General features: G+C 63.6%; 49 protein-coding genes and 3 pseudogenes. 24 read left to right on the top strand and 28 right to left on the bottom strand.

The genetic code is table 11. The features are described 5' to 3' along the window. Positions 1–34 precede the first annotated feature (34 nt). Positions 35–1180, top strand: a complete 1146-nt coding sequence (locus tag AB3X86_RS28405; RefSeq protein WP_368598581.1) for a nucleoside hydrolase — start codon at positions 35–37, stop codon at positions 1178–1180. Positions 1181–1213: 33 nt separating this feature from the next. Here AB3X86_RS28405 and AB3X86_RS28400 read toward each other — a convergent pair whose 3' ends face one another. Next, the gene (locus tag AB3X86_RS28400; RefSeq protein ID WP_368598580.1) at positions 1214–2170 is read right to left on the bottom strand and encodes a LysR family transcriptional regulator; all 957 of its coding nucleotides are present in this window, start codon (positions 2168–2170) and stop codon (positions 1214–1216) included. Positions 2171–2914: 744 nt separating this feature from the next. Further along, positions 2915–3967: an NAD(P)-dependent alcohol dehydrogenase gene (locus AB3X86_RS28395; protein WP_368598579.1), complete on the bottom strand. Its 1053-nt coding sequence runs from the start codon at positions 3965–3967 to the stop codon at positions 2915–2917. 336 nt (positions 3968–4303) lie between these two features. Here AB3X86_RS28395 and AB3X86_RS28390 point away from each other — a divergent pair, with 336 nt between their 5' ends. Next, the gene (locus AB3X86_RS28390; RefSeq protein WP_368598578.1) at positions 4304–5272 is read left to right on the top strand and encodes an AraC family transcriptional regulator N-terminal domain-containing protein; all 969 of its coding nucleotides are present in this window, start codon (positions 4304–4306) and stop codon (positions 5270–5272) included. On the opposite strand, the pseudogene AB3X86_RS28385 reads toward AB3X86_RS28390, so the two are convergent. After that, a pseudogene (locus AB3X86_RS28385) lies at positions 5269–5649 on the bottom strand (molybdopterin-dependent oxidoreductase); the annotation flags it as partial. The gene AB3X86_RS28390 and the pseudogene AB3X86_RS28385 overlap by 4 nt on opposite strands. On the opposite strand from AB3X86_RS28385, the pseudogene AB3X86_RS28380 reads away from it, so the two are divergent. Together AB3X86_RS28380 and AB3X86_RS28375 are read left to right on the top strand one after the other, a co-directional pair. After that, a pseudogene (locus AB3X86_RS28380) lies at positions 5643–6236 on the top strand (ATP-binding protein); the annotation flags it as partial. The pseudogenes AB3X86_RS28385 and AB3X86_RS28380 overlap by 7 nt on opposite strands. Before the next feature lie 104 nt (positions 6237–6340). After that, positions 6341–6643, top strand: coding sequence for a putative quinol monooxygenase (locus tag AB3X86_RS28375; protein ID WP_176384599.1), 303 nt, complete (start codon positions 6341–6343; stop codon positions 6641–6643). A 57-nt stretch (positions 6644–6700) separates the two neighbouring features. Here AB3X86_RS28375 and AB3X86_RS28370 read toward each other — a convergent pair whose 3' ends face one another. Together AB3X86_RS28370 and AB3X86_RS28365 are read right to left on the bottom strand one after the other, a co-directional pair. Then, positions 6701–8179 carry a diguanylate cyclase gene (locus AB3X86_RS28370; RefSeq protein ID WP_368598577.1) on the bottom strand — a complete coding sequence of 493 codons (1479 nt, stop codon included), beginning with the start codon at positions 8177–8179 and terminating at the stop codon, positions 6701–6703. Between the two features lie 115 nt (positions 8180–8294). Then, positions 8295–8988 (bottom strand): annotated as a pseudogene (locus tag AB3X86_RS28365) (GntR family transcriptional regulator). A 161-nt stretch (positions 8989–9149) separates the two neighbouring features. Between AB3X86_RS28365 and AB3X86_RS28360 the strand changes: the two are divergent. Next, positions 9150–9659: a hypothetical protein gene (locus tag AB3X86_RS28360; RefSeq protein ID WP_368598576.1), complete on the top strand. Its 510-nt coding sequence runs from the start codon at positions 9150–9152 to the stop codon at positions 9657–9659. 275 nt (positions 9660–9934) lie between these two features. Here the strand turns inward: AB3X86_RS28360 and AB3X86_RS28355 are convergent, their stop codons facing one another. Next, positions 9935–12520: an adenosylcobalamin-dependent ribonucleoside-diphosphate reductase gene (locus tag AB3X86_RS28355; protein WP_368598575.1), complete on the bottom strand. Its 2586-nt coding sequence runs from the start codon at positions 12518–12520 to the stop codon at positions 9935–9937. A 272-nt stretch (positions 12521–12792) separates the two neighbouring features. Further along, positions 12793–13080 carry a DUF3331 domain-containing protein gene (locus tag AB3X86_RS28350; protein WP_013091570.1) on the bottom strand — a complete coding sequence of 96 codons (288 nt, stop codon included), beginning with the start codon at positions 13078–13080 and terminating at the stop codon, positions 12793–12795. Between the two features lie 345 nt (positions 13081–13425). Here AB3X86_RS28350 and AB3X86_RS28345 point away from each other — a divergent pair, with 345 nt between their 5' ends. Next, entirely contained in the window at positions 13426–14520 is a 1095-nt protein-coding gene (locus AB3X86_RS28345; protein ID WP_368598574.1) for an AI-2E family transporter, read from the top strand. A 7-nt stretch (positions 14521–14527) separates the two neighbouring features. On the opposite strand, the gene AB3X86_RS28340 is transcribed toward AB3X86_RS28345, so the two are convergent. Together AB3X86_RS28340 and AB3X86_RS28335 are read right to left on the bottom strand one after the other, a co-directional pair. After that, a complete protein-coding gene (locus tag AB3X86_RS28340; RefSeq protein ID WP_368598573.1) occupies positions 14528–15400 on the bottom strand; it encodes an alpha/beta hydrolase in 873 nt (290 codons plus the stop codon). 122 nt (positions 15401–15522) lie between these two features. Beyond that, positions 15523–16635 (bottom strand): OpgC domain-containing protein, encoded by a 1113-nt coding sequence (locus tag AB3X86_RS28335; protein WP_368598572.1) that lies wholly within the window; start codon positions 16633–16635, stop codon positions 15523–15525. Positions 16636–17162: 527 nt separating this feature from the next. Between AB3X86_RS28335 and AB3X86_RS28330 the strand changes: the two genes are divergently transcribed. Continuing rightward, positions 17163–18341: a porin gene (locus tag AB3X86_RS28330; protein ID WP_176368831.1), complete on the top strand. Its 1179-nt coding sequence runs from the start codon at positions 17163–17165 to the stop codon at positions 18339–18341. A gap of 426 nt (positions 18342–18767) precedes the next feature. Continuing rightward, positions 18768–19715, top strand: coding sequence for a peptidoglycan DD-metalloendopeptidase family protein (locus AB3X86_RS28325; protein WP_368598571.1), 948 nt, complete (start codon positions 18768–18770; stop codon positions 19713–19715). Positions 19716–19966: 251 nt separating this feature from the next. On the opposite strand, the gene AB3X86_RS28320 is transcribed toward AB3X86_RS28325, so the two are convergent. Next, on the bottom strand, positions 19967–20365 hold the full coding sequence (locus tag AB3X86_RS28320) for a hypothetical protein (protein ID WP_176123102.1): 399 nt from the start codon (positions 20363–20365) through the stop codon (positions 19967–19969). Between the two features lie 349 nt (positions 20366–20714). Here AB3X86_RS28320 and AB3X86_RS28315 point away from each other — a divergent pair, with 349 nt between their 5' ends. The 3 genes from AB3X86_RS28315 to AB3X86_RS28305 are packed head-to-tail and all read left to right on the top strand — an operon-like array spanning position 20715 to position 24746. After that, complete coding sequence (locus AB3X86_RS28315) at positions 20715–21170, top strand: (2Fe-2S)-binding protein (RefSeq protein WP_368598570.1); 456 nt, start codon at positions 20715–20717, stop codon at positions 21168–21170. A gap of 1 nt (position 21171) precedes the next feature. Continuing rightward, the gene (locus tag AB3X86_RS28310; protein ID WP_368598569.1) at positions 21172–23424 is read left to right on the top strand and encodes a molybdopterin cofactor-binding domain-containing protein; all 2253 of its coding nucleotides are present in this window, start codon (positions 21172–21174) and stop codon (positions 23422–23424) included. A 17-nt stretch (positions 23425–23441) separates the two neighbouring features. Next, positions 23442–24746 carry a cytochrome c gene (locus tag AB3X86_RS28305; RefSeq protein ID WP_368598568.1) on the top strand — a complete coding sequence of 435 codons (1305 nt, stop codon included), beginning with the start codon at positions 23442–23444 and terminating at the stop codon, positions 24744–24746. An 83-nt stretch (positions 24747–24829) separates the two neighbouring features. Here the strand turns inward: AB3X86_RS28305 and AB3X86_RS28300 are convergent, their stop codons facing one another. The 4 genes from AB3X86_RS28300 to AB3X86_RS28285 all read right to left on the bottom strand — a co-directional run bounded on the left by AB3X86_RS28300 (position 24830) and on the right by AB3X86_RS28285 (position 32332). Further along, complete coding sequence (locus AB3X86_RS28300) at positions 24830–25831, bottom strand: DnaJ C-terminal domain-containing protein (protein ID WP_368598567.1); 1002 nt, start codon at positions 25829–25831, stop codon at positions 24830–24832. Positions 25832–26690: 859 nt separating this feature from the next. Continuing rightward, positions 26691–26948, bottom strand: coding sequence for a DUF4242 domain-containing protein (locus tag AB3X86_RS28295; protein ID WP_368598566.1), 258 nt, complete (start codon positions 26946–26948; stop codon positions 26691–26693). Positions 26949–27005: 57 nt separating this feature from the next. Beyond that, on the bottom strand, positions 27006–30629 hold the full coding sequence (locus AB3X86_RS28290) for an adenylate/guanylate cyclase domain-containing protein (RefSeq protein WP_368598565.1): 3624 nt from the start codon (positions 30627–30629) through the stop codon (positions 27006–27008). 332 nt (positions 30630–30961) lie between these two features. Continuing rightward, on the bottom strand, positions 30962–32332 hold the full coding sequence (locus AB3X86_RS28285; RefSeq protein WP_368598564.1) for an FAD-binding oxidoreductase: 1371 nt from the start codon (positions 32330–32332) through the stop codon (positions 30962–30964). Between the two features lie 263 nt (positions 32333–32595). Between AB3X86_RS28285 and AB3X86_RS28280 the strand changes: the two genes are divergently transcribed. Next, positions 32596–32769, top strand: coding sequence for a hypothetical protein (locus AB3X86_RS28280; protein ID WP_368598563.1), 174 nt, complete (start codon positions 32596–32598; stop codon positions 32767–32769). A 269-nt stretch (positions 32770–33038) separates the two neighbouring features. On the opposite strand, the gene AB3X86_RS28275 is transcribed toward AB3X86_RS28280, so the two are convergent. The 7 genes from AB3X86_RS28275 to AB3X86_RS28245 form a co-directional block, all read right to left on the bottom strand. After that, the gene (locus AB3X86_RS28275) at positions 33039–33695 is read right to left on the bottom strand and encodes an amino acid ABC transporter permease (protein WP_152854273.1); all 657 of its coding nucleotides are present in this window, start codon (positions 33693–33695) and stop codon (positions 33039–33041) included. 2 nt (positions 33696–33697) lie between these two features. Next, the gene (locus AB3X86_RS28270) at positions 33698–34465 is read right to left on the bottom strand and encodes an amino acid ABC transporter permease (protein WP_176105767.1); all 768 of its coding nucleotides are present in this window, start codon (positions 34463–34465) and stop codon (positions 33698–33700) included. Positions 34466–34527: 62 nt separating this feature from the next. Then, a complete protein-coding gene (locus AB3X86_RS28265; RefSeq protein WP_176123209.1) occupies positions 34528–35340 on the bottom strand; it encodes a transporter substrate-binding domain-containing protein in 813 nt (270 codons plus the stop codon). A 62-nt stretch (positions 35341–35402) separates the two neighbouring features. Further along, positions 35403–36497, bottom strand: coding sequence for an ABC transporter ATP-binding protein (locus AB3X86_RS28260; RefSeq protein WP_368598562.1), 1095 nt, complete (start codon positions 36495–36497; stop codon positions 35403–35405). Positions 36498–36522: 25 nt separating this feature from the next. Then, on the bottom strand, positions 36523–37416 hold the full coding sequence (locus tag AB3X86_RS28255) for an ABC transporter permease (RefSeq protein WP_368598561.1): 894 nt from the start codon (positions 37414–37416) through the stop codon (positions 36523–36525). Further along, on the bottom strand, positions 37413–38396 hold the full coding sequence (locus AB3X86_RS28250) for an ABC transporter permease (protein ID WP_368598655.1): 984 nt from the start codon (positions 38394–38396) through the stop codon (positions 37413–37415). Before AB3X86_RS28250 ends, AB3X86_RS28255 begins: the two co-directional genes overlap by 4 nt. Before the next feature lie 5 nt (positions 38397–38401). Then, positions 38402–39496: a PotD/PotF family extracellular solute-binding protein gene (locus AB3X86_RS28245; protein WP_368598560.1), complete on the bottom strand. Its 1095-nt coding sequence runs from the start codon at positions 39494–39496 to the stop codon at positions 38402–38404. Positions 39497–39987: 491 nt separating this feature from the next. Here AB3X86_RS28245 and AB3X86_RS28240 point away from each other — a divergent pair, with 491 nt between their 5' ends. Beyond that, the gene (locus AB3X86_RS28240) at positions 39988–40881 is read left to right on the top strand and encodes a LysR substrate-binding domain-containing protein (RefSeq protein WP_368598559.1); all 894 of its coding nucleotides are present in this window, start codon (positions 39988–39990) and stop codon (positions 40879–40881) included. A gap of 36 nt (positions 40882–40917) precedes the next feature. On the opposite strand, the gene AB3X86_RS28235 is transcribed toward AB3X86_RS28240, so the two are convergent. Continuing rightward, a complete protein-coding gene (locus tag AB3X86_RS28235; protein WP_368598558.1) occupies positions 40918–42000 on the bottom strand; it encodes a calcium:proton antiporter in 1083 nt (360 codons plus the stop codon). A gap of 297 nt (positions 42001–42297) precedes the next feature. Then, positions 42298–42657, bottom strand: coding sequence for a BON domain-containing protein (locus AB3X86_RS28230; RefSeq protein ID WP_176123081.1), 360 nt, complete (start codon positions 42655–42657; stop codon positions 42298–42300). Between the two features lie 325 nt (positions 42658–42982). Between AB3X86_RS28230 and AB3X86_RS28225 the strand changes: the two genes are divergently transcribed. Continuing rightward, entirely contained in the window at positions 42983–43612 is a 630-nt protein-coding gene (locus AB3X86_RS28225; protein ID WP_368598557.1) for a DNA-3-methyladenine glycosylase, read from the top strand. Positions 43613–43831: 219 nt separating this feature from the next. Then, on the top strand, positions 43832–44179 hold the full coding sequence (locus AB3X86_RS28220) for a DUF4148 domain-containing protein (RefSeq protein WP_368598556.1): 348 nt from the start codon (positions 43832–43834) through the stop codon (positions 44177–44179). Between the two features lie 84 nt (positions 44180–44263). Here AB3X86_RS28220 and AB3X86_RS28215 read toward each other — a convergent pair whose 3' ends face one another. Further along, a complete protein-coding gene (locus tag AB3X86_RS28215; protein WP_368598555.1) occupies positions 44264–44458 on the bottom strand; it encodes a hypothetical protein in 195 nt (64 codons plus the stop codon). Then, positions 44455–44907, bottom strand: a complete 453-nt coding sequence (locus tag AB3X86_RS28210) for a CBS domain-containing protein (protein WP_176123078.1) — start codon at positions 44905–44907, stop codon at positions 44455–44457. Before AB3X86_RS28210 ends, AB3X86_RS28215 begins: the two co-directional genes overlap by 4 nt. Positions 44908–45221: 314 nt before the next feature. Between AB3X86_RS28210 and ribA the strand changes: the two genes are divergently transcribed. From ribA to AB3X86_RS28195, 3 genes are all read left to right on the top strand, one after another. After that, a complete protein-coding gene (gene ribA, locus AB3X86_RS28205) occupies positions 45222–45872 on the top strand; it encodes a GTP cyclohydrolase II (protein WP_176123077.1) in 651 nt (216 codons plus the stop codon). Positions 45873–46092: 220 nt separating this feature from the next. Continuing rightward, positions 46093–47367 carry a tyrosine-type recombinase/integrase gene (locus tag AB3X86_RS28200; protein WP_368598554.1) on the top strand — a complete coding sequence of 425 codons (1275 nt, stop codon included), beginning with the start codon at positions 46093–46095 and terminating at the stop codon, positions 47365–47367. Between the two features lie 352 nt (positions 47368–47719). Further along, positions 47720–48100, top strand: a complete 381-nt coding sequence (locus tag AB3X86_RS28195; protein WP_368598553.1) for a helix-turn-helix transcriptional regulator — start codon at positions 47720–47722, stop codon at positions 48098–48100. 244 nt (positions 48101–48344) lie between these two features. On the opposite strand, the gene AB3X86_RS28190 is transcribed toward AB3X86_RS28195, so the two are convergent. Continuing rightward, positions 48345–48602, bottom strand: a complete 258-nt coding sequence (locus tag AB3X86_RS28190) for a cytochrome b/b6 domain-containing protein (RefSeq protein WP_368598552.1) — start codon at positions 48600–48602, stop codon at positions 48345–48347. Positions 48603–49364: 762 nt separating this feature from the next. Here AB3X86_RS28190 and AB3X86_RS28185 point away from each other — a divergent pair. The 5 genes from AB3X86_RS28185 to AB3X86_RS28165 all read left to right on the top strand — a co-directional run bounded on the left by AB3X86_RS28185 (position 49365) and on the right by AB3X86_RS28165 (position 55192). Then, entirely contained in the window at positions 49365–50297 is a 933-nt protein-coding gene (locus AB3X86_RS28185) for a LysR family transcriptional regulator (RefSeq protein ID WP_176105777.1), read from the top strand. 119 nt (positions 50298–50416) lie between these two features. After that, positions 50417–51625 carry a YbfB/YjiJ family MFS transporter gene (locus tag AB3X86_RS28180; protein ID WP_368598551.1) on the top strand — a complete coding sequence of 403 codons (1209 nt, stop codon included), beginning with the start codon at positions 50417–50419 and terminating at the stop codon, positions 51623–51625. Continuing rightward, entirely contained in the window at positions 51622–52905 is a 1284-nt protein-coding gene (locus tag AB3X86_RS28175) for an MFS transporter (protein WP_368598550.1), read from the top strand. The genes AB3X86_RS28180 and AB3X86_RS28175 overlap by 4 nt, the downstream gene beginning before the upstream one ends. 57 nt (positions 52906–52962) lie before the next feature. Next, the gene (locus AB3X86_RS28170; RefSeq protein ID WP_368598549.1) at positions 52963–54063 is read left to right on the top strand and encodes an NAD(P)H-dependent flavin oxidoreductase; all 1101 of its coding nucleotides are present in this window, start codon (positions 52963–52965) and stop codon (positions 54061–54063) included. A 181-nt stretch (positions 54064–54244) separates the two neighbouring features. Continuing rightward, positions 54245–55192 carry a LysR substrate-binding domain-containing protein gene (locus AB3X86_RS28165; RefSeq protein WP_368598548.1) on the top strand — a complete coding sequence of 316 codons (948 nt, stop codon included), beginning with the start codon at positions 54245–54247 and terminating at the stop codon, positions 55190–55192. 32 nt (positions 55193–55224) lie between these two features. Here AB3X86_RS28165 and AB3X86_RS28160 read toward each other — a convergent pair whose 3' ends face one another. Both AB3X86_RS28160 and AB3X86_RS28155 read right to left on the bottom strand, forming a co-directional pair. After that, positions 55225–55935 carry an SDR family NAD(P)-dependent oxidoreductase gene (locus AB3X86_RS28160; protein WP_368598547.1) on the bottom strand — a complete coding sequence of 237 codons (711 nt, stop codon included), beginning with the start codon at positions 55933–55935 and terminating at the stop codon, positions 55225–55227. A gap of 195 nt (positions 55936–56130) precedes the next feature. Next, positions 56131–56553 carry a VOC family protein gene (locus tag AB3X86_RS28155; RefSeq protein WP_368598546.1) on the bottom strand — a complete coding sequence of 141 codons (423 nt, stop codon included), beginning with the start codon at positions 56551–56553 and terminating at the stop codon, positions 56131–56133. Between the two features lie 200 nt (positions 56554–56753). On the opposite strand from AB3X86_RS28155, the gene AB3X86_RS28150 reads away from it, so the two are divergent. Next, positions 56754–57191: a MarR family winged helix-turn-helix transcriptional regulator gene (locus AB3X86_RS28150; protein WP_368598545.1), complete on the top strand. Its 438-nt coding sequence runs from the start codon at positions 56754–56756 to the stop codon at positions 57189–57191. Positions 57192–57381: the final 190 nt, after the last annotated feature.

Here is a 57381-nt window from a genome sequence, read left to right as displayed (position 1 = left end):
CGCGTCATTCAGCGGCATTTCAAAGGAGGCATCGATGAGGCGAATTCTCGTGGCATTAATCTGGGCGGCAAGCGTGGCAATCACACTCGATCTCACGGCTTACGCCAGCACCGGTGTCAATGCCCGAAGCGATCCGCCGAAGGTGATCATCGACAGCGACTACAACACGCTCGGCGACGACGGGCAACTCGGCGTGATGGCCGCGCAATTGCAGGCGCAGGGTTCGCTGAAAGTGCTCGGCATTACCGTGGTGTCCGGCAATCAGTGGCTCAAGCAGGGTGTTGCCGATGCGTTGAAATCGGTCGAGCGGCTCGGTGTCGAACAACAGATCGGCGTGTATGCGGGCGCGAATTACGCGCTGTCGCACGACTTCACGACGATCCAGCGGGAACTGAAAGAATTCCCCGGCGGGGACGGTTACATTGGCGCATGGAGCAAGCCCGAGCCGAAATCGGCAAGCGAGCTCGTCGCGCCCCCGGATGGCTTCGCGACGCACACCAAGGTGCGAAGCCAGAGCGCGATCGACTTCATCGCCGAATCGGTGAAGCGCTATCCGGGCGAGGTGACGATCCTCGCAATCGGCCCGCTGACCAACATCGCGTTGGCCACCCGCGAGCACCCCGAAATCGTGCCGCTGATCAAACGGATCATCTACATGGGCGGCGCGATCGACGTGCGGGGCAATACCACGCCCACTGCCGAATTCAACTGGTGGTTCGATCCCGAAGCGGCGAAAACAGTGCTGCATCTGCCGATCAAACAGACGGTGATTCCGCTCGACGTAACGAATACCGTGCAAATGGACAAGGCGCTTTACGACCGCATTGCACACGATCCGGCGAAGCAGACCATCATCACGCAACTGTTCAGGACGCTGAACGGTTACGGCTACGACGGCAAGAACGGCTTCGAGACCAATCCGAACTACACGACGAACATCTGGGACACGCTGACGCTCGCGTATCTGATGCATCCGTCGTTCGCGACGCAGACCGTCGAGGAATGGGTGGATGTGGATACGGGCATCGGCGCCAACGATGGCAAGGCAACGGGCTACACGAGTTCGCCGCCGCCGGGTTTGCAGAAGATGACGATCGTCAAATGTTTTGATAATCCGGCGTTCTTCAATTTCTATGTCGATCTGTTGACGAGGCCCGTGCCGGTGCGGCCGATCGACTAAGCAACGCGCGAGCGCCGCGCGCCCGCACCCGCTTTATGCGGGATGCAGGCCGCGCAGCAACTGACGCACGCGCGACAGATCCTGCTCGACGTGGCCGGCCTTCTCGAACAGCTCTGCGAGCCAATCGACGAACGCGCGCACGCGCGGCGACACGCGGCGGTTTTTCACGTACGCGACCGAGACCGGCATCGGCACGGGTTTCCATTGCGGCAGCACTTCATGCAGCAAGCCCGAGTCGAGGTAAGGCTGTGCGGCGATGCGCGCGGGCTGGATCATGCCGAGGCCTTGCAATCCGCAGGTGAGGTACGCCTGTTCGTCGCTGACCTGCACGAAGCCGTTGAGCTTGATCTTGCGCGCTTCGCCGTCCACTTCGAAATCGAAGTCGCATTCGCGGCCGCTATGCGGCGACACGCAGTTGACCGCGACGTGCGCGCGCAGCTCGTCGAGATCGGCTGGCGTGCCGTGGCGGGCCAGATAGGCTGGACTCGCGCAGGTGACCTGATCGAGCGTGCCGAGTTGGCGCGCGACGAGATTGGAATCGGGCAATTCACCGAGCTGGATGCTGCAGTCGATTGCTTCGGAAACCATATCGACGGTGCGGTTGCTGACGCCGATCGCGAGATCGAGGTTCGGGTAGAGGGCGTGGAACTCGTCTAGCGATGGAAGCACGATTGCGCTTGCTACTGCGCTCGGCATTTCTATGCGCAGGCGGCCGGTCAGGTTGTCGGTCGAGTTGCGGATGCTGGCTTCCATTTCGTCGATGTCGGCCAGTATTTGCGCGCAGCGTTCGTAATAGGCGGCGCCTTCTGGTGTGATGCTCAGGCGGCGCGTCGTGCGGACTAATAGCGCTGTTCCTAGCAAGGCTTCCAGGTTCTGTACGATCGTCGTCGCGGTTGCGCGCGGAATGTTCAATGACTCCGCTGCGCGGGTGAAGCTGTTGGTGTCCACGATTCGGATGAATGTGCGCATTGCAGTTATTCTGTCGATCACTGGGATGCTCCAAATGAGGTTTCTCTTTTTTTGCCTGCGGCGGGTGGTTCGTCTTTGTTCTTTGCGGTGTTGGCCTTTCCTTGATTTGTTGTCGGTCTATTAGCGTTGCCCCTGTGCGGGGCGGCACCTACTTTCTTTGCTGCTGCAAAGAAAGTAGGCAAAGAAGACAGCTCAAACCGCTAATTCTTAAGCGGGCACCGTGCCCCACACGCGGCAGTGGTGCATCTGGAATCCGTACCCCCGCACATTCGACGGCAGTGACAAAGCCGTCATCCATCCCACTCCGCACTACGTGCGTCGCGGACCGGTATGCAGGGGAAACCAGTGTGTTTTTTGTGTTAGTGGGGCCATCGGCTGCGCCTCGGCGACACGCCGAACCGACCAATGGTTTGAGTACAGTGTTTCGGCGCGCGCAGCGCCGCCGGAAGAATGACAGCCTTGTCACTAACGCGGAATGTGCGAGGGCACGGATTCCAGATGCACCACTACCTCACGCGGACCGAGGGACCCGCTTATGAGCTTGCGGTTTGAGCTGTCTTCTTTGCCTACTTTCTTTGCAGCAGCAAAGAAAGTAGGTGCCGCCCCGCACAGGGGCAACGCTAATAGACCGACAAGAAATCAAGGAAAGGCCAACACCCTAAGAACAAAGAAAAAGCGCGAAGGCAAAGAAAACACAACAACAAAACAGAACCCCGCGCCGCAGGCGCAAAAACAGCCACCCGCTGCGCGGCAAACAAGCAGCTATTACTTCCGCATTGAATCCATATCAATCACAAACCTGTACTTCACATCGCTCTTGAGCATCCGCTCATAAGCCTCATTGATCTTCTGCATCGGAATCATTTCAATATCCGAAGTAATGCCATGCTCCCCGCAGAAATCGAGCATTTCCTGCGTCTCGGCAATACCGCCAATCAGCGAACCAGCAAGGCGCCGCCGCTTAAAAATCAGATTGAACACCTGCGGCGACGGATGATCGTGCTCCGGCGCACCGACCAAGGTCATCGTCGCATCCCGCTTCAGCAGATTCAAAAACGGATTCAGATCATGCTGCGCCGCCACCGTATTGAGAATGAAATCGAAGCTATTCACATGCGCTTCCATCTCCTGCGGATTCTTCGAAACAACAACTTCATGCGCGCCAAGCCGCTTCGCATCCTCGATCTTCGACGGCGACGTCGTAAACAGCACGACATGCGCGCCCATCGCCCGAGCCAGCTTCACACCCATATGGCCGAGTCCGCCGAGGCCGACAATCCCGACCTTCTTGCCCGGGCCCACGCCCCACGTGCGCAGTGGCGAATACGTGGTGATGCCCGCGCACAGCAGCGGCGCGACACCCGCGGGGTCGAGATTCTGCGGCACGCGCAGCGTGAAAGCCTCGTCGACGACGAGTTGCGTCGAATAGCCACCGTACGTGATCTGTCCGTCGACGCGATCGACACCGTTGTACGTGCCCACCCAGCCGTTCTCGCAATACTGCTCGAGACCTTCCGCGCAGCTCGAACAGGTGCGGCACGAATCGACCAGACAGCCGACCGCGACCAGTTCTCCGACCTTGTACTTCGTTACGTTCGGACCGACCGCGGTCACGCGGCCCACGATTTCGTGGCCCGGCACGACCGGGTAGATGGTGTTCTTCCATTCGTTGCGCGCCTGATGCAGGTCGGAATGGCACACGCCGCAGTACAGCACTTCCATCTGCACGTCATGGGCGCGCGGTGCGCGGCGCTGGAATTCAAATGGGGCGAGCGGCGTGGTGGCGTCGGTCGCTGCATAGGCATACGTCGTGCTCATGGGTAGCTCCAGCAAAGAGGGTGATGGCGCAACATGCGACGCGCCGGCGATGCGCAACACTGGGTTGCGGATGCGGCGGGCCGCAGCATGAACCGGAGTCGGGCGCGTGCATTGGTGGCCAACATCAGCGTCCAGCAGACTGATGGTGGCCAATTACCGGGCACGCTGCGCGCGGCGAAATGGGCGATCCGGCAGGGTTCCCATCTTAGGAGTCCGACACCCGCCGGGGAATACCTGATTGTCTTGAAGGTTTGCCTAAAACTCTGGAGGAGCAGCGCGATACACTGTTTGGTGCTAAATTTCAGGCATTATTCTCCTGGCTGTCACCATATCGTCATGTCCACTCAAGCTGTCGATTCCGTTACGAACGATGCGGCGCAGCGCCGCGTGCTCGAACTGTTCAACCTGCTCGCGCCGAATGCCGGCATTACGCGTTCGAGCCTCGAAGGCGTCGACCTGCTGCGCGCGAATCAGCCGATGGCGCGCAGGCCGGTGATGTACGAGCCGAGCATCGTGATCGTCTGCCAGGGACGCAAGCGCGGCTTTATCGGCGATCAGGTGTTCCAGTACGACGCGCAGCAGTACCTGGTGTTGTCGGTGCCGTTGCCGTTCGAATGCGAGACCGAAGCAAGCGAACAGGAGCCTTTTCTCGGCATTTCCGTGCGCGTCGATCTGACGATGGTCGCCGAGTTGCTGATGGCGCTCAATGAGACTCAGGGTATCGCGCAGCACGAACCGGCCGGCATCTACTCGACGCCGCTCGATCCCGCGCTGAGCGGCGCAGTGAAGCGTCTGATGGAAGCACTCGCAGCGCCGCTCGATGCGCGCATCCTCGCCCCTGGCATCGTGCGGGAAATCTGTTATCGCGTGTTGACCGGCGAGCAGGGCGGCGCGATTCGCGCGGCGCTCACGCACCAGAATCATTTTGGCCGCATCGCCAAGGCGCTGCGGCGCATTCATGCGGACTACCACGGCTCGCTCGATGTCGATACGCTCGCAGCCGAGGCCGGCATGAGCCTCGCTGTGTTTCATGCGCAGTTCAAGGCGGTCACCGCGACGTCGCCGATGCAGTACGTGAAGACTACGCGTCTGCATCACGCGCGTCTGTTGATGGTGCAGGATGGTTTGAATGCCGGCGCGGCCGCCGCGCGGGTCGGCTACGAAAGCGCGTCGCAGTTCAGCCGCGAGTTCAAACGGCTATTCGGCCTGAGTCCCGGCGACGAGGTCAAGCGCATGCGCGCCGCTCACGATGCGCCGCTGCCGCGCGCGCCCAAGCCGGTGCCGCGTTACGTGACCGCGGTCTAGAGTCCGCTGAACCAGTTGTAGCCCTGATCTTCCCAGTAGCCGCCGGGGTTCGTGTTGGTGACGAAGATCGCGGCGATATGCTTCGGCTTCTTGAAGCCGAGCTTGGTCGGCACGCGCAGCTTGAGCGGATAACCGTATTTGGCCGGCAGCGGCGCGTTGCGGAAAGCGAGCGTCAATTGTGTTTGCGGATGCAGCGCGGTCGCCATGTCGAGGCTCGAGTAATAGCGGTCCGCGCATTTGAAGCCCACGTAGCGCGCGCTCAGATCGGCTCCGATCATTTGGAGAAACGTGCGAAACGGCACACCGCTCCATTGCCCGATCGCGCTCCATCCCTCGATGCACACGTGGCGCGCGATCTGCGAAACCTGCGCAGGTGGCGCTCGCGCAGCCGCGCGAACCCGACGAGTATCAGCAACTCCTCGAATCGAATCTGGAGGAGCTGAATCGCTTGAGCCATATCGCGGAGAACATTCTGTTTCTCGCGCATGCGGATCATGCTGCGTCGTTGATCGAGCGGCAGCCGGTCGATCTGCATGGCGAGCTCGTCAGAATCGCCGACTATTTCGAAGGCCTGGCCGACGAACGCGGCATGCGTTTCGAAGTCGACGCCGCAGGCATCGCGTCGGCCAATCCAATGCTGTGCCGCCGCGCGATCAACAATCTGGTCGTCAACGCGGTGCGTTACGGCGCGGGCGACACGATCGTGCGCCTTCGCGGCGAGCAGGACCAGGCGGGCGCGCTGGTGACGGTCGAGAACGAGGGCGAGCCGATTCCGGCCGCGCAACTCGACCGGCTGTTCGATCGCTTCTATCGCGGCGACGCGGCGCGCAGCGCGTTCACGGAATCGAACGGACTCGGGCTCGCGATCTTGAAGGCGATCATGCATCTGCATGGCGGCAGCGCGCGCGTGGTGTGTCCGCTGCCGGGCGTGGTGCGTTTCGAGCTGCGCTTTCCGGGCGGGTGACTTGCGCGCGGGGTAGGTTCGGCGCCGCGTCAGACGCCGCCGCCTATACTTTTCAAAGCGCTTTGAAAGGATCGTTCGCTGCCGACCTCACCAGGAGTCGCATCATGGTCAAGCTCGCTTTGTATGTCCGTCTGGAAGCCAAGCCCGGCAAGGAAAAGGAAGTCGAGGCGTTTCTGCTCGGCGGCCTGCCGCTCGTCGAGCAGGAACCGGCCACCGCCGCGTGGTTCGGTCTGAAGCTCGGTCCGTCGATCTACGCCATTTTCGATGCGTTCGACGACGAAGCCGGCCGCGACGCGCATCTGAACGGCAAGGTCGCGGCCGCGTTGATGGAGAAGGCGGCCGAGCTGTTCGCGTCGCCGCCGAGCATCGTCAGGCTGGATGTGCTGGCAGCCAAGCTGCCGGGCTGAGTGAACTCGAACGTCGAGCGTTGCGCCGGCGTTGCGAACGCCTGACGCCCTCGGCCGTTACTTCGCCGCCGCCTCCACGCCCGGCTGCGCGTCGTAGTGCGCGCGCTTTTCCTCATACATCAGCAGATCGGCGCGCTGCACGCCCGCTTCCAGCCGATCGCCGCGCTGGCAGGTCGCCGCGCCCATCGAGAAGCTCAGCGGCGAGCCCGGATAGAACTGATTGTTCATCTCGACCAGCTGGCGAATCGCGTCGATCATCGCCGCGCCACCGCGCTCGTCGGTATCGGGCATCAGGATCGCGAACTCGTCGCCGCCGATCCGCGCCGCGTGGAACGGCGACTCCATCGCCTTCGCGAGCACTTCGCCGGCCCGCCGCAGCAGCGCGTCGCCGGCCGCGTGGCCGAGCTGATCGTTCACCCGCTTCAGGCCGTTCAGGTCGGCCATGATGATCGTGACGGGCCACGGTCCCTTGCGTTCCAGCCGGTTCAGTTCGTCGACGTAGAACGAGCGGTTGCGCAGCTTGGTCAGCACGTCGTGCTTGCCGAGGAATTCCAGGTAGGCCTCGGCCTTCTTGCGCGCGGTGATATCGGTCAGCGCGACGAGCACGAGATCCCAGTCCCGCTCGTGGCCGGGCAGCACCGAGAATTGCAGGTGTACGTGAACCTCGTTGCCGTCGAGTGAATAGTTGAGCACCTCGCGCTGCTGGAACAGCTTGTTGTCCCACAGGTCGATCAACTGCTCGCGGAAATGCGGGCGCATCTCGTCGCGGAACACGTCGGCGAGGCGCGCCAGCAGCGTGTTCTTGTCCTTCGCGCCGAACATACCGAGCGTGTGGTGGTTGACGTCGAGCACATGGATTTCCGCCATGCAGCGTTCGACGAACTCGGGATGGACGTCGGTAAACACCCGGAAATCGTTGATGCCGGCCGCGCGCGCGCCGTCGAGCAGGCGTTTGACCGCGCTGAAATCTTCGACCCACAGCGATACCGGCGAATGTTCGAAGAGCCCGCGCGCGTATTCTTCCGCCTCCGCGACACGGCGCCGCGCGCCTTCGAGCTCGGTGATGTCTTCGGTCGACACCAGCACGCGGTCCCAGCGTTGCTCGTGACCGGGCAGCACCGCACCCTTGAGCAGCACGTCGAGGCGCCGTCCGCCGAGCGTGTAGTTGACCGTGTGGCTCGTGAAGTTCGACTGGCCGGCCCAGAGCTGGCACAGCTCCTCCAGGTGCGTTTTCAGCATGTCGTCGCGGAACACCGACGCGAGGTTGCTCGTCAGCGTGTCGAAATCGGCGGCCTCGAATTGCGTGAGCGTCTGCCGATTGACCTTGATCACGCGGATGCGGTGAGCGCATTCGGCAACGTGGCGCGGGTCTGCGGCGAAATGGGCGCGCAGATCGGTCATGCCCGCGGCTCCCCATTCATCGAACAACGCGCGCACGCCGCTGAAATCTTCGAGCCACAGCGACACCGGCGCGAGTTCGAACATTCCGGAGTCGTCGTTGATGGGCGCGGCGCCGCCCGTGAGGGTATCCAGCATGAGGTTCTCGGAATCGGAAGTGCGGCTATTTTAGACAGGTTGGCGCCGGCCGAAAATGAAAGACGATTGGCCTGTCGTTTTTGCGCAGATGTGCCTGGCGAGTGACGGTGGTCCGCTATTTCTGATCGTCGCGCGCCGCGCGCGTGCCGATGTACTCGTACTCCTCGGTATTGAGCTGGGAAATGCGCAGTTCCACCGCGCTGCGGTGATACGAGTGCGCGATGCGCCGAATCTCGAGCAGCGGCGCGCCGACATCGACGCCAAGCTGCGCGCTTTCGAGCTCATTGGCGAGCGCAACGCTCACATGCTCATCGGTCTCGACCACGTTGATGCCGAAAACCGTCCTGATAGAAGTTGTACAGCGTGTTCGGCCGGTCGCGCAGCTTGCTTTCGGTCAAGCCGGGAAACAGCGCTTCGGGCACGGTGATATGTTCGATCAGTACGGTCTTGCCGTGCAGCGCGAGCCCGTTGACGAACTGCAGCACGCGCGCGCCGGTCTCGATACCGAGCGCGGCGGCCGCCTCGCGCGACGCTCGCGCCTTCTTGAACCCGATCAGTGTGACGACCGGGTAGGCCTTGTCGCCGTCGCGCCGCACGATGCGAAAGAAGCGGAAGAAGTGCCGGTCGCGCTGATGCATCGCCACGAAGGTGCCGAGCCCCTGATGACGGATCAGAATGTTCTCGGCGCACAGTTCGTCGATGGCTTTGCGCAGCGTGCCGATCGACACGCCGAAGCGTTCGGCGAGGCGCTTTTCCGAAGGAATGCATTCGCCGCCTTTCCATTCGCCGGCCGCGAGCGCCGCGAGAATCGCGTTCTTGACGGATCATCACCGCGCTTCTCGAAGAGGTTCGCCGGGGTAACCTGCTTGCCATCAAAGGTCCGCGTAATAGCCTGTTTCCGTCACCCTACAGCAGCACGCCGTTAAGGAATCCCGTAGCGAGGACCGGCAGTAACCCGGACGGCGAGTCTGTGCTGTCTGTCCAGTACGATCCAGCCACTTGGCAAACCCGGCTGAACGCTGCGCGCGCAGCCAGAGCTCGCGATAGAGCCGCATCAGCGCTGCTCGGCGATGCCCAGCCGTTGCACTTTCAGCCGCATTCCGCCGGTGGCGACAAATTTGAAGTTGCTGGCATTCCTAACATGACCGGTAATCCGAACTCTTGGATTGAAAGCGGCCCCGGTATGAAGAAGCAATGGCGCAAGAGTTCGATTTGTTCATCATCCGGGAACATGCATAGTGGAGAAGAATATGCCGCCCCTCACAAGTCGGCTTTTTTGTGCCCCTCTCTTCGACCGCTTCTACAATCAACCCGCCATGCCGGAGACATGCGCCGCCCACTCTTCCTTCATCGGGCAGCGCTGTTCGAGCAGGTCAGTCTTGTGATAGGCCACATCAACCTTGTTCGCAACCATATGCGCGGGCGCGCACTCGACAAAATTCCAGTTAAATCTTCAGTCCCCGTCATAACCATAAAATGAGCGAACCAGATACCGAAACGACAAGCCCAAGAGAGCTTGCTGCCGAATCCATCGTACAACGCGGCCCGATGCGGCAGGGCAACTATCCTGCACGTCGTCGAGCCAAAATCCTGCATTCATCTCGGCGAGGGGAACAGCAGTCGCATCGTTTTAGCCCGGGTCGACGCGGCGGCTGAATGCGACCTTTTCGGACCTCGCGGCCTAGATTAGTTGCCACGGTCGCTTTGCGACCTTATGGGGTACTCACATCCACGCCGCTCGCTCCCAACCTCACACTACCCGCACGCCCCCACCTCCCCGCACGCGGTACAAAAATCGCAGCCATCCTTGCGAATCACCGCATTCGCGCCACACGAAGCGCATTTGCGTCCGAGCATCGTGTGCAGCCCTTGCGTGCCGTTCGGCTGCAGCAACGCGTCGGCGCTATCCGCTGGATTCGGACGCAGGCCGAAATCGGCGGACAGCGCCAGATCGGTTTTCATTTGCCCGCGCGGCAAACGCGCAAGCATTCGCGATGCGACCTGATTGCCCTCGGCGTCGAGAAAGCCGCGCCGATAGAGGATCTGCTGGATCGCGAACGCGAGCGCCGCCACTTCGGAATCGTGCCAGCGCGGTGCGCGATGACCGTCGAGCCGCTGCACGTCGCCAAGCCGCACCTGGCCGCGATCCCACGACACCTTGCGCATGTCCTGCAGATTGCGCGCGACGAAGCCGCCGCGCGCGGCCAGCGACAGCGAACGCATCGTCGCGGTGATCCATTGCTGCGACTCGTCGCGCTGACCGACCGGAATGAAGAACTCGATCGGCCGCTCGATCGTCACGTCCTCGCCGCCGAGCCGCCCCGTCACCTCGATGAACGACACCGCGACATACAGCGACTTCTTGCCCGCCTGCGTCAGATACTCGACCTTCTCGATGATCGCCGGCAATTCGCCCCTGGGCCGATGATCGATCGCGATACGCAGCGGGTCCTGATCCATTTCGGCGAGCGTGTCGTCGGCCTGCGCGGACGACACGCTCAGCACCGCGCCGAGCGTGTCGTTCGGGCGATAGGTGGCAAGGCCCTTCAGCCCGTTTTTCCATGCATCGAAGTAGAGGCTTTCGAACGCGTCGAACGGATAGTCGGCGGGCACGTTGACGGTCTTCGAGATCGATGTGTCGACGTACGGCTGCACGGCCGCCATCATGTCGAGATGGTCGCGCGCGGACATCTGCAGCGCGCTGACGAAATAGTCGGGCAGGCTGGTCACATCGCCGCCGAGCTCGCGATAAAGCCGGTATGCGTAGTCCTCGACGTCGAACGATTCGCGGCCGCCGTCGGCCATCACCTTCATGCGCGTATAGGTCCACGAGAACGCCGGCTCGATGCCGTTCGACGCGTTGTCCGCGAACGCGAGGCTCACGGTGCCGGTCGGCGCGATCGACAGCAGATGGCTGTTGCGGATGCCGTCGCGGCGGATCGCCTGTTTGATGTCGTCGGGCAGACGCGATGCGAAGGTGCCGGCTTCCAGATAGCGCGCGGCGTCGAACAGCTCGAACGCGCCGCGCTCCTTCGCGAGTTCGACCGACGCGCGATACGCTTCGTCGCGCATCAACCGCGCGATGCGTACCGCGAAATCGCGGCCTTCCTGCGAGTTGTAGCGCAGGCCCATCATCACCAGCGTATCGCCGAGGCCGGTGAAGCCGACGCCGATGCGCCGCTTCGCGCGCGATTCGGCGTATTGCTCGGGCAGCGGCCACAGCGTGACGTCGAGCACGTCGTCGAGAAAGCGCACCTGCGTGCGGGTGCGGCGCGCGAGGCCGTCCCAGTCGAACGATGGCTGGCGCCCCTGCATCTGCGCGAACGGATCGACGACGAAGCGCGTCAGATTGAGCGGTCCGAGGTTGCAGCAGCCGTAGGCGGGCAGCGGCTGCTCGCCGCACGGATTGGTCGCGCGGATCGTTTCGACCGCGCGCAGATTGTTGTCCTCGTTCATCCGCGAGATGAACACGATGCCGGGCTCGGCGACGTCGTACGTCGAGCGCATGATGCGGTCCCAGATCGCGCGCGCTGGACGTTCGCTATAGACCCACAGGCCGTCATCGCGCTGCCGCACGTCGCCGGCCGCGCGCAGCGCCGGCGACGGCTCGGCGCGATGGACCAGTTGCCACGGCTCGTCGTTCTCGACCGCGCGCATGAATTCGTCGGTGACGCCGACCGACACGTTGAAGTTGTTCCAGCGCCCCTTCGAATGCTTGGCCTCGATGAATTCGAGCAGGTCCGGATGGTTGCAGTCGAGCACCGCCATCTGCGCGCCGCGCCGCGAGCCCGCGCTTTCGACGGTGCGGCACGATGCGTCGAACACGTCCATGTAGCTGCACGGACCCGAGGCGGCCGAGCTGGTCGTGTGAACCCGCGCGCCCTTCGGCCGGATCGCGGAGAAGTTGTAGCCGACGCCGCCGCCGCGGCGCATCGTTTCGGCCGCCTGCAGCAGCGCGACGTAGATGCCCGGCAAACCCTGTTCATCGACGCCCTGAATCGAATCGCCGACCGGCTGCACGAAGCAGTTGATCAGCGTCGCGGCGATGCCGCTGCCCGCCGCGCTCATGATGCGGCCCGCGCCGAGCGCGCCGTGGCGCATATTGTCGACGAACTGTTCCTCGACCGACGCGCGCAACTCGGGCGGCTCGGCCTCGGCGACGCCGCGCGCGACGCGGCGATACACGTCGTCGGCGGATTGCTCGTCGCCCTTCGCATACTTTTCGAGCAGCACGTCGAGCGAGAACTGCTGTGGCGGGATCAGCGAAGCGGGTGGAGCGGAGGAAGCGGGAGGCGTGGAAGCGGCGGTGGCCGCGCGGGTTTGCGGCGTGTCTTCTGCCATGATCGGCCCTCAAACGGCGTCGCGGCGGGCGCGGCGCGGTGGTGGAAGGCGCGCAGCCGGCGCCGGATAGCGAGCCGGCGGCCGGGCGGGCGCAACGAATCCACCTTAACGCACGAGGCGCGGGGCGGCAACCGTGAGCGGGGCAGCGCGGCGGCGGATCATGCGATGCCGCGGCGGCCGGGCGCACGGTCGTTAGGGGCGCATGGGCGGTAGGGAGACAGACGGGGTTGAAACTCGCGCTCCGGCCGCGCTACCCGGGAACGCTCCGTGCGTCAGGCTGCTTCGAGCAGCGGTTCAAGAATTTCCGCGCAGATCATCGCGGACGCATTCGATGGCGCCGGGCGCTCGGCCGGCTTGAACACCGGGTCACCGCGGCGGATCTTGCGGCGCGACACCGCGCAGGTGCCGGACGAATGCGCCGAGCGGCGGCGCCAGCGCTGTTCACCGTAGTGGCAGCGGCCCGGCTCGACCCAGCGGATCACCAACGTCGTGTCGGAACTCTCGAGAATTTCGATGCGTACGCCATTGCTACCGTCGAGGGGGATGGACTCCAGGGTCATCATCGACTCCGTATTGTGGAGTGCCGAATTTAGTCCCGCGGGCGCCGGATAGCCATTGTGTCATCGTTGAAACACCGTTCCGAAATTAGCAATAATCACACTTGACATTTGCGACTTGCTGAAATGACGGGCGTTGCAAGCATTTTTTATGTGATTTTTTAATCATGCACATTTTTGCAACGCTGTGTTGCCTATGGCGCGACGAGGAAGGGCGGCCGGGAAAAGGGCGGCAACGCTTCCTTTAAGATGTTGAGTGTCGGGCGGCGAACTGAGCCGTCAGTGTAGCGGGTTTGAATTTTTCAGGTCGGCTCGCGCGCACACTGTTCAAAAAACACCAGAGTTCACATGATTCCACGCCCTCCCGCCGTCCCGCCCAACTCTCCCGAAACGCCGTCCGTCGCCGTCGAGCGCCAGAAAAAGCAGAGGGCCGCGTCGGTCGTGCTCTATATCGGGCTCGTGCTGCTCGCATTGTGGGTGGTGCGCGATTTCATCGTGGTGGTGGCGTGGGCCGCGGTCGTCGCGATTGCGCTGTGGCCGCTGCTGCACAAGGTGGCGGGGAGCCGCTGGTTCAGGGGGCGCACGACCCTGCTCGCGACCGTCTTCACGCTGGCGATTGCCGTGCTCGTGCTGCTGCCGGTCGGGCTCGGCATCGCGCAGGCGCTGCGCGAGGCGCATGAACTGAACGAGTGGTTCCGCAGCGCGCAGGAGAACGGCATCCCGCTGCCGGACTTCATCAACCGTCTGCCGTTCGGCGTGCAGCAGATCAGCTCGTGGTGGCAGGCCAATCTTGCTCAGCCGCTGCGCGACTCGGCGGCGATGAAAGGCTTGCACAGCGAAACGGTGATGACGCTCGGCCGGCATTTCGGCGCCCGCGCCGCGCATGCGGCAATGGTGTTCGCGTTCATGCTGGTCACGCTGTTCGTGATTTTTCAGGCGGGGCCACGGCTGTCTGGCTCGTTGCTGAAGGCCGCGCGACGCGGTTTCGGCGATAGCGGCGCGGACCTCGTTGCGCATATGGGGACCGCGGTGCGCGCCACCGTGTCGGGCTTGATCGTGGTCGGCGTCGGCGAGGGCCTGCTGCTTGGCGTCGCGTACTTCGTGACCGGCGTGCCGCATGCGGCGCTGCTCGGCTTCGTGACGGCGATTGCCGCGATGCTGCCGTTCTGCGCGCCGATCGTGTTCGGTCTCGCGGCGCTGTGGCTGCTCGTGCAGGGCTCGATGGTCGCAGCGGCCGGGCTGCTGATATTCGGCTCCGTCGTCGTGTTCGTCGCCGAGCACTTCGTGCGGCCGGTGCTGATCGGCAACTCGACGCGCCTGCCGTTTCTGCTCGTGCTGTTCGGCATTCTCGGCGGCGCCGAGACGTTCGGGCTGCTGGGGATTTTCATCGGCCCCGCGTTGATGACGGTGCTGATGGTGCTGTGGACCGATCTCGTGGAGTAGCGCCGGCTCAGGGCCGCTGATTCGACGGATGCTCCAGCGCCGGCGGCTTCACGCAGCCGAGCGTGTATTTGAGCGCGGCTGGCAATAGCGCGCTCCACACGTCCCACGTGTGGCCGCCGTCGATGATCCGCAGCGCCGCCGGATTGCCCGCGAGCCGCAGACGGGTGTACAGCAGCGACGCGTCGGCCTGGATGTCGAGGTCGTCGTCGCCGGATGCGATGAACATCGGCAGACGATACGGCTGGCTCATATAGCGGTCCCACTGCGCCGGATAGTTGAGCTCGTGCCAGATGCGCGGATCGAACTGGTGCTCGCCGAACACGCCGACTCGCCGCGCCGCCGACGCGCGCGGCGGCTCGTTCGCGTAGATCGCGGGACTCAGCAGCAGCGCGCCGCAAAACATCTCTGGCTGCGTCAGCGCGTAGCGCAGCGCGCCAAAGCCGCCCATCGATACACCGCCGATCATCCGCCCGCCGCGCTGCGTCGCGACCGCGTAGTGCGTTTCGATCTCGGGCAGCAGATCGCCGAAGAACGCGCTCTCCATCTTTTCCTTGCGGTCGACGTACCAGTCCGTGCCGCCTTGCGGCATCACGATCACGACCGGTGCAATCTCCTTGCGCTCGATCAGCGTGTCGGCGGCACTCTGCAGATGACCTTGCGCGAGCCAGTCGTTGGCATCGCCGTTATTGCCGTGCAGCAGGTAGAGCACCGGCAGGCGCGGACCGTCCGCGCGATAGCCGGCTGGCAGGTAGATCGTGTAGTTCCAGTCGCGGCCGAGCGCATCGGAATGGAAGCTGCGGCTCGCGACCGTGCTCGCGAACGCGGGCGCGCCGACGGCGGAGGCAAGCAGTGCGAGGGCGAAACAGAGGAATCGACGCATGTCAGTGAGGAGGGCCGGCTGGCGCGGGATTCGCGCGCGGCCGTCATCCTATCAGCATTGGCGCCAGATTTGAGATGGGAAGTGGCGGACAGGCGGACGGCGCTTTATGCGCGCAAGGTTCTTCAGCCCGAGGTCCGCAGCCGCCCGTCAACGAACCGCGCGACGAAGCGCTTCAGCGGCTCCACGCCCAGCGCGACGGCAAACAGCGCGCCGACCGCGGCCGCATCGGCGAGCAGTCCGAGCGGATAGTTCAGGTAACCATCGGTCGCCGCGTAGAGCACCGAGTCGATCACCAGCGAAATCACCGCGCCGGCAATGAAGCACAGCAAGCCCTGACGGCCGATCAAGCCGACCCACGGCAGCCGCCCCGCGACCTTCTTCGCCCAGCCGAGCTCGATCAGATTGGCGACGAGCCACGCGATCGCGAGGAAGTTGCCCGCGCGCAGATAGGACAGATTCTGCTTGAGGCTTCCGGGAAGGGGCGCGTGCAGCAAAACCAGCTTGTAGTAGGCGGCGCCCACGACCACCGCGAACGCCAGCACGCTGACGAGCCAGCCGGACCGATGCGCGCGGGTTCGCTGATACACCGGCTGGCAGCGCGCGAGCACGCCGAGCACGAACAACAGTTGCCACGCGAACGGGTTGAAGTCCCAGTGCATGTCGGGCGCGGCGGGCAGGTACTTGTTGATCGCCGGCGCGCCGGCCCACAGCGCGACGCTGCCGGCGACCAGCAGCCACGGCTTGCTGCGCGCGAGCGGCAGGATTGCGGGAACCAGCAGCGCGAAGAAAGCGTACATCGGCAGCACCGACGCGAGGTACGGCTGGCGGCGCAGCAGCACGATGTCGCGCAGTGCGGCGAGCGGCGTGTCGATCAGGTCGTCGAGATCGGTCGTGGCGAGATTCGGCCCGTCGATGCTGAATGCGGTGAGCACCGCGCTGACCAGCAGCATCAGCCCGGCGGTGATGAGAAACGCGCGATAGATCTCGAACGAGCGGCGCACGAAGCGGCCGCGCGCGACCGTCTCGTTGCGCCGCTCGGCGAGCGTCGCATAGGCGGTGGCGGTCGCGAAGCCGCCGAGGAACACGAACACTTCGGCGGCATCGCACAGCGCGTACGCATGCAGCGTCACGCGCGACAGAATGCTGCCGCCGATGTGATCGACCACGATGATCAGCAGAACCAGTCCGCGGAAAAAGTCCAGTTCGATCAGGCGGGAGGAGGGCTTGTCAGGCATTTGTTCGAGTCAAAAGCAGCCCCGTGCGACGGCGCGCTGATCCAGCGCGGCGGGCGTCTCACAAGGCTTTCTAATATGGGATTGGGTGCTGCGGCGGGAAGGCGATCCGGGTTGGCGTCGCCTGTGGTCCGCGTCGCCGACTTGGGCCGCCATTTCTAGGCGGCGGGTCAGCGGGCTGTAAAGATGACCTTCGCTGCGGCATCGAGTTCCGTTGCATGGCAGCAGAGGCAGGGGATTATATTTCTTTTCATGACAATCACGCAGCGAGACCGGCAGCCGCGGCTGCCGTTTACCTGAACCGACCTTACGAAAAAAGAGGAAACAACGCGCAGTGGAGAATTAGCAACATTCCCGCTGCTTGGCGCATCCACTCATGGACGGCCGGACGATGTCGTGTGAGGATTTCTGGAAAGCGCAGCCATTGGAGCAGTCCTCAGAACTGCTGGGAAAGTGATGAGAATAAAAAGCAAAGAGAACAAAGCGGCCGGATCGAGTTGTCCTATCACTCGAGGTGCAGGGAGATCATCATGAACAAGCAAGTGTTCGCGCTGGCTGTCTCCGTTGCTGCGTCTTCCGTTCTTGCCGTGCCTGCCGTCGCGCAGACTAGCGTCACGCTGTATGGCGTGATCGACGAAGGCATCAACTACACGAACAATGTCGGCCACGGCCATGTTTATGAACTCGCCAGCGGCCTTGCACAGGGGAGCCGCTGGGGCCTGAAGGGCGCCGAGGATCTCGGTGGTGGACTGAAGGCGATCTTCCAGCTCGAGAATGGTTTCGATCTGAATTCCGGGCGGCTCGGGCAGGGCGGCCGCCTGTTCGGCCGCCAGGCTTTCGTCGGACTCAGCTCGCAGGCGTACGGCACCCTAACGTTTGGCCGACAATACGATTCGGTCGTCGACTATCTGGCGCAGACCACGGCCAACGGCAATTGGGGCGGTCAGCTGTTCTCGCATCCGTACGACAACGACAACACCGACAACACGTTCCGCCTGAACAACACCGTCAAGTACACGAGCCCGTCGATCTCGGGCTTCCAGTTCGGCGGCACGTACAGCTTCAGCAACGACACGAGCTTCGCCAACAATCGCGCGTACAGTTTCGGCGGCCAGTACACATATGGCGGGCTGCTGGTCGCGGCGGCCTATCTGCAGGCCAACAATCCTGGCGGCAGTGCGAACGGCGCGGTCGCCACGAACGACGCCGGCTTCGTCGCGACGCGCATGCGCGTGTTCGGCGGCGGCATCACCTATACGTTCGGACCGGCGACGGCGGGCTTCGTCTACAGCAACTCGAACTATCTGGAGCCGACCGCAAACGGTTATCTCGGCATCGAGCCGCTCGTGCCGCTCGTGCCCGTCACGCCGCCGGGCGTGCTGCTGAACTCGCTCAAGTATCAGAACTTCGAGATCAACGGCAAGTACCAGATTTCGCCGGTGCTGTTCGTCGGCGCGCAGTACGTGTACACGATGGAAACCTACGACGCATCGAACGGCGGCGTGAAGCCGCGCATCCACACGTTCGGGCTGATGGCCGACTACAACCTGTCCAAGCGCACCGACCTCTATCTGCAGGGCGCCTATCAACAGGTCGCCGGCGATTCCACGCTGTCGATCCTCGACTTCGCATTCATCCCCGGCACGCAGTCGCCGTCGTCGACGTCGAAGCAGGTCGTCGTGCGCGCGGCGATCCGGCATAAGTTCTAGTTCGCTGCCCGTCGAACGCGGATCGGCCAGCCTTCGAATTTCGAAGGCTGGTTTTTTGTGCTCTCCGCCTCGACCGATGACTATTCAAGTTCCCCCCGCATCTGCCGATAAGCCGAAGGTCAACGAGTCTGAACGCGCCGCGGCGAAGCGGCGATGTGTGCGTCGTTGATGTGCCCAAACACGTGCCGTCGTAACGCGGAAATACGGCTCGTAACGTCTGTATCAGAGTGTGTGGCGCGGCGCGTTTTTATTAAACGGCACCTTAGAATTCCGCCAGAAATTTGATCGGCAAGCAGGCACGGGGTGAGCGCCCTTCGAGGCAGCTTCGCCGTGTCGTCGGGAAGGCCGCGCGGCCGAAGATCGCGCGCCTTGTCAGCGGCAGCGGCGTATCCGGCTTGCGCATCTATACAGCAGGAGTCGGACAGAATGAGAAAGCGTTTCGACAGAACGATCTTGGCCGGTCTCGCCGGCTTATGGGTCGCGCTGGCCGTCAGCGGTTGCGCGAACGTCGGGCAGCCGAATGCGCAGAACGAAGTGGCAAACAGCACCAACGCAGCGTCCGGCGTGCCGGCGACGAATGCGACGGGAACAGCGTCCGGCGATGCGGCGGCAGCCGCGCCGCTGTCGATCGATGCCAGCGATAACACGTCGCTGAAAAAGTCGCCGCCGCTCGTGTATCGGGTCAGGCGCGGCGACACGCTCGCGCAGGTCGCGCAGCGTCACCACATCAGCGTCAAGCAATTGCAGGCATGGAACGGGCTGAAGGCGTCGGCGCGGCTGAAGCCGGGGCAGGTGCTGCACGTCGCGTCGCCGGAGACGGTGCGCGCGGTGAAGGCGGCCAATGCGGCGGCCGCCGCGAAGGCGGCGGCGCGATCCGCGGCGCCGAGTGATTCACTAGCGACAGCGCCAACGTCGGCGCAGGCTTCGACGCAGTCCGCCGCACCCGCTCCGGATGCCGCGGAAGTCCGCCAGGTCACGCGGGAAACGCGCCGGCATGCGAGCAGCGTGACGCTCGCGTGGCCTGCCGCGGGCAGCGTCGTCGAAGCGTTTCAGCCAGGCGAAACACGCGGCATCGAGATCGGCGGCAAAGCGGGCGATCCGGTGCGAGCCGCCGCCGACGGCAAGGTGATGTACGCGGGCACCGGACTGAACAGCTACGGCAGCCTGATCATCGTCGAACACAACAAGGATTTTCTGACCGCGTATTCGCACAACCGCAAGCTGCTGGTGAAGATGGGCGACATCGTCCACAAAGGGCAGCAGATCGCGGAGATGGGCGACGAGAACAACTCGCGTGTGTCGGTCGGGTTCGAAGTGCGGCACGACGGCAAGCCGGTCGATCCGCTGCGTTACCTGCCGCAGGGGCGCAGTTGAGCTTCGGCGTTCCCGCAAAAGCTCACCTTGAATTTATTCAGCTAACCCAGGTAATCTGCTCGGCCGCGCCTTCCAGGCGGTCGATAAATCGTTGCCAAAGTACCTTCGCGTCAGAGCATTTCGCTCAATTTACGCAAAAGTACCGGCCATCGACGATGCCGCACCGACGCGCGGCCGCTTGTCAACGGTGAGGAAATGCAGGAGCCGGCAAGCAGCGCACGCGCCGCCGCCGAGCTCCGCGCGAATCGCCGTTAGGTCGTTTGCACGGCGCGCAGTAAACGCGATACCTCGCCGTGGTAATGCAGGATCGCCGGATCGGCCTGCAACAGCGGCAGATAACGCGGCAGGAAGTGGTTGTTCGGTTGCTCGGGCGAGAACAGTCCGATCACGGCCTCGGCCGTCGCGAGACGGTCGCCGGCCTCGGCCTCCGCGTCGTCGAGAGTCTCATCGACGCTCGCGATCACCGTTGAAAGCGGCGTCAGCCAGCGAAACCCCGAACCGTTGATCAGCACCTGCAGGAATGCCGCCGGCGTCACCGGGCCGAACTCCTTTTCGTATACGGCGCGTTCGTGATCGAGAATCGCCTTGTGCAGCGCAAGCAATGGTCGGCGAACATCCGTGAGGAATTGAATGCATTGCGGGTCGTTCATCGGCGGCTCCAGCGGCTGAGGTGACACGACGGAATCGCGCGTCGCAACACCACTCGGTGCGATGCAGCGGGTCGCGCGACGGATCGATCCATCGATGGTAACGCATCGCCCCAGCCGGCACATGCGATCCACCCCGCATAGCATGCGATGTGCCGCCTGGCACCGCCAAAGCGTAGTTCTTTCGACACGACTACAATCGGCCGGTTTTCTGTCGACACCCGCTCGATCACAGGCCGCTTTTCATCGCGGATTAGCGCGACATGCCGAACAAAACGGCGCATGTTCGCGCTCTGGTGCGGTGTCGCGATCTAAACCGCGTGACCACGACAACATCCCACCGGAGCCGCTCATGACAACGCTCAATATCAACGGCGAAACCCATACCGTCGATGCCCCGCCCGACATGCCCCTGCTGTGGGTGCTGCGCGATCTCGTCGGGCTGACCGGCACCAAGTTCGGCTGCGGCATCGCGCAATGCGGCGCATGCACCGTGCATCTCGATGGCGTCGCGGTGCGTTCGTGCGTGTTCCCGGCGGCGGCGGTCGGCGACCGCAAGATCGTCACGATCGAAGCGGTCGGCGCCACGCCCACGGGCCAGAAAGTGCAGCAGGCCTGGCGTGAACTCGACGTCGTGCAGTGCGGCTACTGTCAGTCCGGGCAGGTGATGTCGGCGGCGTCGCTGCTCGCGCGCAATCCCAATCCGAGCGACGCGGACATCGACGCCGCGATGGCGGGCAACATTTGCCGCTGCGGCACCTATCACCGCGTGCGCGCGGCTATCAAGCAAGCCGCGAAGGGGGCCTGACATGTCCCAGGGATTGCTCGATGCACAGAACGGCGCGCAGCCGACCGATACCAACGCGCGGCATGCGCACGGCATCTCGCGGCGCACGTTCCTCAAATTCGGCGTGACGGTCGGCGCCGCGGCTGGCGGCGGTCTGCTGCTCGGCTTCAGCATGCCGGCCGCGAGCCAGGATCAGAAGGCGGGCAAGAGCGTGATCGGCGGCGATGCGAACGAGGCGCCGCAAAGCGGCGTGTTCGCGCCGAACGCGTTCATCCAGATCGACACCGCCGGCAAGGTCACGCTGGTCATACCGAAGGTCGAGATGGGTCAGGGCGTCTATACGTCGATTCCGATGCTGATCGCCGAAGAACTCGAAGTCCCACTCGACTCGGTCACGCTCGATCACGCGCCGCCCAACGAAAAGCTCTTCATGGACCCGCTGCTCGGCGGCCAGTTGACCGGCGGCTCGACGTCGATCCGCTTCGCGTGGGAGCCGATGCGCCGCGCCGGCGCGACTGCGCGCATGATGCTGATCAACGCGGCCGCGCAGCAGTGGCAGGTCGATCCGGCCAGTTGCCATGCACAGGCCGGGCAGGTGGTCCACGCGGCCAGCAATCGCAGCGCGAGCTATGGTCTGCTCGCGCAGGCGGCGTCGGCGCTTCCCGCGCCGCAGAACGTGCCGTTGAAAGACCCGAAGGATTTCAAGCTGATCGGCACGCCAGCGAAGCGTCTCGATTCGCCGGAGAAAGTCGACGGCACCGCGCAGTTCGGCCTCGACGTGCGCTTGCCCGGCATGGTCTACGCGGCGATCGCGAACTGCCCGGTATTCGGCGGCACGCTCGCGAGCGTCGACGCTGCGCATGCGAAGCAGATTCCCGGCGTGCGCGAAGTGATCAAGCTCGACAACGCGGTCGCGGTGATCGGTGACCATACCTGGGCCGCGAAGCGCGGTTTGCAGGCGCTCGATATCAACTGGAACGAAGGCGCGGGCGCGCAGGTATCGATGAAGCGCATCGTCGACGATCTCGCGGCGGCCTCGCAACACGGCGGCGCGGTGGCGCGCAAGGACGGCGACGTCGGCCGCGCGTTCGGCAATGCGAAGTCGCGCGTCGACGCGGTCTACCAGCAGCCGTTCCTCGCGCACGCGACGATGGAGCCGGTCAACGCCACGGTCCACGTGCGCGGCGACGCGTGCGAAATCTGGCTCGGCTCGCAGGTGCCGACGCGCGTCGTCGATGCGGCGGCCGCGGTCACGGGCTTGCCTGCCGACAAGATCATCGTGCACAACCATCTGCTCGGCGGCGGCTTCGGACGGCGGCTCGAAACCGACATGGTCACGCAGGCCGTGAAGGTCGGCAAGCAGGTGTCGACGCCGGTCAAGGTGCTGTGGACGCGCGAGGAAGACATCCAGCACGACATGTACCGGCCGTACTACTACGACACGATCTCGGCCGGGCTCGACGCGAATGGCAAACCGATCGCGTGGCAGCATCGCATTGCCGGTTCGTCGATCATGGCGCGCTTCGCGCCACCCGCGTTCAAGAACGGGCTCGATCCCGACGCGGTGGAAGTCGCCGCCGATCTGCCGTACGACCTGCCGAACCAGCTGGTCGACTACGTGCGCGTGGAACCGCACGCGGTGCCCACCGCGTTCTGGCGCGGCGTCGGGCCGACGCGCGGCACGTTCGTCGTCGAGAGCTTCATCGACGAGCTCGCCGCGCACGCGAAGATCGATCCGGTGCAGTACCGGCGCGATCTGCTCGGCAAATCGCCGCGCGCGCTGAACGTTCTGAACGTGGCCGCGCAGGCCGGCAACTGGGGCAGCGCGCTGCCGAAGGGGCAAGGGCGCGGCATCTCGGTGATGCACGCGTTCGGCAGCTTCTTCGCGATCGTCGTCGAGGTCGCGGTCGAGCAGGGCGAGGTGACGGTCAAGCGCGTGAACTGCGCGGTCGATTGCGGGATGTACGTGAATCCGAACACGATCGAGGCGCAGGTGCAGGGCGGCATCATCTTCGGCATCACGGCGGCGCTGTACAGCGAGGTCACGATCAAGGACGGCCGCGTCGAGCAGAACAACTTCACCGACTACCGGATTTTGCGCATCAACGAGACGCCGCCGATCGACGTGCATCTCGTGAAGAGCGGCGAGGCGCCCGGCGGCATCGGCGAACCGGGCACCGCGGCGCTCGCGCCCGCGCTGACCAATGCGATCTATGCGGCGACCGGCACGCGGCTGCGGCAGTTGCCGGTTGGCCGTCAACTGCACAGCGCGTAACGCGCAAGGAGCCCGACATGAAAAACATGCTGAAGGGTCTTGGCGCGGCGCTGTGCGTCGCCTTGCCGTTGCTCGCGCAAGCGCCTGCTGGTGCCGCGACTCCGGCGGTTGCCGGCGCAGCCGATCAAGCGCTCGTGCCACGCGGCGCCTATCTCGCTCAACTCGGCGATTGCGCGGCTTGCCACACCGCGCCGAAAGGCAAGCCGTTCGCCGGCGGTCTGCCGATGAACACGCCGATGGGCCGCATCTACGTGACCAACATCACGCCCGATGCGCAGACCGGCATCGGCGGCTACACGGAAGCGGACTTCGCGCGGGCGCTGCGCGAGGGTGTCGCGAAAGACGGGCACAACCTGTATCCGGCGATGCCGTACCCGTCCTACGCGAAGGTCAACGACGACGACGTGAAGGCGCTGTACGCGTTCTTCATGCACGGTGTTGCGCCTGTGCAGCAGGCGAATCGCGAGTCTGACATCAAGTGGCCGCTGAACATGCGCTGGCCGCTGATGTTCTGGAATATGGCGTTTTTACAGAAGGGCGCGTATCGCGACAAGCCGGGCAAGGACGTCGCGTGGAATCGGGGCGCGTATCTGGTGCAAGGGCTCGGACATTGCGGGTCGTGTCACACGCCGCGCGGCGTTGGTTTCCAGGAAAGCGCGCTCGACGAAAGCGGCAGCGCGTTCCTGAGCGGCGCGCTGCTCGACGGCTGGTTCGCGTCGAACCTGACCGGCGAGCACAATAGCGGGCTCGGCCGCTGGAGCGACGAGGATCTGCGCACGTTCCTGAAGACCGGCGCGAATCGCCATGCGTCGGCGTTCGGCGCGATGACGAGCGTGATCAACAACAGCACGCAAGCGCTGAGCGATCAGGACATCGCGGCGATGTCGGCGTATCTGAAGTCGCTGCCGCCGGTTGGCGGCAACGGCGCGGCGGCCTATACGTACGATCCGCAGGCGACGAAGGTGTCGCTCGATCGCCCCGCGAACGATGCCGGCGCGCGCGTCTATACCGCGTTTTGCATGCATTGCCACGGTGTCGACGGACGCGGCTTCGCGCCGATGCTCGCGCCGCTCGCCGGCAATCCGAACGTGCTCGCGAAGGACGCATCGTCGCTGATCAACGTGACGCTGAACGGCACCGGCGATCTCGTGATCAACGGCGTGCCGTCGCCGTTCCCGATGCCCGGCTTCGCTGCGGTGCTCGACGATAAGCAGATCGCCGACGTGCTGAGCTTCGTGCGCGCGGGCTGGAACAACGGCGCGCCGGCGGTTGGGGCGGCGGAGGTGGCGAAGTTGCGGCAATCGACGCAGGCGGGGCGGTGATCGAGAGGTGAGCGCGGCGGAACGGAGCGCAAAAGTGGCAACCCCTGCAGCGCAGGCTTGCCAGTTTGCTCAAGAGCACGGCTTTATGATTTGTGTTGCGAGAGCGCTGGAACGGCACGCATTGCTCGACGCTCCGCATCCTCAAACATCTCACGTAGCGTTTGTCGCTCGTTGTCGCTCAGATGTGACGCAGCGGACGGCATCGCGAGAACCAGATGTAACGTCAGGTCCCCGCGCGAGCCGCTATGGTTCGTGAGCCCATGCCCAGGCAAGCGGATCGTGGTGCCCGCGTTCGCATTCGGTGGAATCTCCAGCTGGAGGGTGTGGCCGAGGATCTGTGCGGCGAAGTTGCCGCCGAGCGTGGCCGTCACGAAATCAACATGGATATCGCACGCGAGATTCAGCCCGTTGCGACGGAAGGCCGTATCGCACACGATCACGACCGAGAAGATGGCGTCGCCCGGCGGACCACCATTCGTCCCGGGATGGCCACTGCCTTCGACGACAAGACGCTGGCCATCCCAGGCGCCCCGCGGAACCTTCACCACCTCGGATTTCCGGTAGGTCCTGCTACCCATGCCGAGACATGTCGGGCACGTCTCACTGGTTGGCGGGCGCCCGGTGCCGTCGCAGTCGAGGCAGCGCGAGCTGGCGGCCGACAGGCCGCTGCCGTGGCAGCTCATGCACGGAGAGCCCCTTTCCTGACATTGCTGGCACGGACCCTTCACAGGATAGCTCGCTTCGATGTCGCCGCCATAGATAGCGGCTTCGAGCGGCACGAAGAGTTCGATCAGGCAGTTCGCGCCACGCATCGGCGGCGCGTTATGGCGCGCGCGAGAGCGAGCTTCCTTGTCGTGATCCTGAGCCGACGTCCCCATCGAGCTTCGCACGGGCGAGCTGCGCTCACCGGTCAGGATTTCAAATGCTTCCTGAATGCGCTTGAACACCGGCTCGACCATCGATTCCCGCCCCTTGTTGCGGTCCGGATGGTACTGAGCTCTTAGCCGCCGGTATGCGCGCTTGATGTCTGACGGTGACGCATTGCACGGCAGGTTCAGCCGTCTGTAATATTCATCGACGCTCACACACTGCTCCGTCGTTCTTTTAGAAGGCGTAACTCTATCAAGACAAAGCGAAACGGCTGTCAGTTGACCTCGAAACTTCCAATGGAGCTCATCGGCGTGGCAGTGGATTGCCGATGCCGGATGAGTTTCGTTGCGCAGGGGAGACGGCAGGGCGTCGGAAAGCAGTGGGCGAGGGCATGTATATGTGGCTCAGGACGACCCACAACTACCTTTTGATCCAACGCGAGGCCTATGGCCGGTTGAAAACTGGAACGGCCATTCGCGCGGCGTATCGGCCGGCAAGTCGTCGGCCTTATGTGAAGCTTCACTAAGACCGATTATGCAAAGTTGATGATTATGGAAAGGCAATACGCACCGTGGCTAACAGTCCCCTGCGGTGGATCCGTTACCCAAATCAGCGCTGAAATTATGTTGAGTGCGCCGTAGCTCTGTCCGTCGCCGAGCCCCGGAATTCCAAGGTTTTATCGCGAACTGGCCTGGCTACTTTCCATGATCATCAACTTTGCATAATCGGCCATTGCCGACATTAAAGGGGGCTGGGTTGTATGTCAGCAAGTTGGCCGCTTGCCGACGGTGGAGGCATCGAGCGGCCACGCGGCAGCTGTCCGCAACAGCGAACTCACACGAACGACCCATTGCCGCCTTCAGCCTGATGACATCCTTTCCGCATTGCGTCCTCAACGGCTCTACCCTGTCCTCGCTTTGAGCATATGCGAGTTATGGCTAAGGGACGGGCCGCAGCCGGGCGGCCTCGAATGCGTCTATTCCTCGTTGCCGCCGCTGTCCGATGACGTTCGCGACAATCCTGCCGTTGCATAGGGGCTCTCAGCCATTAGACGATGCAGCCGCTCCCCTTCTCCTAGCTAAACATTTCCGGCCGCAAGTCGCTTACCTCGATGATCACATCGGCCGGCAGATTGGCCCGGCGTGCTGCGGCGCGGATGGCGTCGGCGCTGGGCGCCTCATACAGGCAATAAGTCTTCTTCTTGTCTGCGCTGAGAAACGAAAAGAGCCACTCGACGCCTTCCTCGTCGTTGATTCTCTTCACGGTTGCAGCACTTTCGCCGGTGACCTCGAGTTGTTCTGCAAAATTACGTTCAATCATAAACCGCGGCATATGATTCTCCTTGAGTAGCGACTGCACATTGCCCGACAAACTGTGCGATAGCCTGTGCTAACTTCTGAGCCCTGTTCTTGCCGGCGCGCCACCAATACGCTCGACGAGTGCGAACATCTTTAGTTTTTTGGCTGCGGCGGCTGCCATCGAGAGCAGATCCTGCGCACGTGCCCTATCTCTAATGCCATTGCGTGCCGCCAGCATGAGCGCGTAGTCGTGCCGGCTGTGCGCGAGCCAGGGCCACGCTCGCAAGCGCTCGTCCATGCGCAGCGCGTATTCGAAGTGCTGTTCGGCGGCTGACCAGTCGCCCAAAGCATGGGCCAATATGCCAAGAAACCGTGCCGCAGAGCCGCAGCAGAGCGTAAAGACTGGAACCGTGACGACCTGATCCTGGAACGGCAGAAGAAGGGCATAAATGTCTTTGGCATGTTCGACGTCCCGCAGGCGGGCAGCAACCTCCGCCAGATATGTCAACGTGACGAGCCGCTTGCTGTCCACGGGGATGCTGTATTCGGATTGCGCAAGCCGGACGAGATTGTCGCGGGCCTGCGCCTCGAAGCCGAGATCACTGCAGATCAACATGAATCCCGGCCGCCACGTAGCGTCCTCGGAATGCTCGTCGACAAACCGCTTGAATATGGGCGCTACCTCGGCGAGCCGGCCCTGTTCGCGACGTATCGCGAACATCTGCATGCCGTAGACACCCGTAGCGAGATTCGCGTCGGCGTTCTGCGCCATCTGCAACGAGTCCCGCGTCTTTTGCTCCGCCTCGGCGAAGTCACCGACGAGTATGGCCCGCATCGCCTGCGCCCCCGTCACGCACCACTTGTCGACGAAGTGCTGTCCGCTGGCGGCGATCTGCCGATACCGTTCCAGTGCGCTCTCGAAACCGTCCACGTCGCCGATTTCCAGGTAGCCGGCAAGACATCGGGCGCATGCATGACCGATGGTTTGCGCATCGCCGAGATCTTCCGCCATCTGCCTCAACTCCAGCAACACGCTTTCACGCTCCAGAAACCTGTTCGCAGGTAAGGGGAGAGCCCCGACATGCATCAACTCGCACGCCAATGCATCGAACAGGCTTGGCAGATCGTTCAGGCGTCTGGCGAGGGCGACGGCCTCCTGGGCAAATTCACTACTTTGCTCGCGCGCACCCGTCATATGAACGGTGCGAACGAGGCGACTCAACAGGCGGCAACGCTCGACCGATTCCTCGGTGCCGACCAGGGCGAGGGCCTCTTCCAGCAACGAAAGCGATGCATCGCCGGAACCTTCGAGGAAGGTCTCGGCGGTGTCGAACTCCAACGCTGCCTGCACAAGATACGATGTGAGCTTCCGTTCGCGCGCAATTCGCGCGGCCTCGCGGAAGGTCGCAATCGCCTCGCGTTGGGCCAGTCTGAACTCGGCCCTGCCTCTTGTCAGCAGCAGAGGCAGCAGGTGAGTGGCCCGATCCGGCTCGCTGTGGGAGCATCGGTTGACCAGTTCAAGTCCGCGCTGCACATGGGCGATAGCCTCATCGTAGGCGGCACCCGCAAGCGCCCGTTCTCCGGCACGCTGCCAATAGCCAATCGCGCGATCCGGCAGGTCGGCCGCAGCGAAGTTCTGAGCGATCAATTCGGGTTGCCGCTCGACGATGTCCGGATAATGTTTTTCAAGAGCAGCGCCGATTAGCGCGTGGAAGTGGCGGCGACGCGCAACAAGCAGGGATTGGTATGCGATCTCCTGGATCAATGCATGCCGGAACAAAAAGGCGTCTCCTTCACCGAGTTTCCCTGAAGCAGGAACAATGATTTCGGCTGCAATCAGGCGGTCGAGCGATTCCTGCAGTTCGTCCTCTGACCTCGAAGCAATCAGGCCAAGCAACGTCCTGCCGAACTCACGTCCCACGGTGGCCGCGACCTGCGCAGTTTCCTTGACAGCCGGCTCGAGTCGGTCGAGCCTCGACAGCAGCGAGCCCTGCAGCGTGTCCGGAATTGCGATCGTCTGCGGCGTGCCTTTCAACTCGTAGCTTGCGCCGGCATCCAGCAACAGATCGCCCTGGAGAACGGCCTTGGTCAGTTCCTCGACAAATAGCGGCACGCCGTCCGTCTTGGAGACGATCTGATCGAGCATGATATCCGGCAGCCGCTTGCCACCCGTCAGCCGCTCGACCATCGCAACGCAATCGCGGCGCGATAACCGATCGAGATTGAGTTGTACGAGATGAGGGTAAGTCCACTCTGGTTCAAACTCGGGCCGCGCCGTGATAAGTACCATTAACCGGGCGGACAGCAGCCGTTCAACCACGAGCCGAACGAACTCGAGGGATGACGGATCGATCCAGTGCGCGTCTTCGACAACGAAAAGCACCGGCTGAACGCGCGTCATCGTTTCGAGCACGGCCACCAGCACGTCCAGCGTCCGGCGCTTGAAGGAGGGAGAAGATGTGTCAATTGCCGGATGGCGCGCGCCTGTCGGAATACCAAGCAAGTTTGTAAGGACCAGGAGTGCCTCGTCGACATCGACTCCAAGTCTTGCGATTCCGGCCTCTATCCGTTCAGTATCCGACGCATCTGACGTGCCGGCCCCGACGCCAAGAGTTCGCTGTAGCCAGCGCTGTACCGGCCAAAATGGGCTGTTGCGATAGTACGAGGAACAGTGAAGCGAAACGATCACATGCGAGTCGTCACTGATGCCGTCGCAGAGCGCGCGCACCACACGAGATTTTCCGATTCCTGGCTCGCCGGTCAGCAGCACGCAGCGCATTTCGCCATCGACGCTTTGCTTCCAGCGCCGCCAGATCATCTCGAGTTCCGCAGCCCGACCAATGAGCGGCGTCACCCCATGGACGGCTCTGATTTCGAAGCGGTCGATCATGTCCGCTTGCGCCAGCACACGTTGGACCCTGACCGGATTAGTGACCCCTTTCAGTTCGCGCCGGCCAAGGTCTTCAAGCTTGAATGACCCTTCGATCAGATGTTGGGCGGCCGGACCCACGACGACCGCGTCGGGCGGAGCGAGCGACTGCAGCCTTGCAGCGATGATTGGCGCCTCTCCGACGATTGCCTGGTGATCCAGCGAAGATCCAGCGCCAATGGCGCCGGCGACGACAAGTCCCGTTTCGATCCCGATCCGCACATGCAGGCGCACGCCGTACTCAGATTCGATGAGATCGTTTGCCTCGCGAAGCGCCGCTATGGCTGCGAGCGCCGCGAGTACAGCACGCACGGCATCGTCTTCGTGCGCATTCGGATAGCCGAAATAGACGAGCAGGCCATCGCCGATATAAAGCGCGATACGGCCTTCATGAGCTTCGATCGCACACGCACAGGCTTGATGGTAGACCCCCAGCAGACGTCGCATATCCTCTGGATCGAATCGCTCCGCTAGCGCTGTCGAATCGATGAGGTCGACGAACATCACTGTGATTTGCCGCCTCTCGGCGTCGATGGCTCCGGATCCAGGCGACGATGGTAAGTCCCCGCGTTCCGCCCCCCGCTCAAGCGAATGTGGGTGGACTTCGTTCAGCGCCGCAAGTCCTTTTGCGAGCCGCTTGCGGTCGCCAAGCGTAAGGCCGAGTTCTTTCAGGTCACCCTCAGAAAGATCGCCGAGCACATCCCAGTCGATCCCTTGCGAGGTGAAGTTCGCAGCGTGCGCGCCGAGGCCAATCTGCGCTAACCATGTCGTCAGATCGTCGGTCATTGCTGGATCTCTGAAGTACCCATCCAACATTATCATCGGTGTGCCAGCGCAACTTGTCCAGGCGTCTTCGCGCCTCGTGACGGCGCGTGTCCAGTCAGGCACGTGCATGGGACTACTTCCGGTCACGCTGCAGCGCAGCCATTCAAGCGTCGGTTCGGATTAGAAACCGGAGCTTGTTAAGTAGGCGCAGTGAACATTGCACCGCATGGTGACTTGACTAGTCAGGCTCCTCGCCTTCCGTGACCGCTGAGGAGCCGCCCCTCCAGTTGCTCGGTCATTCATCGGTCTATTCGGCCCGTCCAGTTCGCGACCGACTTCCTGCTCGCGTAGGTTCACGCTTTCGGCTTAATGTTCTGGTTGACCTGAAACAGGTTATTGGGATCGTACTTCGCCTTGATCGAGGCAAGGCGCGCATAGTTCTCGCCGTAGCTCAGTTCGACTCGGTTCTCGGCCTCGTCGGCGTCCATGAAGTTGACGTAGGCGCCTTCCAGATTGAACCGGTGGACAGCCTGCCAGTAGGTACGGCCCCAGGTCTTGAGTGCATCGGCGTCCTTGGGATCTGGGCTGATCGCGGCAATTACCATCGAAAAGGACGCGTCCCGTGCGCTCCACGGCGTGGCGTCCTTGCCGACCCGCCGAACGGCGCCGTCTATGGGATAAAGGTGCATCAGGCAAAAAGGGGTGGGCGCCTCGAGCGCGTTGGCGATGTGCACGTCGATCGCCTCGTCAGGCAGCGCCTTGACAAAGTCACCCTTCCAGTACCACTGCAAGCCTTTAGGAAAGAAAGGGTCGAACAGACTGTTGATGGCGGTCCACGGCATCTCGCCCATCCAGTTGAACAGCGGGGCGGGGAGTTTCTCGAGCAGCGAGGCCATGACCTTCTCGCCCTCTTCGATCGGCCCGTTGAAAGCACCGATGAGAGCACAGGCGCGCTTGTTCCAGTGCTCGCTGGGGAAGGGATCGGTCGGGGGCACGGTTTTGAGGCCGACAAACAGGCCAAGTTCTTCCGGGGCGTGTGCGATGAAGTCGCGGTACATCGCCACAACTTGCCTGGCTTCCCTGGCGTCCCAGAAGATCGGCCCAGCGAACACCATTTTGGCCGGGTGGGCCTGAAATAGAAAACTTGTGACAACGCCGAAGTTACCGCCGCCACCGCGCACCGCCCAGAAGAGGTCAACGTGCTCGTCCTTGTTGGCGGTGACGAAAGAACCGTCGGCCAGAACTACATCCACCTCCAGCAAATTATCAATCGTGAGGCCGTGCTTGCGCGTGAGGTAGCCGGTTCCTCCGCCCAGAGTCAGACCTGCGACGCCCGTGCTCCCGACAATGCCCAGCGGTACGGCGAGGCCAAATGCGTGGGTCGCGTGATCCACATCGGCGGCAGTGCAGCCCGGATCGACGCGCACGGTTCGGCTGGCGGGGTCGACACGCACGCTGCGCATCTGCGACAGGTCGATGACCAATCCACCCTCGCAACTACCCAAACCGGGGCCGTTGTGTCCGCCTCCGCGGATTGCGAGAAGCAATTTGTTATCGCGCGCGCAGTTGACCGCCGCTATGACATCGGCGGCATCGGTGCAGCGCGCAATCACCTTGGGCCGCTTATCGATCATGCCGTTATACAGCGCTCGCGCGTCATCGTAGTCCTCGTCTGACGGACCGATTAGCCTTCCTCGGAATTCCCGAATCGCGAACTCGCTCATAACGCTACCTCCTTGAACAGTTAATTCATCGCGCGCCAGCGCGACGACGCGCCGCCGTATCAAGAAGCCTCGCGCTGACCTGTCGACAGGGACGACGTCTGGCGCGCGGGATCAAATCGGCATCTCGCACCTATCCCGTTGCCATTCGCGAGCGTAGCCTCGCACCTCACTTGATAAAAAGCATAGTGCTCCGACACAACTGCCGGAAGGAACTTGGGATGATTTGCCGACACTGACAGCAAGACGAGCGAGGGTCCGGCCGAATGAAACCCGACAAAATGGAGGTCGCTCCGCAGTTAAAAAAAGCGCCTCCAGCCAAAGACTTGACCGGCAACACGCCTTTGAGCGTGCGGCGCAGCCTCAAATGTTCATTTGAATGGCCGCTAACGGGAATCCAGGATCTTTTGGGTCGCAAGTATGCAAGTCGCTTGCAGTGAGGGCTAACGTTCGCAGCCGCAGAAGTGCGAATGTCGGCAAAGCGACTCGTAGCCCGCCCGAGGTATGCGGTACCTGAATGTCGGGTATGGCCGACGACTGCACATTGAGTATCGGGCGGATTTCGGAGTGGACCGGTCGTTCAAACGACCACCGCATGACACAGGTGAACGTCAGAAAGTGGCCGACTACAGCCCGTCCGGAAGCCAACCCACCGCACATCCACGAAGAAACCGTTAGGACTCGAAGCAAGCCATCCCTCCGCCTCACCTCACCGATGCTGCCCGACCTTCTGCCGCTTCTCCAGCACGCGCGCATACCAGGTCAGCGGAAAACACATCGCGAAGTAGATCATCGCGACCATGCCGTAAATCGGAAACGGCCGGAACGCGGCATTCGTGATCATCGTGCCGGTCTTCGTCAGTTCGATGAAGCCGATGATCGACGCGAGCGCGGTGCTCTTCACCACCTGCACGAGAAAACCGACGGTGGGCGCGACGGCGATCTTCAGTGCCTGCGGCCACACGATATAGCGCAACTGCTGGCCGAACGTCATGCCGAGGCTCGCGCCCGCCGCCCACTGACCGCGCGGCACCGCTTCGACGCAGCCGCGCCAGATGTCGACCAGATAAGCGCTCGTATAGAGCGTCAACGTGACGGCCGCGGCGGCCCACGGCGACACGTCGATGCCGATGAGCGGCAAGCCGAAGAACGCGAGAAAGAGCTGCATCAAGAGCGGCGTGCCTTGAAACACCTCGACGTATAGCACGACGATGCGGCGCAGCCATGCGATCGGTGACACGCGCATCGCGAGCAGCACGAGCCCGACGACCCCGCCGCCGACGAACGCGATCAGCGACAGCAGCACCGTCCAGCGCGCGGCGAGCAGCAGATTGCGGGCGATATCCCACAGCGTGAATTCGACCATAATCAGCGCTCCGTCGGCAGGGTACGCGCGCCGCGCCACATCAGGCGGCCGCGCCAGTTGCGCGGCAAGCCGTCGTTGCCGCTGCTGCTGTTGTTGGCTCCACGCGCGGCGCGGCCCGCGAACAGCCCGCGGCCGAAGCGGTTCAACAACTGCCGCAACACGATCGACATCAGCAGATAGGTCGCCGTGATGATCACGTAGCTCTCGAACGAACGGAAGTTGCGCGACTGGATGAAGTTCGCCGCATAGGTCAGGTCGGGCACCGAGATCTGCGACACGACGGCCGAGCCGAGCATCACGATCAGCACCTGGCCGAGCAGCGCGGGAAACACGTTGGCGAGCGCCTGCGGCAGCACGACGTAGCGGAACACCTGGCGTCCATGCAGGCCGAGCGCCTCGGCGGCCTGCACCTGGCCGCGCGAAATCGAATCGATGCCGGCGCGCACGATCTCGGTCGCGTACGCGCCGAGATTGACGCTCATCGCCAGAATCGCGGCCTGGATCTCGTCGATATGAATGCCAAGGCTCGGCAGGCCGAAGAACACGAAGAACAGCTGCACGAGAAACGGCGTGTTGCGGATCAGCTCGACGTAGCTCGCGACCAGCCAGCGCGCCCACTTCGGCCCGGCCGCCGCGATGCTCGCGCCGGCAATCCCGACGAGCCCGCCCGCCAGGGTCGACACGGCCGTGAGACCGAGCGTCACGGCGGCGCCGCGCGCGAGCATTCCTGCATAGAGGCCGAAGCCGCTGAAATCGAATGCGTAAGTCATGGCCTCGTGCCCATCGTAGGATCAGTTTGCGGCGCGGACTTCACAGCACCGCGCCACGGGTTTCAGAGATCGGCTGGCAGCGGCGCGCGCAGCCACTTTTGCGAGATCGCGTTCATCGTGCCGTCCTTGCGGGCCTTGGCAATCGTTTCGTCGACCTTCGCCTTCAGGCGCGGCTCGTTCTTGTTCAGACCGACGTGATCGGGCGAGCTGAACAGCGCGAACTTCTGCTCCGGATCGTTTGCCGGATGCCGCGCGAGAATCGTCGCGCCGACGTCGTTGCCGACCACCATCAACTGTACCTGACCAGAAAGAAACGCCGAAATAGCGCCGTTCGGATCGTCGAAACGTTTGATGTTCGCCGACGGCGGCGCGATCTTCGTGACGCTCAGGTCTTCGAGCGTGCCGCGCGCGACCGAGATCGACTTGCCGCCGAGATCGGCGGCGTTCTTCACCGGCAGCGACTTCGGGCCGAACACCGCGAGGTAGTACGGCGCGTACGGTTGCGAAAAATCGATTACTTTTTCGCGCTCCGGCGTCTGGCCGACCGACAGCAGCATGTCGGCCTTGCGATCGGCGAGGAAGGCCATGCGGTTGTCGCCGGTCACCGGTACCAGTTCGACCTTCGCGTTGAGCGCCTTGCCGATCAGATTGGCGACGTCGATGTCGTAGCCGACCGGCTTCATGTCCGCACCGATCGAGCCGAACGGCGGATAGTCTTCGAACACGCCGATGCGCACGGTGCCGGACTTCGCAATGTCGTCGAGCGCGTCGGCATGCGCGGCCGATGGCAGCGCGCCGAGCGCGGTGATTGCGAGCGTCGCGGCGAGGGTCGCGAACACGCGGCGGGTCGATTGGAGAGCGGGGCGCTGGTTCATCATCTGGTCCTCTGTCGTCATGCGGTTTTATCGAAGCGAAGCGTGTGGGATGGGTTCGGGTATCAGGCGGTGCGCGCTGCGATCAGCTTACAGGCGTGCGGCGGCAGCTCCGCGAGCACCGGCATGCCGAGCGCGAGTCCGGGCGTTTCGCGCGGCGTGGTCGCGGCGGTCAGCGTGAAGCCCGCGCAATCGATCGTCGCTTCGAGCGAGGCGCCGACGTCGCGAATGAATGTGACGGTGCCGGGCAGCCGGTTCGCGTCCGGTGTCTCCGTGGCCGCCTTCACGCAGATGTCCTCGGGGCGAATCAACAGGCGGATCGCGTCGCCGCTCGCAACCGGCTGCCGCGCATCGGCGAGCGGCGCGCTCGGGCTCGGCGTCACCGCGATGCGCCGTCCGCCCGGCAGGCTCACGATGCCCGCGCCGTCGTACTGCACCGGCAGGATATTGCCGAGCCCGATGAAGTGGGCGACGAACTCGCTGACGGGATCGCGGTAGATGTCGAGGGGCTTGCCGACCTGCGCGATGCGGCCTTTCTCCATCACGACGATCTCGTCGGCCATCGTCATCGCTTCGCGCTGGTCGTGCGTGACCATGATCGTCGTGATGCCGAGGCGTTGCTGCAGCAAGCGGATTTCGACCTGCATCGCTTCGCGCAGCTTGGCGTCGAGCGCGGACAGCGGTTCGTCGAGCAGCAGCAGTTGAGGCTCCGAAGCAATCGCGCGCGCGATCGCGACGCGCTGACGCTGTCCGCCAGACAACTGCGTGACCGGCCGGTTCGCCATGTGCGGCAGCCGGATCAGTTCGAGCAGATCGGCGACGCGGCGCGTTTGCTTCTCTGTTGCGACCTTGCGCAGCTTCAGCGGATACGCGACGTTCTGCGCGACCGTCATGTGCGGAAACAGCGCGAGCGACTGGAACACCATGCCGAAGTCGCGCCGGTTGGCCGGCAGCCGCGTGATGTCGCGGCCGGCGAATTGAATGCTGCCCGAGCTCGGCGTTTCGAGCCCGGCGATCATCCGCAGCAGCGTGGTCTTGCCGCAGCCGGACGGACCGAGGAAGCAGACGAGCTTGCCGTCGGGCACGCTCAGGTCGACGTCGTCGACGGCATGCACGGCGCCGAAGCGCCGCGTGACGGCTTGCAAGGTCAGATGGGTCATCGCAGGCTCCAGCAAGGTGGCGGGTTCACAGCGCGACGCCTTCGTCGCCGATCAGCTTTTCCAGCAGCCAGATCAGCGCGAAGTCGATCGCGACGATGACCACCGCGAAACAGAACACGGTCGGATCGAGCGACGACACCGTGCGGCTATAGAGCCACACGGGTAGCGTCATCGTGTCGATGCTATACAGGAAGAACGTAACCGTGAACTCGTTGAACGACACGATGAACGCGAACAGCATGCCGGCGAGAATGCCGGGGCGCATCAGCGGCAGCACCACGTCGACCAGCGCGCGGCTGGGGTTCGCGCCCATCACGAGCGCGGCTTCCTCGAACTCGGGGCCGATCGATGCGACCGACGCCGCGCAGTTCTTCACCGTGAACGGCAGCGCCAGGATCACATGCGCGATGATCAGCCGGCCGACGCCCAGCTCGACCGGCAGCACGTTGAACACCAGCAGCAGCGACAGGCCGAGCATCACGAGCGGATAGACGAGCGGCAGCGCGACCAGCTGCTCGACCGCCGGCTTGCCGCGAAAACGGTAGCGCGACAGTGCATACGCGGCGGGCACGGAGACCAGCGTCGCGATCAGCATCGTCGATAGCGCGACGATGAGGCTCGTGGTCAGCGCAGCACCCATCGACAGCGTATCGGTCGCGTCCGGCGACACGAAGCTGTGCCACGCCGCGCGATACCAGTGCAGGCTGTACGCGTGCGGCGGGAATTCGAGCGTGTCGGCCGCGCTGAACGACATCGCGATCATCGTCAGGATCGGCAGCGCGGCGAGAAACAGCACGACGCCGGCCACGAGCGCGGTTGCGTGGCGGAGCTGGCCGGGCATCGTATCGGGCAGGCGCGGGAAGCGCGGCGAACGAGGTTCGGTGCGCGGCAGGCGCGAAGCTGGCAGCGGCGTGCTCATGAGTGAGGCTCCCCGGTCAGACGTTGGGTGCGGCGCACGAGCCGTTGCGAGAGCGCCATCACGGCGAGCGTCGCGACCATCAGCACGACGCCCGAAGCGGAGGCCGCCGGCCAGTTCAACAGCGGCGCGACCTGATCGTGCACGAGCACGGCGAGCATCGGCACGCGCCGGCCGCCGAGCAGCAGCGGCACCGCGAACGCGCTCGCGTTATACGCGAACACCAGCAGCGCACTCGACACGAGGCCCGGCATCGCGAGCGGCAACAGCACGTGGCGCAGCGTTTGCCAACGCGTTGCGCCGAGCGTCGCGGCGGCTTCCTCGTACGAGATTGACACCGCACGCATCGCGCTGGACAGCGGCAGAACGGCGAGCGGAAACGCAGTCTGGATCAGCCCCAGCAGTACGCCATGCTCGCGATACAGCCACATGACCGGACGCTCGACGAGCCCGCTCGCGAGCAGCGCGTGATTGAGCAGGCCCGCCGGGCCGAGGATCACCAGCCAGCCATAGCCTTGCAGCAGCAGATTGACCAGCAGCGGCAGCAGCACACCCGCGAGCAGCAGCCGGCGCGCGAGCCGCGAGGTCGTGCGCGCCATCGCGAGCGCAACCGGAATCGCGAGCACGACCGCGCACAGCATGCTCTGGAACGCGAGCCGCAGCGTCAGCCACAACGACTTCAGGAAGTAGCCGTCGAGCAGGTCCGCGTAGTTCTGCAGCGTGAAGCTGCGCCATTCGTTGCCGGACGTGCCGAAGCTCATGCGCAGCACGACCAGCGCGGCCGCGCCGAGGATCGCCAGAAACACCAGGATCGGCGCGAGCAGCAGCCACGGCCGGGCTTTCGCGAGCGTCGTTGCGCCGCCAGCGGGGGCGGTCAAGGCAGTCTCGACGACTACGGAAGCGCAGGCAGCGCCGCCGGGCGTCGGACCCGGCGCCGCTTCGTCCGGCATCATCGCGGCACGCCGCGGGAAGCGCGCGAGCATCGTGGTTACGCCGAGAAGATTTCGGTGTAGCGCTTGATCCACGCCGGCTGCACGACGGCGAGCGCCTTGTCGTCATGCAGCACGGCTTTCTCGGCGATCTGCTGCGGGCTCGGCACGAACGCGCGGCTCTCGGCCGGAATCATCGCTTTCGAATTGACCGGGCCGTTCAGCACGTCGGCGGCCATGCGGCCTTGCACGCCGGCGTCGAGCGAATGATTGATGAACGCGTGGATCAGGTCGCTGTCGCCCGGATGCGCTTTCGGGATTACCGTGAACATCAGCTGCGTCGCGAAGCCTTCCTTCATGCCGTAGGTGACGCCCATCTTGTACTCGGGCTTGCGGATCTGGTCCGGAAAAAACGCCGGCGAGTAGATGCCGCCGATGTCGAGCGAGCCGGTGCGGAAGAGGTCGGCCACCTGGTTCGGGTTCTCGCCGAGCGTCATCACATGGTCTTTCAGTTGCGCGAGCTTCCTGAAGCCGGGCTCGATGTTCTGCTGCGAGCCGCCGTTCATCTTCGCGGCGATGATCGCGAGGTCGACCGCTTCGGCCCACTCGGGCGGCGGCAGGAAGACGCGACCGCCGTATTTCGGGTCCCACAGTGCCTCGTAAGACGAAGGCGGCGTCTTGAGCGTCGCGGTGTTGTAGATGAGGCCGTCGGACCACAGCAGATAGCCGACGCCGAAGCCGTTCGCGCCGGTGCGGTATTGCGGCGCGACGTCTTTCAGGTTCGGCAGGCGGTCGAGCTCGGGCTTCATCAGCAGGCCCGCGTCGGCGAGGCCGGCCGCGCCGACGCCGGCGAGCGTGATCACGTCGTAGGTCGGGCGCTCACCCGCCGCCTTGACTTTCGCGACCATGCCGGAGGTGCCGTCGGCGCGATCGGCGATCACCTTCGCGCCGGTCTTCGCGGTGAAGGTCGCGGCGATGTTGCGCAGCGCGGCCGTGCCGGTGTCGTCGGACCATGTCAGGATGCGCAGCGTCTTGCCGCTGAAGTTGTGCTCCTGCGCGCGCAGATTGAGGAACGGCATCGGCAGAGCGGATGCCGCGAGCGCCGTACCGATCGTCTTGATGGCCTGCCTTCTACCGCGTTTGATCTGCTGCATGACGGTCTCCTGTGATGAACGCCCGTTGCCTATGAATCGCTATGACCGCTGCCGGATGAACCGTGCGTGGAGGCACTGTAGGTTTGCCAAAATCACGCAACAATCGAAATATGCGCATGGGTGTCATGACCTGCGCTCATGGCTCCCGGTGCGCGGGCGCGGCGGCGCGCGGTTCAGGGACGCGACAGGAGACTACGGGCGACGGTGCATGCGGGTTAACGTCCATCTCTGACCGGCGAGTACAAGGTGCATCGGGGTATGAGGAAAGCTCGGTTCTGGTGCGGGTGCCGCAGGTCTTTCGCACCACGGCTGTGCGACATCGGCCGGAACGCGCATTTTTCGCGCGCCATGAGCCGGACGCATGCAGGTTCGCCCGCGCGCCGGCTCGTGCGCGCGCGGCCGATCGCGTATGCTTTGGGCATAACGGGCAGGGCGGCGACGGGCGCTGCCGCAGCCACGCAATGATTTTTTCTGATCCAGGATGACATCCGATGCGACGCCTACCGCCGCTCAACGCGCTGCAGATTTTCGAAACTGTCGCGCGGCATCGCAGCTTCACGCGTGCCGCCGACCATCTGTGCCTGACGCAAGGCGCGGTCAGCCGGCAGATCATCGCGCTCGAGGAGTACTACAAGTTTCCGCTGTTCAAGCGTCACGCCAAGGGGCTGACGCTGACCGCCGAGGGCGAAATGCTGCTGCCGACGGTCAAGGAGAGCTTCGCGCGGATCGAGGAAATGTCGCTGCGCCTGACGCGACAGCGCACCGATCTCGCGCTGAAGGTGCCGACCTGCGTGATGCGCTGGATGCTGCCGAAGATCATGCGCTTCCAGTCCGAATATCCCGATCTGCACGTGCAGATCACGACCACCTGGCAGCACGACGTCGATTTCCAGAGCGAGCCGTTCGACGCGGCGATCATCTACGGTTCGTCGCCCGGTGCGGACGTGCAGGCGGTGTCGCTGTTCGAGGAGCGTCTGACGCCGGTCTGCACGCCCGAGCTGCTGAAGGACAAGCCGCTCGCGCAGGTGGCCGATCTCGCGCGGCACACGCTGCTGCATCCGACGCGCGATCACCGCGACTGGAAGATGTGGCTCGCGAAAGTCGCGGAGACCGATGCGACGGGCGCTGCCACGATCGACGCGGAGCTCGGCCCGAGCTTCGATACGCTCGACATGGCGACCAATGCCGCCGCGCAGGGCTTTGGCGTCGCGATCAGCGACCTCGCGCTGATCGACGAGGACGTCGCGGCGCGGCGCCTGATCCGGCCGTTCGAAACCGTGCTGAAGACCGGCTGGCGCTATTACTTCGTGTATCCGGACTCGGTCGCGCAACAGCAGAAGCTGAATCTGTTCCGCGACTGGATGGTCGAGCACTGGGAAGAGTGAGTCACCGTCCGCCCCAGCGTCGGATAGGACATCAGATCAAGGCGCGAACGACAAAAACAGATAAGCCGCGAACAGCGATAGATGCACGGCGCCTTGCAGAATCGTCGTGCGTCCGGTGCTGAGCGTCAGCGTGGCGACCACCAGCGTCAGCGCGAGCAGCACCATGTCCTTGCCGTTGATGCCGAGCACGATGGGCTGACCGATATACAGGAACACCCCGGCGACGGTGGGAATGGTCAGGCCGATACTCGCCAGCGCCGAGCCGAGCGCGAGGTTCAGGCTGGTCTGCAGACGATCGGCGCGCGCTGCGCGCAGCGCCGCGAGTCCTTCCGGCAATAGCACCAGCGACGCAATCACGGTGCCGACCACCGCCGGCGGCGCGCCCGCGCCGAGCACCGCGGATTCGACCACCGGCGACAGCACTTTCGCGAGCAGCACGACCGCGACGAGACTCACCAGCAGGAGCACGCCGCTGATGGCTGCGAGGCGCGCGCCCGGCGGCTCGGCATGGACGTCTTCGTCGGGCACGCCCGCGAGGAAGTAGTCGCGATGGCGCACCGTCTGCACGAACACGAACACGCAGTACAGCACCAGCGACGACACACCGGCAAACGCGAGCTGCGGCGGCGACAGGACCGGCCCGGGGCTGGTGGTCGTGAAGTTCGGCATCACGAGCGTCAGCACCGACAGCGATGCGAGCACCGCCAGCGCGGCCGCCGCGCCGCGGCTCTGGAAGTCCTGTTCCAGATGGCGGATGCCGCCCGCCAGCAAACATAGCCCGACGAGCCCGTTGCAGACGATCATCACGGCCGCGAATACCGTATCGCGCGCGAGGCCGGCTTTCTCGGGGCCGGACGTCAGCATCACCGAGACGATCAGCGCCACTTCGATCACGGTGACGGCGATCGCGAGCACCAGCGTGCCAAACGGCTCGCCGACGCGATGCGCGACCACTTCGGCATGATGGACGGCGGCAAACACGGCCGCGCACAGCGACACGCCGACCAGCGCGAGCAGCAGCGCATTGCCCGGCATCGCATAGGCGGCACCGAGCACGATCCAGCTAATGACTGGCGCGACGAGGGTCCAACGGGGCAAGACGGTCGCCGGCGAAGTCATGCGGCCTTCCTTTCGGTGCGTGTATGAACTTTAAGTTCTATCTTAAGGATCGACCTTAAGCCATTAAATTATAAGGGAAAAGTTGTCACAATAAACCCGCGCTGCACGGAATCGTCCGTTCAACATATCGCGGTTTCGAAGGCGCGGGGAAATCGTCGCGTCGGGCGGTGCGAGGGCTGCACCGGGGGCAATCGTGTCGAGCGATGTATGGAGGGGAAATTGGCGTCGCGACGGAGCTTTCCGCCATCGACGCCAGTTTGCTGCTTTTACCGCAACTTCTTCGGCTGGTTGACCGGCTTACTGGCCAATTGCGCGGATCGACAGTGCGCTCTTCACCGACGTCACGCCTTCCACGCCTTGAGCGGCGTTCGTCGCGATTTCGATCTGAGCCTGCTCCGGCACCGAACCTTCCAGCGTGACGGCGCCGTTGCGTGCGCGCACGGTGATGTTGCCGACGGTCAGGCCCTTCGTACGTGCGAGCTTCGCGCGGACCTTCTTCTGCAGAGCGCGATTAGCCTGTTTAGCTTCCTTGGTGGTCGGTGCCGCTGCGGCCGGCGCTTCGGTCGCGGCCGCATCGCTGCTTTGCGCGTACGCGTTGAGGGAAGCGAGAACGACCAGCGCGCCGCCGATCACCTTGATTGCCGAGAATGCTTTCATTAACCATCTCCTGTTGTCGTAGAACGTCGATCCCCCGGATGGGGTCGATTTTTTTTACACCAGCGGGTACAGCGGGATTCAATACGAATGAAACAGGTACAGCAGCCATGCGAACACTTTCAGCCGACACGGATGTTTCCGCGAGCCGCGAAGTGCGCGCCGAAAACATGCAAACGGCCGTGTGACCGGCCGGAAGCACACGATACAGCAATTGGTGCCATGTTGACTTGCCGGCGCAGAAAATGAGGCGTCGGTACAACGAATTTGCCGATTGCAATCGGTCTATGACGTGGGATTTCAGCATCGACTTAAGGACATCCAGCCCATGCGAAACGAAGCTCTTCCGATCCGACCATTACGCCGCGACGATCTGCCGGTCGACACCGTCGAACTCGCACGCTTCATGGTCGGCAAATATCTCGTGCGCGATCTGCCCGAGGGACGCCTGAGCGGCCGCATCGGCGAGACCGAGGCGTATCCGCTCGGCGATTCGACGAGCCACGCGTTTATCGGACGTCGTCCGTACAACGGCTCTATGTTTCTCGCGCGCGGTCATGCTTACGTGCGGCTGACCTACGGCGTGTCGTACATGCTGAATATGTCGTCCGAAGCGGAGGAGGTCGGCGCCGGCATCCTGCTGCGGGCGATCGAACCGCTCGAAGGACTTGCGCTGATGGAAGCGCGCCGTCCCGGCGTGCCGCTGCGCGATCTCGCCCGCGGACCCGGCCGGCTGACAGTGGCATTCGGCATCGGCCAGGCGTTCGACGGCCACGATCTGTGTACGGGGCGCGGGCTATGGATCGGCGTGATCGAAACCGGCGACGCACCGGTCGGCGTGACGACGCGCATTGGCCTTTCGCGCGAGATGCACCGGCCGCTGCGGTTTTTCGAGCCGGGCAGCGCGTTCGTCAGCGGCCCGCGCAAACTACTGACGATTCCGCATTCGGTCGCATGACATTTCGGCCGCGCCCGGAATGTTCCAGACAATTGTTGCCCGGTACATCATGCGAGGCGAATCGATTCCACGATATTCCCCGACATTGTTGCGATCAGCACAATTTTATATCTCACAATTAAGGGTTTTCCCTTGTTCATGCGGTGACTAGACTGAACTTGTTCGCTGCACACCACGGTGTCGGCGATGCAGATAAAACCACATTGGAGGGAAGTCATCATGAAATCGCTGATCAAGGCAGTTGCCATTGCAGCCGTTGCTGCCGCGCCGATCGTATCGTTCGCGCAATCGAGCCAGCAGCCGGTCACCCGCGCCCAGGTTCGCAACGAACTGATCCAACTGGAGCGCGCGGGCTATAACCCGTCGACCTCGAACGACACGGAATATCCGGCCGACATCCAGGCCGCCGAACAGCGCGTGCAAGCGCAAAATCCGGCCGTCGCGCAAACCCAGCCGACCGCTGATACCAGCGGCTACGGCGCGCCGATGAGCGGAGCGACGCAAGCGGGCCGCGTGACGCAGCCGCAGCCGACGAGCGGCCCGAAGAGCGTGTATTTCGGCAACTAATTTCGCCAACCAGTAACCACGCACGCAGCACCACGCTGTGCGCCGCTTTCGCGGGCGCACAGCGTTTCGTACCAGGTACTGTTTTCAATCGAGCGCGCCGCACCCATGAGCCGCGAGCGTGCCGCCCGTGCGCGCGTTGCGTTCCTCTTTCTGAAGGAACCTCCGCTGCCGCAAGGTAGCTTGGCCCAAGCTCTTCGAGGCTTGGGCTTTTTTTGCGGCCGGTCCCGAGCGGATGAACGGCCAGGCGATCGCTCGGCGAAGCTCGTGCTTCAGCGTCATTCGCCGTGGAGTCGTTCGCCGTGAATATAGAACTCGAGTTGCTGGATGGTGAACTGCTGTTCCGCGATAATGTCCTTCACGAGGTCCCCAATCGACACCATGCCGATCAGCCGGTCGTTCTCGATGACAGGCAGGTGACGCATGCGCCGCTCGGTCATCAGCGCCATGCACTCTTCGGTCGTCTGGTCGGGGCGAACGAAGCGCACCGCCTTCGTCATGATGTCGCGTACCGGCGTCGCCTTCGACGACCGGTCCATCAGCACCACCTTGCGAGCATAGTCGCGCTCCGTGATGATGCCGGCGATGCTGTCGCCGTCGGTCACCACCAGCGCGCCGATACCCTTCTCGGCCATCAACCGGATCGCCTCATAGACGGAGTCGTCGGCGCCAATCGTGTAGACGTTGGAGGGGTTCGGTTTCGTTTTGAGAAGCTGTGCAACGCTTGACATGGAGCGGCTCCGTTTCGCAATGCAGCACGCCGAAGTGGCGCGCTGTCGTGAGGGACAGGCGATTCCAGTATAGGCGCGAGGTTCGCCCGCGGTACACCGGGAATACCTCTGGCACGCCGGACGATGCGCGTTGGATCGGCCAGATTCGCACGGACTTGCCGGTCCCGTCGTGGGGCGCCAGCCGTTGTCGCGGGGGGCTGCGTTCCGTGCTCGTGAAGGGGCATCCGGGTGCGGCATGCGGATTAGCGGTAAACTCGCAGTCCACACCTTATCCCCGGCTCGCCGGGTTCATGCCTGCACCATTGCTTAACGCCATGCTCACGTCTCAGGATTCATCGCCCGCAGCGGACGGCGCCGTCACCGGCGAATGCGTCGTTCTCGACGCCACCGCCACGCTACCCACGCGCTATGGCACGTTCACTTCCTATGTGTTTCGCGTGCTCGAAAGCGGCGCCGAACATCTCGCGCTCGTAATGGGCGATGTCGCCAACCAGTCGTCCGTGCTGACGCGCCTGCATTCGGAATGTCTGACGGGCGACGTGCTCGGCTCCTATCGCTGTGACTGCGGCGAGCAGCTAGACCTCGCGCTGCGCTATATCGCGGCTGAGGGTTGCGGCGTGCTGCTGTATCTGCGCGGCCACGAAGGACGCGGCATCGGCCTGTCGAACAAGATCCGCGCGTATGCGTTGCAGGAGCAGGGGCGCGATACCGTCGAAGCCAACCTCGATCTCGGCTTGCCCGACGATTCACGCGAATACGATTCGGCCGCGGGCATCCTGCGCACGCTGAAGGTCACGTCGGTGCGGCTGATGAGCAACAATCCCGAGAAGTTCGACACGCTGTCGAAGCACGGTATTCCGGTGTGCGAGCGTGTCGCGCTCGCGATTCCGATGCGCGAGGAAAACGAGCGCTATATCCGTACGAAGCAGCTGAAGTTCGGGCATTACTTCGACGAGAACGAATAGTAGCAAGTCGAGACCTGTCCGGGTTCGTCCATAGCGAGCCAATGGATGCTTCAAGTATCTGAATAAAAAAGAAAAAATATCGGAATAGCTCGCTCAATTGGCACATCAACGCTTTTCTGTGTGCGACTAAACTCGCTACCTTGGCGTAGGTTTTTGCTGCATTGTGCTGCAAACTTACGCCGAGTATGCTTCTCTCAGAAAAACCTACGCCGAGGGAAGTATGCGCTTTGATGCACGTGTCGCAGTTAAGCTGCCCAGTGGCGAGCACATGACCTTTGAGGGGTTTCCAGGACTAAGACTCCAAGCTTCGGCGAGCCGCAAATCGTGGACGTACCGCTACAAGTCGCCAATCGACAGCCGCATGCGGCAAGTGAAGCTTGGTGAATGGCCGGCAATGTCGTTTGCCGCAGCTATCGCTGCGTGGGAGAAGAGCCGTATCGAGAGGAACTCCGGTGCGGAACTCTCCGCGCTGCGTCGAAAGCAGGAAAATGAGGCCAATCGCCCATCGCCAGGTGATTACACCGTTAGACAGTTGTGCCGCGACTATCTGCAGGGATATGTAGAGCTCAATCGAAAGGCAAAGGGCGCGACCGAGGTCGCACGTATATTCAGGGCGATGTTAGGGCCGGTTGCGGATACGCGTGCAATTGCTGTCACGCGCGCCCAGGCTTTCGATTTCCTGGAGTCATATCGTTCGACGCCTGTTCTCGCTGCACGCCTTCGCATGGAGCTCGGTAATGCCTGGCGTTACGCGCTAGATGCCGGTCGTCTTCCTGAAAACACCGCGAATTGGTGGAAGGAAGTTCTACGAGGGCAACTGAAGAGCAAAGGGCGCAAGATTGAAGGCAAATACACCGGGACACAGAAAAGGGTGCTATCGGTAGACGAGCTTGGCACATTGATTCGGTGGTTGCCGAATTTCAGTCTGACTGTCGCTGATGCGTTGACGCTCTACCTCTGGACAGGCACGCGGGGAGGCGAGATCGTCAGTATGGAGAGCACGGAGATCGCAGACGAAGGCGACGGTCTTTGGTGGACGATCCCCAAGCAAAAGACCAAAGTGCTACATAACGAGAAAGCAACGGATCTGCGCGTGCCGCTCATAGGCCGCGCCGAAGTAATCGTGCGGCGACGCCTCGATCAGGCCAAGGGAACGGTCCTATTTCCTTCCTCGCGTGGGGTGGCGATGGATCAGACCGTGGTCCAGCACGGCGTCTACTACCATCAGCCGTACTGCAAGATTGCTCCGAACCATGATCGGCCTCGTTTACCCGTCACGCATTGGTCAGCTCATGATCTTCGACGCACAACCCGGACGCTGCTTGCGACCCTTGGATGCCCAAACGAAATTGCCGAGGCAGTGCTCGGGCATGTTCAGCCTGGCATCATCGGCGTCTATAACCGCCATACCTACGACAGCGAGCGTCGCGAATGGCTGGGGCAACTGTCACATCGCCTGGAAGCGATTGCGGCGGCATATCCCCCAAAGAAGTAGCACGCATGTAACCATTGCGCGGGTGTTCGGCAGTGGGGCGAGATCAGATATCAACGGGGCATCGCGTGAAGCATTCCACTTCCCGTTACACCGGCCGGATCCAATCTCCATCGAACTTCAAATGAGAAGGATCAACGCTAAGCAGCAGGCATTGAGAAGTTTCCGGCTCAGCGTCGTCTAGCAAGCGGCTCTCTGCGGAACTTTCCGGAAGCGCATCGCTTGGTGGCTGCGCTGGCAAACAGAATTTTCTTTCTCTGAGGGCGTTTGCCACAATTAGTGCCGCCAATTAAATTCCGATGTACGTGCTCAACCGTAACGATGAATCGCTCGCAGATCAATCCTCCGTTCGTTCATGTTGACGACGCCTCAGTGCAGTCCGGAACCAACGGTAACAGACGAAGGTAAAGTCGCAATGAAGATCTGTCTCTCTCTAAAAGAAGTGGCAGAGGCACTCTCTCTGTCACCGACGACCGTACAGCAACTGGTACGCGAGAAAACGTTCCCCGAACCACGATTGCTTTCCGGCCGAAGGGTGGGATGGCTCGCACATGAGGTTCAGAACTGGGCTGACGCACGCCCGATCGCCAAGCTACTGCCGCCAGAGAATTCAGGCGCTAAGAAGCGGCAAGTCCCTCGAGACGTGATCGGCCGAAATAAAGACGATTTGGACTCCATGGCGAGAACTGCGGCGACAAGTGACGCGGCCATTCGGACGCCCGCGAGAGTGCTTTGAGTTCTGGAGATCTATTGTGGGGATGACAAATTGGGGCGACCCAGCAGTAGATAAGCGGAGAAGGAATCGGCCAGATGAACAGACAAGATGTCGGCGCCAAACGCGTGGTGCTGCACAGCGGCTTTTTCCGCTTCTCGGAGTGATCGACGAAGCGGGCGCTTTGAAAAAAGGACATCGACGTTCAGATCGACGCGCGCGTCGATTGTCTGTCGATCGACTGAGCGCGCGGTCTGCCGGCAGTGAACTACGTGCCGCCCGGCTTGCCGGGCAGCACGCGCTTGAATACCTCATCGCGCAGCACGTAATGATGAAGCAGCGCGGCGGCGGCATGCACCGCAGCGATGACGGTGATGGCCCAGCCGACGAGATCGTGCGCCTCGCCGATAGAATGAGGCGTGGCCTTGCTGGTCGGCGCGAACGGAGCGGGAATCAGCAGCCAGAAAAAGCTCATCGATTCGTTGCCGGACCAGCACAGCACGAAACCCAACACCGCTTCGGCCACAGCAGTGCGTACAGAAGATAATGGATGCCTTTGGCGCCCGACTCGATCCATCCCACGGCGGACACGGGACTATGATGTCCGGGTATCAGCCGCTATCGGATGCGCACGATCAAGACGGCCGACAGCATGACCCCGAACGACATGTGGCCGACGATCATCAGGTGACGCCGGGGCTTCGACGCAAACCCCCAGGTGTGGGCCAGTACAATTTGCGTCACCACCAGAATGGCCGTGATCCAACAGGATCGAGAAAGCGTCGTACTGGGTGTGGTCGTCGCCGGCCGCGATTGGGGTCGTCGTCGCGGTTGCAGGGGAATATTTGAGCCTTGTCATCGGGTCGAGCGAAAGGAATAAGAACGGTAAGGCGCCAGAAAAAAGCAGGGCTGCGACAGGTTGGCAATCGCGCTGAGTGCGAGCATTCGATGACATGGTAAGGTCATGGCGCTCGCTACCTCCGGCGCGCGCGTGCGCTACTGTCGAGAGCGCGTACCTGGAACTGAAGGCTTTCTGAAGGAACTGGTCGGCCTTGAACCAGCATTCCTCTTTTGCTTCCGGGTCTGCATAGTGATGCGTTTCGAGTGCGTCGTCGTCGACGCGACGCGGGGTTCAATGCGACCCGCCATCGTTCTTTTGCCGCAAGCCTGTGGGCGGCTCTCTGACGTTGGTCGTCTTCCGCTAAGATCGTCGCGGGATTAACCGACCCACACGACGGCGGCACCATCAAGTGCCACGCCTAAGCGCAAGTTCACCACCCAACACGCCATGGACCGTATCGACGCCATGAAGGTCTTCGTCGCCACGCTCGACGAGGGAAGTCTCGCAGGCGCAGGCCGCCGGCTCGGCCGCTCGCCGGCGGCGGTGAGCCGGGCCATCGCGTTTCTGGAGACCCACACGGGCACGCCGCTGCTACACCGCACCACGCGCACGATCCGGTTGAGCGAGGCGGGCGAGCGCTATGCGCTCGCGTGCCGGCGCATTCTCGCGGACCTCGAGGAGGCGGACCTGCTCGCCGCCGACGAGCGCTCCGCGCCGCGCGGCCTGCTCGGCGTGACGGCGGCGATCGCAGTGGGCGAGGAGGTGCTGCGCCCGATCGTCGATTCGTTTCTCGATCGCCATCCGCAGGCGTCGATCCGCCTGCATCTGCTCGACCGGCCCGTGAGCCTGATCGACGAAGGCATCGACGTGGCGTTGCGCATCGCGCATCTGCAGGACTCGACGCTCGTCGCCATTCCGGTGGGCGAGGTGAGGCGGGTGGTGGTCGCGTCGCCCGACTATCTCGCCACGCATCCGGCCATCGTCGCGCCCGCCGATCTCGCCAGCCATCCGATCATCTCGATGACGCATTTCGGGCTCGATTCATGGAGCTTTCCGGCGACCCGTCAAACGGCGCTGCCGCAGGTCGTGCGGTTCACGCCGCGCGTCATCGTCAACACGATTCGCGCGGCGCGGGCTTCGGCCGTGGAGGGGCGCGGGCTCACACGGCTCTTTTCCTATCACGTGGCAGATCACGTCAAGGCCGGCGCGCTGAAAATCGTGCTGCGCGACAGCGAGCACACGCCGCTGCCCGTGAATCTGGTGACGCCGCACGGCCGCCTTGCCGTGCCCAAGGTGCGCAGTTTCGTCGATTTCGCCGCGCCGCTGCTGCGCGAGTATTTCGAACAGGCGAAGCAGATCACCGACGCCGATCGCCGCTGATTCGATCGCCGCGCGGAAGAATGACTTACGCAGCGCGGCGATTCTCCCGGAATGCGACTCGAGCTAGACTGCTCCCATCTTCATCGGGTGCTTAACAGCACGGGTCCGCGGGAGTCGTCATGCAGCAAGCCGTCTCGAATCCGGCCGGTCCGGCCGGCTACAACGTCTGGCGGGGCACGCTCGCCGGGGCCAGCGCGAGCCTGATCGGCATCGGTCTCGCGCGGTTTGCCTATACGCCGCTTTTGCCGGCCATCATCGGCGCGCACTGGTTTCCTGCTTCGACCGCCGCCTATCTCGGCGCGGCGAACCTCGGCGGCTATCTGGCCGGCGCGCTGCTGGCCGGTGCGATGGTGCGCGTGGCGAAACCCGCCACCGTGCTGCGCGCGATGATGCTGCTTGCAACCATCGCCTTCGTGGCCTGCGCGGTGCCCGTGTCGTTCCTGTGGTTCTTCATCTGGCGCCTCGCGTCGGGAATTTCGGGCGGCGCGCTGATGGTGCTCGCCGCGCCCACCATCCTTGCGCACGTGCCGGCGGCTCGTCGCGGCTTCGCGAGCGGCGGGATCTTCACCGGCATCGGGCTCGGCATTGCGGCATCGGGCACGATAGTGCCGATCCTGCTGCGTCAGGGACTCACGTGGACGTGGCTCGGGCTCGCGGCCGTTTCGCTCGGGTTGACCGCGGTGGCGTGGAACGGCTGGCCCGAGCACGCGGCACCGGCGCATGTTCATGCGCATTCGCGCTTCGAAACAGCCCCGGCCTATCCGCGCGCCGGCCTGCGCTCGCTCTATGTCGAATATGGCCTGAACGCGGTGGGACTCGTGCCGCACATGCTGTTTCTCGTCGATTTCGTGGCACGCGGGCTGGGGCGCGGCGTCGAGGCGGGCGCTGAATTCTGGGTGCTGTACGGCTTGGGCGCGATCGTCGGGCCGCTCGCGGCGGGGCATCTGGCCGACCGCGCGGGTTTCGGCCGCGCGCTGCGTGTCGCGTATCTGGCGCAGGCCGCTGCGGTCGCGATTCCGGCCGTGGGCTTGTTCGGGCCGGCGGGACTGATGGTGTCCGCCTTTGTCGTAGGCGCGTTCACGCCGGGCATCGTGCCACTGGCGCTCGGTCGCGTGAACGAACTGCTTGCGCACCATCCGTCCGCGGTCAAGGGCGCGTGGAGCCGCGCGACCACGAGCTTCGCGGTGATGCAGGCGCTAGCGGCCTATGGTCTTTCGTTCGTGTTTTCTTCGAGCGGCGGCAATTATCCGGTGCTCTACGCGATCGGCGCGGTGGCGCTGCTGCTCGCACTCGCGGTCGATCTGCTGGCCGCACGGAGCGCGAAATGAACTCCCCGGTTTCGTCCTCATCGGTGGCGCTCGCGGCGCCGCCTGCGCGGCACGACGCGCGGCCGCGAGGCTATGCGGAGCGCAACGTCCAGTACTGGCGGCGCAATCTCGTCGTTTGCGTGTTCGGCTCGTTCACGACGCTCGTGAGCCTCAGCATGCTGCTGCCGTTCCTGCCGCTCTATGTGCGGCAACTTGGCGTCAGCTCGCAGTCCGCGGTGATCCAGTGGTCGGGCATCGCATTCGGCGCGACCTTTCTCGGCACCGCGCTCACCGCGCCGCTGTGGGGGCGTCTGGCCGACCGCTTCGGGCGCAAGCCGATGCTCGTGCGCGCGGCGATCGGTATGGCGGTGGTGATGTCGTTGATCGGCGTGGCGCACAATGTGTACGAACTGGTCGCACTGCGTCTGATCGCCGGTCTGGTAGGCGGCTACGCGTCAGCTTCCACGGTGATGGTGGGCACCCAGGCGCCGCGCGAACGCGCGGGTTGGGCGCTCGGCATCCTGTCGACGGGCGCGCTCGCGGGCAACCTGGTAGGGCCGCTCGTCGGCGGCGTGCTGCCGGACTGGATCGGCATTCGCGGCACGTTCTTCGCGGGCGGCGCGATGATCGCGGCGGCGGCGCTGCTGACCATCTTCGTGGTGAAGGAAGAATTTCACCCGGCCAGCGACGGCAAAGCGCGCGCATCCGGCAGATCGGACGTACCCGTGCGGCGCACCAACTACGCGGTGATCGCGGCGCTGCTCGTCACGGCGATGATGGTGTTGCTCGCCAATATGTCGATCGAGCCGATCATCACCGTGTACATCGGTGATCTCGGCGTGAGCGCGCCGCATCTTGCTCGCGTTGCGGGCGTGGTCATGGCATGCTCGGCGCTCGGGAGCATGCTGACGGCCGCGCGCCTCGGCGCGCTGGCCGACCGCTTCGGGAGCTGGCGCGTGATCGTCGCCTGCCTCGTGCTGACGGGACTGGCAATGGTGCCGCAAGCCTTCGTCACGCAGTGGTGGCAGCTCGCGGGGTTGCGCGTGCTGATGGGTATGACGCTCGCGGGTCTGTTGCCGTCGATCGGCAAGCTCGCGCGGCAGTCGGTGGATGAAAGCAGGACCGGCGGCATGCTCGGCTATCTGCAATCGGCGCAATTCAGCGGCCAGGTGGTGGGCCCGGTGATCGGCGGCGTGATCGGCGTTCACCTCGGGCTGCACGCGGTGTTCTTCGTGACTGGCGCGCTGCTGATCGCCTGCGGCGGCCTCGCGCGCTGGGCGCACCGCCGCACTGGAGCCTGACCGGCTGGCAAGCTGGCAGCCACATTGAACCTCTAACGCATCCGGTGGGAAGGGAACATGAGCACTCAAGCGAACAACCGCGCGTTGTTGCGCACGCTCGGCATCCACAAGCCGATCATTCAGGCGCCGATGGCCGGTGTCACCACACCGGCGCTGGCCGCCGCGGTGTCGAACGCGGGCGGTCTCGGCTCGCTCGGCGTGGCGGCGATGAACTCGGAGAACGCGCGTAAAGCGATTCACCAGACCCGCGAGCTAACGACGAAACCGTTCAACATCAACGTGTTCTGCCATCGCCCGGCAACACCCGATGCGGCCGTCGAGCGCGCGTGGCTCGCCTGGCTCGAACCGGTGTTCCGGCAATACGGCGCGACGCCGCCGCAAGCGCTCTCCGAGATCTACACGAGCTTCGTCGTCGACACCGCGATGCAGGCGATGCTGCTCGCGGAGAAGCCGGCCGTCGTGAGCTTCCATTTCGGTTTGCCGCCCGATGCGGTGATCGCGCAACTCAAACACGCGGGTATCCGTTTGCTCGCGAGCGCGACCAATCTCGACGAAGCGGCGGCGGCCGTCGAGGCGGGGGTCGATGCGATCGTCGCGCAGGGCATCGAAGCGGGCGGTCATCGCGGCGTGTTCGACACCACCGCGCGCGACGAACGCCTCGGCACGTTCGCGCTGACGCGGCTCCTCGCCAGCGAGTTCGACCTGCCGGTGATCGCGGCGGGCGGCATCATGGACGGCGCCGGCATCGCGGCCGCGCTCGCGCTGGGCGCGCAGGCGGCGCAATTGGGCACCGCGTTCGTCGCGTGCCCGGAAACCTCGATCGACGACGGCTATCGCCGCGCGTTGCTCAGCGATGCGGCGCGCTCGACGACGTTCACGTCGGCGATCTCGGGGCGCCTCGCGCGCAGCATCGTCAATCGCTTCACCGCGCTCGGCGAGGACCCGCAGGCGCCGCGTACGCCGTCCTATCCGATCACCTACGACGCGGGCAAGGCGCTCAACGCAGCGGCCAAGGCCAAGGGCGAGTTCGGCTACGGCGCGCAATGGGCGGGCCAGGCTGCGCCGCTTGCGCGGTCGTTGGCGGCGGGCGAACTGATGGCGCAGCTGGAGCGCGAAACGCGGGAAAGTATAGAGCGGCTGCAATCGGTGTGGAACTGAGCAGTCGGGCCTCGATGCCTCGCACGCATGGATGGCATCGAAACACGTGGCGCGCGCACCTGCCGATGCGGGTGTGGCTTCCGGCGCGTCAATTGTCGGTCGTCAGTTCCGCGTCCATGCGTTCGCTGCCGCGCGGCCGGGATCGACAGGTTCTTGAGCCAAAAGACGAAGGCGGACAGGCATGCAACGCAAATTCGACGATCTGCTGCTCGGCAGCATCGAGCTCTTCTGCCTCGCGGCCGAGCTCGGCAGCTTCACACTGGCGGCCAATGCCGCGAGCGTCACACCCGCGGCCGTGAGCCGCTCGGTCGCGCGGCTCGAGGAGCGGCTCGGCGTGCGCCTGTTCGTGCGCACCACGCGCCAGATCCGTCTGACCGACGCGGGGCGGCGTTACTTCGAGCAGTGCCGCCAGGCGCTCTCGCAACTGATGGATGCCGAGCGCGAAGTGACGGGCGAGCAGACCACCCCCGCTGGCGTGCTGCGCATCAGCATGCCGACTCCGTACGGGCACTATCGCGTGTTGCCGCTGCTGCCGGCGTTTCACGAGCGCTATCCGCAAGTCCAGGTCGAAACGCACCTGAGCAACCGCAACATCGACTTCGCGGACGAAGGTTTCGATCTGGCGATACGCGGACGCGCACCGGCCGATTCAAACCTCGTCGCGCGCAAGCTCGAAGATGCGGAAATGGTCGTGGTGGCGACGCCCGCCTACCTGAAACGTGCGGGGGTGCCGAACACCGTCGAGGACCTGCAGACCCACGAGTGCATCCAGTTCGAACTGCCGAGCAGCGGGCGTCATCTCGCGTGGACCTTCGAGCGCTCGCCCGAGGATGGCGACGTGCTGACGAGCGGAAGCTATCGAACCTCCGGCGACGCGCTTGCCGGCGTGACGCTCGCGCGTGCCGGCGCGGGGCTGTTTCAGACCTATCGCTTCGTCGTCGAGGACGATCTGCGCGAAGGGCGCCTCGTGGAAGTGTTGCGCGACGCGGGCGCACGCACGCGGCCGTTCATCCTGCTCTATCCGCATGCGCGTTATTTGACGTCGCGCGTGCGCGCTTTCGTCGATTTTCTGATGGAGCAGTTGGCGAAGCCCATGACGCCCGCCGCGCCGGTGACGCGCGCGCATTGAGCCTCGTACGCGCGCGTCGTGTCGTGGTTTGCTCAGTGGCCCGCGCTCTGGCCGCCGTCCACGTGCAGGATCTCGCCCGTCACGAACGGCGCCGAGTCGAGATAGAGGATCGCATTGACGATGTCGCTCATCTCGCCCATATGACCGATCGGATGAAGCGCGCCGAGCGCCGCATGCGTTTCGGGCGCATGCATCGGCGACTTGATGATGCCGGGCGACACCGCGTTGGCGCGGATGCCGCGCTTCGCGTACTCGATCGCGAGCGAGCGCGTCGCGGCGGCGAGGCCGCCCTTGGTCAGCGAGGCCAGCACCGACGGCACGCCGTCGATCGCGTGATCGACGAGCGTCGTCGTGATGTTGACGACGTGGCCGCGCTCACGCTTTTCCATCTGGGCGACTGCAAGCTGCGTGATGTAGAAAAATCCCGCGAGATTGATGCCGGTGACCGTCGCGTAATCTTCGGCCGTGTATTGCGTGAACGGCTTGGCCACGAAAATGCCCGCATTGTTGACGAGCGTATCGACCCGCCCGAAGCGCGCCACGGCTGTTTCGATGACCCGTCGAGCCGTGGCCGGATCGGCGATGTCACCGGCCACGGTGACGAGGTTGGGATCGTCCGACGGCTTGATGCTGCGCGATGTCGCGACGACGTTGTGGCCGAGCTGGCGAAACGCCTTGACCGTTTCGGCGCCGATGCCTTGCGATGCACCGGTGACGACGATGACTTTGGGAGACTGACTCATAGTGAACCTCGAAGTTGGTTGGATCAGCACTGTGTGATCGGGCTGATGGCTCCGATGGCTACTAATTTATGCAGTCGTGCTCCGCTTTTGCATACAGGGCGCGGACAAACACTTGTGAGCGGCAGGAACAAGAGGTCAGTCGTGACACGTCGCGTGCGTGTCGCGGCGTCTGACCTCAGCGGCACCGATCCGCATTCAGGATGTTTGCGTTCGCGGATCGTGATCGAACTCGAGCCTGATCCCGCCCGGTTCATACACCATCGTGTGGCGTTTGGGACCGGCACCGAGGTCCTCCGGCGCGAATTCGACCTTCACGCCGGGCCACGCCGATACGCGCGCGAATATATCGGTGAGCGCTTCCTCGCTGCTCACGCGCAACGCAAGATGATGAAGTCCGACATGAACCTTGCGATCGAATTCGACGATGCGGCTCGGGTCGGTGACCTGCCACAGCGTCAACATCACGTGTCCGTCCGATACGAACGCCGCCGGGTAAGCGGGCCGTTCGCCAACCTGTTTCCAGCCGAGGCACTTCACGAAGAAGTCGCGTGTGAGGTTCAGATCGCGGACCGTGAGTCCGACGTGATCGATACCTGAAGTAAGCGGGTTGTCAGCCATGATTCTGTCTTCCTGAAAAGAAAGCGGCGGTCGAATCCCCGCCAGAACATCATAGCCACATGTAGCCACATGAAATGGCGTCGATTGTCGCTGGCGGCGCAATTCAGTTTTTACACCATGTGGCGCATCTGGCGAACAAATCCGCTTGCTTAAATCTGCATAGTCAAATAAGCTGAAGTCAGATATCTTGGAGACGACCGATGGACGATTCGACCAACGAAGACTTTGAGCGCGCGCAAAAGCTGGTGTCCGTGCTGGGTCAGGCGCGTCAGCTGATTGGAAGCGAGCTCAGATCGGGGCTCGCGGATGCAGGGCTGAACCTGCAGGCGCGCGGCGTCCTGCTCACGCTTGCGCGCGGCAACGTCACAACGCCGGCCGCACTTTCCAAACAGGCAGGTATCCCCCCGGCCCGGATGACCCGGGTGCTGGACAAGCTCGAAAAGAGCGGACTGATCGAGCGCGCGCGTAACGAGAGGGATCGCCGTCACGTGGACGTGTCGTTGACCCGGGAAGGGCAGGCCGTCGCCGCCCGCAATGTCCGAGTCACCCGTGGCGCTTGGAGCGAGCGGCTCTCGCACTTCTCGAAGTCGGACTTCGATACGTTGAACGTGCTGCTGTCCAGACTGCTGAACGACTAGGCGGCATTTTTTTTATTCGATTATCTGACATATCAGATATCAGCCCGCAATCGAAGGGCGCTCCGAACCGAGACGAGGAGTTGCAATGAACCCATCGACCAATCCGGCCGCGCCGGCCCAGCTGACTGGCGCGAAATTCGCCATCGGCACGTTCGCCGTAGCGCTCGCGACCTTCATGAACGTGCTCGAT

This window comes from Paraburkholderia sp. BR14374 (assembly GCF_040948685.1).
Taxonomy (GTDB): Bacteria; Pseudomonadota; Gammaproteobacteria; order Burkholderiales; family Burkholderiaceae; genus Paraburkholderia; species Paraburkholderia youngii.
This window is presented reverse-complemented; position numbering and strand designations above follow the sequence as displayed.

Coding starts and splice junctions, on each gene's coding strand:
- AB3X86_RS28325 (WP_368598571.1), top strand. CDS start 18,768: ATGAGAAAGCGTTTCGACAGAACGATCTTGGCCGGTCTCGCCGGCTTA.
- AB3X86_RS28245 (WP_368598560.1), bottom strand. CDS start 39,496: ATGCAGCAGATCAAACGCGGTAGAAGGCAGGCCATCAAGACGATCGGT.
- AB3X86_RS28175 (WP_368598550.1), top strand. CDS start 51,622: ATGAACTCCCCGGTTTCGTCCTCATCGGTGGCGCTCGCGGCGCCGCCT.
- AB3X86_RS28280 (WP_368598563.1), top strand. CDS start 32,596: ATGAAACCCGACAAAATGGAGGTCGCTCCGCAGTTAAAAAAAGCGCCT.
- AB3X86_RS28305 (WP_368598568.1), top strand. CDS start 23,442: ATGAAAAACATGCTGAAGGGTCTTGGCGCGGCGCTGTGCGTCGCCTTG.
- AB3X86_RS28310 (WP_368598569.1), top strand. CDS start 21,172: ATGTCCCAGGGATTGCTCGATGCACAGAACGGCGCGCAGCCGACCGAT.
- AB3X86_RS28210 (WP_176123078.1), bottom strand. CDS start 44,907: ATGTCAAGCGTTGCACAGCTTCTCAAAACGAAACCGAACCCCTCCAAC.
- AB3X86_RS28155 (WP_368598546.1), bottom strand. CDS start 56,553: ATGGCTGACAACCCGCTTACTTCAGGTATCGATCACGTCGGACTCACG.
- AB3X86_RS28200 (WP_368598554.1), top strand. CDS start 46,093: ATGCGCTTTGATGCACGTGTCGCAGTTAAGCTGCCCAGTGGCGAGCAC.
- AB3X86_RS28165 (WP_368598548.1), top strand. CDS start 54,245: ATGCAACGCAAATTCGACGATCTGCTGCTCGGCAGCATCGAGCTCTTC.
- AB3X86_RS28355 (WP_368598575.1), bottom strand. CDS start 12,520: ATGGCAGAAGACACGCCGCAAACCCGCGCGGCCACCGCCGCTTCCACG.
- AB3X86_RS28315 (WP_368598570.1), top strand. CDS start 20,715: ATGACAACGCTCAATATCAACGGCGAAACCCATACCGTCGATGCCCCG.
- AB3X86_RS28180 (WP_368598551.1), top strand. CDS start 50,417: ATGCAGCAAGCCGTCTCGAATCCGGCCGGTCCGGCCGGCTACAACGTC.
- AB3X86_RS28150 (WP_368598545.1), top strand. CDS start 56,754: ATGGACGATTCGACCAACGAAGACTTTGAGCGCGCGCAAAAGCTGGTG.
- AB3X86_RS28275 (WP_152854273.1), bottom strand. CDS start 33,695: ATGGTCGAATTCACGCTGTGGGATATCGCCCGCAATCTGCTGCTCGCC.
- AB3X86_RS28295 (WP_368598566.1), bottom strand. CDS start 26,948: ATGCCGCGGTTTATGATTGAACGTAATTTTGCAGAACAACTCGAGGTC.
- AB3X86_RS28345 (WP_368598574.1), top strand. CDS start 13,426: ATGATTCCACGCCCTCCCGCCGTCCCGCCCAACTCTCCCGAAACGCCG.
- AB3X86_RS28160 (WP_368598547.1), bottom strand. CDS start 55,935: ATGAGTCAGTCTCCCAAAGTCATCGTCGTCACCGGTGCATCGCAAGGC.
- AB3X86_RS28220 (WP_368598556.1), top strand. CDS start 43,832: ATGAAATCGCTGATCAAGGCAGTTGCCATTGCAGCCGTTGCTGCCGCG.
- AB3X86_RS28225 (WP_368598557.1), top strand. CDS start 42,983: ATGCGAAACGAAGCTCTTCCGATCCGACCATTACGCCGCGACGATCTG.
- AB3X86_RS28285 (WP_368598564.1), bottom strand. CDS start 32,332: ATGAGCGAGTTCGCGATTCGGGAATTCCGAGGAAGGCTAATCGGTCCG.
- AB3X86_RS28235 (WP_368598558.1), bottom strand. CDS start 42,000: ATGACTTCGCCGGCGACCGTCTTGCCCCGTTGGACCCTCGTCGCGCCA.
- AB3X86_RS28185 (WP_176105777.1), top strand. CDS start 49,365: ATGGACCGTATCGACGCCATGAAGGTCTTCGTCGCCACGCTCGACGAG.
- AB3X86_RS28395 (WP_368598579.1), bottom strand. CDS start 3,967: ATGAGCACGACGTATGCCTATGCAGCGACCGACGCCACCACGCCGCTC.
- AB3X86_RS28240 (WP_368598559.1), top strand. CDS start 39,988: ATGCGACGCCTACCGCCGCTCAACGCGCTGCAGATTTTCGAAACTGTC.
- AB3X86_RS28330 (WP_176368831.1), top strand. CDS start 17,163: ATGAACAAGCAAGTGTTCGCGCTGGCTGTCTCCGTTGCTGCGTCTTCC.
- AB3X86_RS28215 (WP_368598555.1), bottom strand. CDS start 44,458: ATGACGCTGAAGCACGAGCTTCGCCGAGCGATCGCCTGGCCGTTCATC.
- AB3X86_RS28350 (WP_013091570.1), bottom strand. CDS start 13,080: ATGACCCTGGAGTCCATCCCCCTCGACGGTAGCAATGGCGTACGCATC.
- AB3X86_RS28265 (WP_176123209.1), bottom strand. CDS start 35,340: ATGAACCAGCGCCCCGCTCTCCAATCGACCCGCCGCGTGTTCGCGACC.
- AB3X86_RS28340 (WP_368598573.1), bottom strand. CDS start 15,400: ATGCGTCGATTCCTCTGTTTCGCCCTCGCACTGCTTGCCTCCGCCGTC.
- AB3X86_RS28390 (WP_368598578.1), top strand. CDS start 4,304: ATGTCCACTCAAGCTGTCGATTCCGTTACGAACGATGCGGCGCAGCGC.
- AB3X86_RS28335 (WP_368598572.1), bottom strand. CDS start 16,635: ATGCCTGACAAGCCCTCCTCCCGCCTGATCGAACTGGACTTTTTCCGC.
- AB3X86_RS28320 (WP_176123102.1), bottom strand. CDS start 20,365: ATGAACGACCCGCAATGCATTCAATTCCTCACGGATGTTCGCCGACCA.
- AB3X86_RS28290 (WP_368598565.1), bottom strand. CDS start 30,629: ATGACCGACGATCTGACGACATGGTTAGCGCAGATTGGCCTCGGCGCG.
- AB3X86_RS28270 (WP_176105767.1), bottom strand. CDS start 34,465: ATGACTTACGCATTCGATTTCAGCGGCTTCGGCCTCTATGCAGGAATG.
- AB3X86_RS28170 (WP_368598549.1), top strand. CDS start 52,963: ATGAGCACTCAAGCGAACAACCGCGCGTTGTTGCGCACGCTCGGCATC.
- AB3X86_RS28250 (WP_368598655.1), bottom strand. CDS start 38,396: ATGCTCGCGCGCTTCCCGCGGCGTGCCGCGATGATGCCGGACGAAGCG.
- ribA (WP_176123077.1), top strand. CDS start 45,222: ATGCTCACGTCTCAGGATTCATCGCCCGCAGCGGACGGCGCCGTCACC.
- AB3X86_RS28195 (WP_368598553.1), top strand. CDS start 47,720: ATGTTGACGACGCCTCAGTGCAGTCCGGAACCAACGGTAACAGACGAA.
- AB3X86_RS28260 (WP_368598562.1), bottom strand. CDS start 36,497: ATGACCCATCTGACCTTGCAAGCCGTCACGCGGCGCTTCGGCGCCGTG.
- AB3X86_RS28405 (WP_368598581.1), top strand. CDS start 35: ATGAGGCGAATTCTCGTGGCATTAATCTGGGCGGCAAGCGTGGCAATC.
- AB3X86_RS28370 (WP_368598577.1), bottom strand. CDS start 8,179: ATGCTGGATACCCTCACGGGCGGCGCCGCGCCCATCAACGACGACTCC.
- AB3X86_RS28375 (WP_176384599.1), top strand. CDS start 6,341: ATGGTCAAGCTCGCTTTGTATGTCCGTCTGGAAGCCAAGCCCGGCAAG.
- AB3X86_RS28230 (WP_176123081.1), bottom strand. CDS start 42,657: ATGAAAGCATTCTCGGCAATCAAGGTGATCGGCGGCGCGCTGGTCGTT.
- AB3X86_RS28255 (WP_368598561.1), bottom strand. CDS start 37,416: ATGAGCACGCCGCTGCCAGCTTCGCGCCTGCCGCGCACCGAACCTCGT.